Annotated in this window: 44 protein-coding genes and 1 pseudogene; 23 read left to right on the forward strand and 22 right to left on the reverse strand. The window is 40.7% G+C overall.

Annotation, left to right across the window (positions count from 1 at the left end):
• Positions 1 to 418: 418 nt before the first annotated feature.
• The 4 genes from DSL64_RS26565 to DSL64_RS26580 all read left to right on the forward strand — a co-directional run bounded on the left by DSL64_RS26565 (position 419) and on the right by DSL64_RS26580 (position 4,090).
• Positions 419 to 1,171: a glucose 1-dehydrogenase gene (locus DSL64_RS26565; RefSeq protein ID WP_115833999.1), complete on the forward strand. Its 753-nt coding sequence runs from the start codon at positions 419 to 421 to the stop codon at positions 1,169 to 1,171.
• An 81-nt stretch (positions 1,172 to 1,252) separates the two neighbouring features.
• Positions 1,253 to 1,837 carry a TetR/AcrR family transcriptional regulator gene (locus tag DSL64_RS26570; RefSeq protein WP_115834000.1) on the forward strand — a complete coding sequence of 195 codons (585 nt, stop codon included), beginning with the start codon at positions 1,253 to 1,255 and terminating at the stop codon, positions 1,835 to 1,837.
• 297 nt (positions 1,838 to 2,134) lie between these two features.
• Complete coding sequence (locus DSL64_RS26575) at positions 2,135 to 3,139, forward strand: aldo/keto reductase (RefSeq protein ID WP_115834001.1); 1,005 nt, start codon at positions 2,135 to 2,137, stop codon at positions 3,137 to 3,139.
• A gap of 54 nt (positions 3,140 to 3,193) precedes the next feature.
• The gene (locus tag DSL64_RS26580) at positions 3,194 to 4,090 is read left to right on the forward strand and encodes a helix-turn-helix domain-containing protein (RefSeq protein WP_115834002.1); all 897 of its coding nucleotides are present in this window, start codon (positions 3,194 to 3,196) and stop codon (positions 4,088 to 4,090) included.
• On the opposite strand, the gene DSL64_RS26585 is transcribed toward DSL64_RS26580, so the two are convergent.
• Positions 4,083 to 4,505, reverse strand: a complete 423-nt coding sequence (locus DSL64_RS26585; protein WP_115834003.1) for a hypothetical protein — start codon at positions 4,503 to 4,505, stop codon at positions 4,083 to 4,085. The two genes, DSL64_RS26580 and DSL64_RS26585, sit on opposite strands and share 8 nt — an antisense overlap.
• Positions 4,506 to 4,809: 304 nt before the next feature.
• On the opposite strand from DSL64_RS26585, the gene DSL64_RS26590 reads away from it, so the two are divergent.
• Complete coding sequence (locus DSL64_RS26590) at positions 4,810 to 6,198, forward strand: thioredoxin family protein (RefSeq protein ID WP_115834004.1); 1,389 nt, start codon at positions 4,810 to 4,812, stop codon at positions 6,196 to 6,198.
• 68 nt (positions 6,199 to 6,266) lie between these two features.
• Here DSL64_RS26590 and DSL64_RS26595 read toward each other — a convergent pair whose 3' ends face one another.
• Entirely contained in the window at positions 6,267 to 7,259 is a 993-nt protein-coding gene (locus tag DSL64_RS26595) for a Fic family protein (RefSeq protein ID WP_262512422.1), read from the reverse strand.
• Positions 7,260 to 7,308: 49 nt separating this feature from the next.
• Here DSL64_RS26595 and DSL64_RS29195 point away from each other — a divergent pair, with 49 nt between their 5' ends.
• Both DSL64_RS29195 and DSL64_RS26600 read left to right on the forward strand, forming a co-directional pair.
• Positions 7,309 to 7,476, forward strand: coding sequence for a hypothetical protein (locus tag DSL64_RS29195; protein ID WP_199539513.1), 168 nt, complete (start codon positions 7,309 to 7,311; stop codon positions 7,474 to 7,476).
• Entirely contained in the window at positions 7,473 to 8,099 is a 627-nt protein-coding gene (locus DSL64_RS26600) for a transposase (RefSeq protein WP_199539515.1), read from the forward strand. Before DSL64_RS29195 ends, DSL64_RS26600 begins: the two co-directional genes overlap by 4 nt.
• 226 nt (positions 8,100 to 8,325) lie before the next feature.
• Here DSL64_RS26600 and DSL64_RS26605 read toward each other — a convergent pair whose 3' ends face one another.
• From DSL64_RS26605 to DSL64_RS29610, 6 genes are all read right to left on the reverse strand, one after another.
• Positions 8,326 to 8,652, reverse strand: coding sequence for a DMT family transporter (locus DSL64_RS26605; RefSeq protein ID WP_115834005.1), 327 nt, complete (start codon positions 8,650 to 8,652; stop codon positions 8,326 to 8,328).
• A 6-nt stretch (positions 8,653 to 8,658) separates the two neighbouring features.
• Positions 8,659 to 9,522: an SDR family oxidoreductase gene (locus DSL64_RS26610; protein WP_115834006.1), complete on the reverse strand. Its 864-nt coding sequence runs from the start codon at positions 9,520 to 9,522 to the stop codon at positions 8,659 to 8,661.
• 77 nt (positions 9,523 to 9,599) lie between these two features.
• Positions 9,600 to 10,160, reverse strand: a complete 561-nt coding sequence (locus DSL64_RS26615) for a Crp/Fnr family transcriptional regulator (RefSeq protein ID WP_115834007.1) — start codon at positions 10,158 to 10,160, stop codon at positions 9,600 to 9,602.
• A 568-nt stretch (positions 10,161 to 10,728) separates the two neighbouring features.
• Positions 10,729 to 11,337, reverse strand: a complete 609-nt coding sequence (locus DSL64_RS26620; protein WP_199539517.1) for a TlpA family protein disulfide reductase — start codon at positions 11,335 to 11,337, stop codon at positions 10,729 to 10,731.
• Between the two features lie 604 nt (positions 11,338 to 11,941).
• Positions 11,942 to 12,115, reverse strand: coding sequence for a hypothetical protein (locus tag DSL64_RS29050; protein WP_158547983.1), 174 nt, complete (start codon positions 12,113 to 12,115; stop codon positions 11,942 to 11,944).
• 237 nt (positions 12,116 to 12,352) lie between these two features.
• Positions 12,353 to 12,757, reverse strand: coding sequence for an Rpn family recombination-promoting nuclease/putative transposase (locus DSL64_RS29610; RefSeq protein ID WP_115834009.1), 405 nt, complete (start codon positions 12,755 to 12,757; stop codon positions 12,353 to 12,355).
• 748 nt (positions 12,758 to 13,505) lie between these two features.
• Between DSL64_RS29610 and DSL64_RS26640 the strand changes: the two genes are divergently transcribed.
• The 8 genes from DSL64_RS26640 to DSL64_RS26675 all read left to right on the forward strand — a co-directional run bounded on the left by DSL64_RS26640 (position 13,506) and on the right by DSL64_RS26675 (position 21,907).
• Complete coding sequence (locus tag DSL64_RS26640) at positions 13,506 to 14,078, forward strand: hypothetical protein (protein ID WP_199539519.1); 573 nt, start codon at positions 13,506 to 13,508, stop codon at positions 14,076 to 14,078.
• Between the two features lie 104 nt (positions 14,079 to 14,182).
• Positions 14,183 to 14,971 (forward strand): hypothetical protein, encoded by a 789-nt coding sequence (locus tag DSL64_RS26645; protein ID WP_115834011.1) that lies wholly within the window; start codon positions 14,183 to 14,185, stop codon positions 14,969 to 14,971.
• 39 nt (positions 14,972 to 15,010) lie between these two features.
• A complete protein-coding gene (locus tag DSL64_RS26650) occupies positions 15,011 to 17,695 on the forward strand; it encodes a COG1470 family protein (protein WP_229217241.1) in 2,685 nt (894 codons plus the stop codon).
• Positions 17,692 to 18,237: a hypothetical protein gene (locus DSL64_RS26655; RefSeq protein WP_115834013.1), complete on the forward strand. Its 546-nt coding sequence runs from the start codon at positions 17,692 to 17,694 to the stop codon at positions 18,235 to 18,237. The genes DSL64_RS26650 and DSL64_RS26655 overlap by 4 nt, the downstream gene beginning before the upstream one ends.
• On the forward strand, positions 18,237 to 18,716 hold the full coding sequence (locus tag DSL64_RS26660; RefSeq protein WP_115834014.1) for a hypothetical protein: 480 nt from the start codon (positions 18,237 to 18,239) through the stop codon (positions 18,714 to 18,716). Before DSL64_RS26655 ends, DSL64_RS26660 begins: the two co-directional genes overlap by 1 nt.
• Positions 18,717 to 19,418: 702 nt before the next feature.
• Complete coding sequence (locus tag DSL64_RS29615) at positions 19,419 to 19,643, forward strand: helix-turn-helix domain-containing protein (RefSeq protein ID WP_374755847.1); 225 nt, start codon at positions 19,419 to 19,421, stop codon at positions 19,641 to 19,643.
• Positions 19,618 to 20,229 carry a transposase gene (locus DSL64_RS26670; RefSeq protein ID WP_158547985.1) on the forward strand — a complete coding sequence of 204 codons (612 nt, stop codon included), beginning with the start codon at positions 19,618 to 19,620 and terminating at the stop codon, positions 20,227 to 20,229. Before DSL64_RS29615 ends, DSL64_RS26670 begins: the two co-directional genes overlap by 26 nt.
• A gap of 955 nt (positions 20,230 to 21,184) precedes the next feature.
• The gene (locus DSL64_RS26675) at positions 21,185 to 21,907 is read left to right on the forward strand and encodes a hypothetical protein (RefSeq protein ID WP_115834017.1); all 723 of its coding nucleotides are present in this window, start codon (positions 21,185 to 21,187) and stop codon (positions 21,905 to 21,907) included.
• 264 nt (positions 21,908 to 22,171) lie between these two features.
• On the opposite strand, the pseudogene DSL64_RS29365 reads toward DSL64_RS26675, so the two are convergent.
• The 3 genes and pseudogenes from DSL64_RS29365 to DSL64_RS26695 all read right to left on the reverse strand — a co-directional run.
• Positions 22,172 to 22,378: pseudogene (locus DSL64_RS29365) on the reverse strand (IS3 family transposase); the annotation flags it as partial.
• Between the two features lie 1,290 nt (positions 22,379 to 23,668).
• The gene (locus tag DSL64_RS26690) at positions 23,669 to 23,869 is read right to left on the reverse strand and encodes a hypothetical protein (RefSeq protein ID WP_115834019.1); all 201 of its coding nucleotides are present in this window, start codon (positions 23,867 to 23,869) and stop codon (positions 23,669 to 23,671) included.
• A 358-nt stretch (positions 23,870 to 24,227) separates the two neighbouring features.
• Positions 24,228 to 24,941 carry a transposase gene (locus DSL64_RS26695; protein ID WP_115834020.1) on the reverse strand — a complete coding sequence of 238 codons (714 nt, stop codon included), beginning with the start codon at positions 24,939 to 24,941 and terminating at the stop codon, positions 24,228 to 24,230.
• A gap of 1,516 nt (positions 24,942 to 26,457) precedes the next feature.
• Here DSL64_RS26695 and DSL64_RS26700 point away from each other — a divergent pair.
• The 6 genes from DSL64_RS26700 (at position 26,458) to DSL64_RS26730 (ending at position 31,756) form a co-directional block, all read left to right on the forward strand.
• The gene (locus DSL64_RS26700; RefSeq protein WP_115834021.1) at positions 26,458 to 27,447 is read left to right on the forward strand and encodes a helix-turn-helix transcriptional regulator; all 990 of its coding nucleotides are present in this window, start codon (positions 26,458 to 26,460) and stop codon (positions 27,445 to 27,447) included.
• A 9-nt stretch (positions 27,448 to 27,456) separates the two neighbouring features.
• Positions 27,457 to 27,843, forward strand: a complete 387-nt coding sequence (locus DSL64_RS26705) for a response regulator transcription factor (protein WP_115834022.1) — start codon at positions 27,457 to 27,459, stop codon at positions 27,841 to 27,843.
• A gap of 517 nt (positions 27,844 to 28,360) precedes the next feature.
• Complete coding sequence (locus DSL64_RS26710; protein WP_115834023.1) at positions 28,361 to 28,738, forward strand: hypothetical protein; 378 nt, start codon at positions 28,361 to 28,363, stop codon at positions 28,736 to 28,738.
• A gap of 698 nt (positions 28,739 to 29,436) precedes the next feature.
• Positions 29,437 to 30,060 (forward strand): hypothetical protein, encoded by a 624-nt coding sequence (locus tag DSL64_RS26720; protein WP_147300424.1) that lies wholly within the window; start codon positions 29,437 to 29,439, stop codon positions 30,058 to 30,060.
• Between the two features lie 72 nt (positions 30,061 to 30,132).
• On the forward strand, positions 30,133 to 30,807 hold the full coding sequence (locus DSL64_RS26725; RefSeq protein WP_115834026.1) for a hypothetical protein: 675 nt from the start codon (positions 30,133 to 30,135) through the stop codon (positions 30,805 to 30,807).
• A gap of 154 nt (positions 30,808 to 30,961) precedes the next feature.
• Positions 30,962 to 31,756: a hypothetical protein gene (locus DSL64_RS26730; RefSeq protein ID WP_115834027.1), complete on the forward strand. Its 795-nt coding sequence runs from the start codon at positions 30,962 to 30,964 to the stop codon at positions 31,754 to 31,756.
• 608 nt (positions 31,757 to 32,364) lie between these two features.
• Here the strand turns inward: DSL64_RS26730 and DSL64_RS26735 are convergent.
• The 8 genes from DSL64_RS26735 to DSL64_RS26770 all read right to left on the reverse strand — a co-directional run bounded on the left by DSL64_RS26735 (position 32,365) and on the right by DSL64_RS26770 (position 40,135).
• Entirely contained in the window at positions 32,365 to 32,799 is a 435-nt protein-coding gene (locus DSL64_RS26735) for a hypothetical protein (RefSeq protein WP_115834028.1), read from the reverse strand.
• Positions 32,800 to 33,482: 683 nt separating this feature from the next.
• On the reverse strand, positions 33,483 to 34,280 hold the full coding sequence (locus tag DSL64_RS26740) for a C1q-like domain-containing protein (protein ID WP_115834029.1): 798 nt from the start codon (positions 34,278 to 34,280) through the stop codon (positions 33,483 to 33,485).
• 340 nt (positions 34,281 to 34,620) lie between these two features.
• Positions 34,621 to 35,268 (reverse strand): helix-turn-helix transcriptional regulator, encoded by a 648-nt coding sequence (locus tag DSL64_RS26745; protein ID WP_115834030.1) that lies wholly within the window; start codon positions 35,266 to 35,268, stop codon positions 34,621 to 34,623.
• A gap of 145 nt (positions 35,269 to 35,413) precedes the next feature.
• A complete protein-coding gene (locus tag DSL64_RS26750; protein ID WP_115834031.1) occupies positions 35,414 to 36,451 on the reverse strand; it encodes a T9SS type A sorting domain-containing protein in 1,038 nt (345 codons plus the stop codon).
• 20 nt (positions 36,452 to 36,471) lie between these two features.
• Complete coding sequence (locus DSL64_RS29370) at positions 36,472 to 37,725, reverse strand: hypothetical protein (protein WP_229217242.1); 1,254 nt, start codon at positions 37,723 to 37,725, stop codon at positions 36,472 to 36,474.
• Between the two features lie 360 nt (positions 37,726 to 38,085).
• Positions 38,086 to 38,589: a hypothetical protein gene (locus tag DSL64_RS26765; protein ID WP_147300425.1), complete on the reverse strand. Its 504-nt coding sequence runs from the start codon at positions 38,587 to 38,589 to the stop codon at positions 38,086 to 38,088.
• Positions 38,573 to 38,806 carry a hypothetical protein gene (locus tag DSL64_RS28870; RefSeq protein WP_147300426.1) on the reverse strand — a complete coding sequence of 78 codons (234 nt, stop codon included), beginning with the start codon at positions 38,804 to 38,806 and terminating at the stop codon, positions 38,573 to 38,575. Before DSL64_RS28870 ends, DSL64_RS26765 begins: the two co-directional genes overlap by 17 nt.
• Positions 38,807 to 38,830: 24 nt before the next feature.
• Complete coding sequence (locus DSL64_RS26770; RefSeq protein WP_115834034.1) at positions 38,831 to 40,135, reverse strand: phage tail-like protein; 1,305 nt, start codon at positions 40,133 to 40,135, stop codon at positions 38,831 to 38,833.
• A 671-nt stretch (positions 40,136 to 40,806) separates the two neighbouring features.
• Here DSL64_RS26770 and DSL64_RS26775 point away from each other — a divergent pair.
• Together DSL64_RS26775 and DSL64_RS26780 are read left to right on the forward strand one after the other, a co-directional pair.
• Entirely contained in the window at positions 40,807 to 41,472 is a 666-nt protein-coding gene (locus DSL64_RS26775; RefSeq protein ID WP_115834035.1) for a response regulator, read from the forward strand.
• 613 nt (positions 41,473 to 42,085) lie between these two features.
• On the forward strand, positions 42,086 to 45,292 hold the full coding sequence (locus tag DSL64_RS26780) for a sensor histidine kinase (RefSeq protein WP_115834036.1): 3,207 nt from the start codon (positions 42,086 to 42,088) through the stop codon (positions 45,290 to 45,292).
• A gap of 141 nt (positions 45,293 to 45,433) precedes the next feature.
• Here the strand turns inward: DSL64_RS26780 and DSL64_RS26785 are convergent, their stop codons facing one another.
• From DSL64_RS26785 to DSL64_RS26795, 3 genes are all read right to left on the reverse strand, one after another.
• A complete protein-coding gene (locus DSL64_RS26785) occupies positions 45,434 to 45,985 on the reverse strand; it encodes a hypothetical protein (protein WP_115834037.1) in 552 nt (183 codons plus the stop codon).
• Positions 45,986 to 46,503: 518 nt separating this feature from the next.
• Entirely contained in the window at positions 46,504 to 47,394 is an 891-nt protein-coding gene (locus DSL64_RS26790; protein WP_115834038.1) for an IS1595 family transposase, read from the reverse strand.
• Positions 47,395 to 47,886: 492 nt separating this feature from the next.
• Positions 47,887 to 48,282, reverse strand: coding sequence for a hypothetical protein (locus DSL64_RS26795; protein WP_115834039.1), 396 nt, complete (start codon positions 48,280 to 48,282; stop codon positions 47,887 to 47,889).
• Positions 48,283 to 48,411 lie beyond the last annotated feature (129 nt).

Genomic DNA, 48,411 nt, shown 5'->3' on the forward strand with positions numbered 1-48,411 from the left:
GCAAGTTCCATAATCAAAATAGTTAACCTTCCCACCGAAAAGATCAGCTACACAATATGGGTTCGTCGGACGCATACGATTGAAGTTGGAGGGATACGACATCATGAGCGCTCGTCCGTAATCCTGATCCAGTTGACCCTGGAAATTCATTCGGAAAGCGTACCTGTTATCATAGCAGCCTCTGCAGCCAGCAAAACTAACAAAAACATCTTTATAGAGAGGAATTGCTGCTTTGCATTAAAGCCGGAAAACAAGGTCAGCTTTTGTTGTTTCAAACGATCACAAAGATTTTATCTAACAGACATAAGTTCCTGCATATCCCCTGACGAAAGTAATTATGAAATTATATTTGGAATGATCATTCCGATTTATTTATCTTTACGGAACAATCATTCCACAATTAACAACAAATTTAAAAATGAGTAAGTTAAAGGGTAAAGTAGCAGTAGTAACAGGCGGAAGCGCCGGCATTGGCCTGTCCACTGCGAAAGAATTCATTGAGCAAGGCGCGAAGGTTATTATCACAGGGCGCAATCAACAAACCATTGATCAGGCGCTTCTACAATTAGGCAATAACGCCATGGGTATTCGGGCTGATGCTGCGAGCCTGCAAGACACAGACAAACTGGTTGAGCAGGTTCAATCCCAATTCGGGAAGGTCGACGTTCTGTTTGTAAATGCAGGTGTGGCACTTCAGGAGCCGGTCGGTCAGGTAACGGAATCTATATTTGATACCATGGTAGACATCAATTTTAAGGGCGCGGTTTTCACCACAGAAAAATTTATTCCTATTCTTAACGACGGAGCTTCGATCATCCACATGACCTCAGTGAGCGCGTTTACCTTTGCTTCGGGAACAGCCATTTACTCAGCAAGCAAGGCCGCACTGACTGCTTATAGTAAAAGTGCAGCAGTGGAGCTTTCAGACAGAAAAATCAGAATTAACATCGTTGCACCCGCTATGACAGAGACGGAAGCCATCTATAAAGGACAATTTGCGAGTGAAGAGATCCACACATTCATCAGAAGTAAAATGCCATTCAAACGCTACGGAGAGCCTGCTGAGGTGGCGCGAACTGTCGCATTTCTTGCATCTGATGAAACTTCATTTATCTCGGGTGCAGAAATCACCATTGACGGAGGAGCGTCTGTAAATGCACTACGTTTCTAATTTTTTTGTCTAAATACGGAACGAATGTTCCGTATTTACTATTTTTGTCGTAGTATATGTGTTTCTTCACAAAGCTTACTTATGGCAAGAACAAAAGTGTTTGATCAACAAGTGGTATTGGACAAAGCAATGAACTTGTTTTGGCAAAACGGCTACAATGCCACCTCTGCGCAGGACCTCGTCGACGGTCTTGGTATAAGTCGTTCCAGTTTATATGATACCTATGGTGACAAACATTCCCTTTTTATCCTTGCCTTGAAGCAATACAGGAAAGAAAGGATTGATCCCGTATTTGAACAGGCAGAAGTTGTTGAGGATGTAGAGGCCTATATCAGGAATGTTTTTGAAATCGTTAAAGCAGATGCTATTAGTCCCGAGCACAATAAGGGTTGTTTGATGGTGAACTCCGCAGTGGAATTGGCCCCCTTTGATTCCGAGGTAGCAATTATTGCGAATTCCATTATGGAAGATTCGGAAAATGCAGTTTGTAAAGCTATTGAACGGGGACAAAATTCCGGCGTCTTCACAACAAAACATTCGCCCCGCGCATTGGCAAGATTTATCTTCAATTCCCTTAACGGATTGCGGGTAACTATGAAATTTGATGCCAGCAAAGCGGTCTTTGACGACATCGTTACCGTTTGTTTATCCGCATTGAAGGCTTGAAAGACCCACTTAGCAGAAGCTCCTAAATTATAAATCGAACCATCCTCCATCCTATTTTGATCGATTGCCCTAAGACAATCTGCAAGGGAATCTAACAAATAATCACCTTGTCACATAATACTATACACTACCTGTTTCAGAAGTCAAAATCAGAGCTGTGCAGGATATAAGATGTGAGAATCTTGGCAATACAATTAACCTTTCGTTTGAATCCGTGATATGCATACAAGCTTCAGGGTTTTGCATACAGCCGCCTGACTGAGGCTTCTGATATTTGCATAACAAAAAACAAACAGCATGGAAATCAAAAAAACGAATTTAGGTAATCAAGGTTTAGTAGTGCCGGTGATCGGGCTGGGCTGCATGGGCATGACAGGCTTTGAAGAAGGACATATGTATGGACCAGCAGACGAAAAGGAAGCCATCGCGACCATTCACCGGTCACTGGAACTGGGTGGTAATTTTCTGGACACTGCCGATCTTTACGGACCTTTAAAAAACGAACAGCTCATCGCGAAAGCAATTCAGGGGAAACGCGAAAAATACATTATCGCCTCTAAATTCGGATGGGAAATTGATGACAATAACAAAGTTACCTGGGCGATTAACGGTCAAAAAAAGTATGTAAAAAAAGCATTGGAGCGCTCTCTGAAAAATCTGGGTACCGATTACATTGATCTGTATTACCTTCACAGACTTGATAAAAACACACCTGTCGAGGAAACGGTGGAAGCGATGAGTGAACTTGTGAAGGAAGGGAAAGTGGGGTATCTTGGCTTATCGGAAGTCTCTTCCGAAACTGCCCGCAGAGCACATGCCGTACACCCGATAACGGCCGTGCAAAGCGAATACTCACTTTTTGAGCGTACTGTGGAAGAGCGCGGTGTACTCCAAACGCTTGATGAACTTGGCATCGGTTTTGTAGCTTACTCTCCGTTAGGACGTGGTTTTCTATCAGGGCAAATTCGCAGTATCGACGACCTTCCTGAGAATGACTTCCGGCGGGCCATCCCCCGCTTTCAACAGGAGTACTTTTACAAAAATATCGAACTGGTACAAGCAATCGAACAGATGGCTTCGGCGAAAAATGTTACCTCGTCTCAACTGGCGCTTGCGTGGATTATCAGCAAAGGAATTTTACCAATTCCGGGTACAAAAAGAACAAAATATGTTGAACAGAATATTGCGGCAACCGCTATTGAATTGAGCCCCGACGACCTGTCCAAACTTGAAAGCATTGTACCATTGGGTACCGACACCGGTAAACCATACGATGAGTTCAGCATGGGACTTATTGATTAATCCACCGAAACGGTTGCATTGAATTTTTTGCAACCGTTTTATTTACTTTACGCCATGAATTCTATCAAATCCATATCGGAGTTTCACAGGTTACTGTCTCTTCCTGAGCCTCGTCATCCGCTGGTGAGCGTGGTCAATCTTTCAGAAAGCATTTTTCTGCAGGATGATGTGTGGAAGGGTTTTGTAAACCGCTTCTATTGCGTAGCGCTGAAAAGAGAAGCAAAAGGCAAAATCAAGTATGGCCAGCAGCATTACGATTATGACAAAGGCGTGCTTAGCTTCACCGCTCCAAACCAGGTGCAATATCTCGATCTTCAGACCGTAGAATGCGGGTCAGGATACCTGCTCATTTTCCATCCGGATTTTCTGCTGACCCATGCATTGGCTACGACCATTCACAACTATGGATTCTTTTCCTACGCTGTCAATGAGGCATTACACCTTTCTGCGGAAGAGGAAGAAGACCTGATCAGTATTCTTCATAAAATTGATAAAGAATGTACACATATAGACAAGCACACACAAGAAATTATTCTGTCTCAGATTGAGCTGCTGCTCAGTTATTCTCAACGTTTTTATGAAAGGCAATTTATTACCCGGAAAAACCTCAATCATCAGCTCCTCGTCCGTTTTGAACAATTATTAGACAATTATTTCGATTCTAATGAACCGACAGAAAAGGGGCTTCTTACCGTGCAACAAATTGCTGAACAGATGAACCTTTCGCCAAATTACCTGAGTGACCTTCTACGCATCCATACAGGGCAGAATACCCAGCAGCACATCCATGAAAAGCTGATTGCTAAAGCGAAGGAAAGGCTCTCTACGACCAGCCTGTCGATCAGTGAAATTGCCTATGCATTGGGTTTTGAACACGCACAGTCATTCAGCACGTTATTTAAGAAGAAGACCAGCATTTCACCCATAGAGTTCAGGCAAACCTTCAATTAATGCCGGATTTATCAGTAATTACTTTCAAAATCATGTCAATAAACTCCTGTTCGGAATAAGTCTTTACGGGATCAGGATTCTTGTCATAAGCATCTTCTCCCTGTAAAAGATTTAGTTCTTTGTTCAGACGAAATATAAAGCAATGTCCTCCCACGTTGGTAAATACATGTTCCTTGTTATTGAATTGAATATAAAGATTGTATTCCTCGTCCTTTTTCGGAAAGTATTCAGGCAGAATATCCACTTGAATAAACTCATTCTTCCAATAGCATAATTGGAGTGCTTTCGCCGGATCATTATTAATAACCATCCTGACTTCACCATTAACATCTGTATCCTGTTTATTGTCTATAATATCAAAATCAGGACAATAGCTTTGAATTTCGGATAATAGCTTTTTAAAAAGAAACTGCATTGCGCTTTATTGAAGTGTGGGCTGAATATACGCAATATCATCGAAAATATTCTAGAAATAGCTTAATGTCGTGTACAATTATATCAATGTTCAGTAATACTTGTAGATTTCTAATTACATCTTAATACGTATATTGTCTAATCTAAATTCTTAATAAAAAGACAGATGGCGTTACGAAAACGGTTTCATTTTCCACGATTTATTTTACCGTTAAGTTAATTTAGAGCAAACTTCGGATGCAGGTTGGGATAAATGAAATGTAGCTTGTACTTTGTGGTTACATCAACCTTCATAGTCCTGCTTTATGAGAAAACTGTTACTATACTCAGCTGTGTTAATTGCCTTTCAGTCTCATGCTCAGATTTCCTTTATCGACAGCACAACTACCTGGGAACAGCTTTCTAAAGCTGCTAAAAAGGACAAAAAGCTTCTTTTTATCCATTTATGGGGCACCGGATGTGAACAATGCAATGAAGTGGCCAATCAGGGATTCAAAAGCCCCGGGCTCCAAAAGATATTTCAGGACAATTTCATTGCTATCAGCGCTGATATAACCTCTGAAAATGGCAAAAAACTGGCTGAAAAGTTTCAGATCCGTGCACCTTTCGTCTCACTTTTTGCAGATCCGGAAGGTAATCTTCTCAACAGATACAACGGAACCACAAACAACGCTGGCACCTATCTGGAAAATGCCAAACTGGCTATCCAACGGAAATCGGGCAAGCAACTCAGTGATTACGAAAAAGAATATCAAAAAGGACAACGGTCAATCGTTTTTCTGAAAGAGTTTATTCGCAAAAGGCGTGAAGTTAATTTACCATCAGGCGATTTATTAGATGAATATGTCGGCAAACTACCGGTAGATTCTTTAGCTGATCTACAAGTGATCAGATTCATATTTCAACAGGGACCAACGCTCGACAGCAGAGCTTACAAATTAATTCAGGCGATAAGCGGCTCGGGCAAAGGAAATAAAAGGTTGGTAGATAGTTTGTATAAATCTATTCCTTACCAGGAAGCAGTAGCGATTAACAGAGCAATTATAGCTAATAGCATGCAAAAAGCTGTTCAGACAAAAGATATAAATCTTGCTTCCCAAACCGCATATTTTACGCAGCAGACCTATTCTCCTGATTTTAATTCAGGCAGACTTTATTATCACCGGGGTCTGATCAACTTCTATTATACAATTAAAGATACAACAAGCTATTTCAGAGAATCGAGCCTCTTCATAACGAATACTCATCTTCGGATGACCGTTGATTCCCTGAAAAGAATAGATGAGGCAGCTTTTGAAAAATCCAGGGAGCGACAAATGCCAATGGGTCCGGGCGGATCAAGGCAGGCAGTACAATTTGCTCCGCCTTCCCAACATTTTCATATGGAACTCAATGAGCATGCCTGGCACTTTTACCAGCTTAACAACAAAACCAGGGACCTGGAACAAGCGCTGATGTGGTCGAAAAAATCGATGGAATGGTATGAAGACCTGCGCCGGGATAAGAATTATATGCCACTGGGAAACCCAGCCTATATCGATACCTATGCACATTTACTCTATAAACTCAACCGCAAAAGCGAAGCGATTGAATGGCAAACTAAAGCGGTGGAAGCTCAAAAAGTAACCGGCCAGTCTTGGGTATCTATGGAAAAAGATTTGGAGAAAATGAAAGCCGGGACTCTGCAGTGGTAGTGCTCATTAAATCGTCTTCACTTCAATAATATATTTTCTAAATATTGCGGCGCTTTGCTGTGAACACACTAAACAGAAAGTACCAGATTGTAACGAACCGACCGCCCTGCACCTTGTTGTTCAAAAATACCGGTTTGATACAGATGCTGCAGATCCCTGGTAGCGGTTGCCTTCGACGTTTTGGTGATGGACATGTATTTGGCCGCACTCATCCCTCCTTCAAAACCAGACGGTCCGCTTTGAAGCATTCTGTTAATCACTTTTGATTGTCGGTCGTTTAAAATTAGATTATATTGATCAAAGAACCTTGTCTTCTTCACTGTGAATTCAATAGTATCTCTCGCGTCACGTTGTGCCTCCAATATGACGTTGGTGAAATAAAGAATCCAGTCAGAAATTTCCAGTTGCGACTGGGCGGCTTTTAAGGCGTCGTAATATTGCTTCTTGTTTTTCTCTATGACCTTTGACATAGACAGAAGCACTGGACCTTTCAGTGAGCTAGAGAGCGTAAATTCTGCCAGAGCCCTTCCGATACGACCATTACCATCTTCAAAAGGATGGATGGATTCAAAATACAAATGAGCAATAGCTGCCTTGATCAGGGCGGCTGTGATATCGTCGGCATGTTGACTCTTAGGTGTATTAAACCATTCCAAAAATTGCTGCATTTCATTCTCCACGCAAGTGGATGGTGGAGCCTGATAATGAACGATTTCTCGTCCCAATGCGCCTGAAATAACCAACATGGGCTCGGCGCTCGTTCGCCAGCAACCAGCATTAATTCCAGGATAAGACTCCATCAGAATCTTGTGCCAGCTTAAAATCATTTCCTTTGATAATTTTTGCTGCGACTGCTCTTTGATTATTGTCATCAAAGTTGCCACACCGAAAACTCTTTTATCTGCAATTTTATGACCATCGCTGATACCTAAATTCTTCCGGATGGAGAACATCACACCGATCCGGCTCATGTACTCTCCTTCGATCTCCGAAGTTTTCATAACCTCAGAAATCAGAATTTCCAGTTGCGTCTGCCGGGTCAAATCCTGATTCAAACCCACTAGTTTAATGATTTCAGAGATAATAAACTAAAATTATTATCTCTGTGGTATGGCCAGGATAGCACAACCCATCATAGCGAGTGAAGAAGACCGTCTGGAACTTCTTGTAATGAGCCGCTCTTTTAAAATAGAGAAACGATACAGCCAAAGGGCAGAAGTAATCCTTTTGAGTCTGGAAGGAAAAGGATTGATGAGATCATTATCAGCACGGGTTTGACCCGCCCTATTGTGAATAAATGGCGGCAACGGTTTCGCAGATTGCGCCTTGCCGGTTTGAAAGACGCTGCCAGGAGCGGTAAACCTGCCACGGTAACAGCCAGCCAAAAAGCGATGGTAATTCAAAAAGCCTGTGAGAAGCCTGATGGCGGCTACACCCACTGGTCGCAGAGACGAATCGGACAGCAGGTAGGTATCAGCCAAACCAAGGTGCAACAGATTCTGAAGAAAGCAGACCTGAAACCGTACAAAATAGAATACTGGTGTGGCAAAAGTCCTGATCCTGAATTTGAACAGAGGATGTTTAATATCGTGGGGCTATACATGAATCCACCGGAAAATGTGATTGTGGATAACCTGGCAATCCATAAATATAAAAAAGTAAAAGAATGGTTAGCTGGCAAAAGAAAGATAAAACTACACTTCACGCCAACCTACTGCTCGTGGCTTAACCAGGTCGAGATATTTTTCAACATGCTATCAAAAGACGTACTAAAAGGAGGTGTCTGGAAATCAGTTGAACAGCCATCAGCACAACTCATCGAATATATTAAAACTTACAATCAGACAAAGGCCAAGCCATTCGCATGGACATACACCGGAAATCTACTATCAGTTAGTTAATTTACTTAAAAATCATTACACTAGTTGCTGGTTGACCCAATTAACTATTATGTTCAAACTCACTTTGAACAAGTATCAGCTTATAACAGATCTCCTATACCTCCATACACAAATGAAGATATAGGAGAATGAAAATCTTATTGAGTTGTCGCTTTTTGCCAATTAATACCCTGAGTTATTATTGACAATTTCATATTGCCTTCCTTTTACAAAGATTTTCTGCAGTCTAATGCGCTGTTTTCGAAAAGAAATTCATGATAACAACCCCAGCAACTATAAATGCAATGCCAATTATTGCTGCCATGTCTATTTTTTGCTTAAATATTACAACGGAAACACCTACAGTAAGAACAATCCCCAATCCCGCCCAAATGGCATAAGCAATGCCCAATGGAATTGTTTTAAGTGCCAGTGAAAGGAAATAGAAACAACTTAGGTAAGCTATGACAAAAATTGTTGACGGCAACAATTTGGTGAATCCGTCGGAGGCTTTCATAAAGCTTGAACCAATAACCTCTAATACAATGGCTAAGGATAGAAACACGTATTTCATATTGATTTAAGATAAAAATGTCTCCTTTAAATACTGTCTTAAATCAGTAGGTTTTCGACCCAACAATTGTTCTAAATCTGAGGCAGATATTTCATATTCGTCATTTTTAATAATTGCAGTAAGCAGTAATAAGTACCAGATACTACCTTCATCCAAACCTGATTTCCTTAGTTGCATTTCATATTCAGATGGATCGGGGCTGGTGTAGGAGACCGGCTTTTGAGATATTTCTGACAGTATTCGGGCAATATCGGCAAATGAATAAGAGGGAAGAGCCGTTGTTACATAAATTTTATTTTCATGTCCTTCGCCAGCCAGGACATTTGCAATGGCTTCTGCCATGTCTGCTCTGGTAGCAAAACTCGCTTTGCCATTGCCTGTTGGCAAATAAATACCTGTTTCCGGAACATGCTCCCCAACAAAAAACGGAATTGTTTCAGAATACAAACCATTCTGGAAAATGGTAAAGGTCATGCCGCTTTCGATTATGTAATTTTCGGTAGTAATATATGAGTCTACCAAGGGACCGAGCTGCGATTGACCAACTGACTTGTTCAAAGCACCGCTAGTGTAGTAAATATGCCTCACTCCCACTTCCTTAGCAGCATCAATCATGTTTTTATGTTCTACTAAAGTATCATTTCCATGGCTACTAATCAGCAATAATTTCTCGACGCCTTGCAGCGCTTCTGCTAGTGATGCTTTGTGGGCATAATCTCCAATAAGGATACCAATCCCCTTGTCTGCGAATGCCTGTGCCTTGGATACATTTCTGTACAAACCTGCAATTTTATTTGCCGACATTTTCGTTAGTAGGTTTGCAATTACCGCAGTTCCTAAATTTCCTGATGCACCTGTTACTAATATCATAAACTACTTTTTTTAAAATTTATGATACAAAGGAAGCTCAAATAAGGGCCACTAATTTTGACAAAAGTCAAAATCGTTTATTTCCTTCTGATACGACTTAACGTTTCTTGTTTAATGCCCAGGTATGATGCTATATGCCCCAATGAAATTCTCTGCGTGGCGCTTGGTTGATATATTTGCAAGGAATTATAGCGTTGCTCGGCATTTTCGGTTTGCAATGACATTGCCCGTTCTGCCACAACTACACAACATTCTTCTGCTATTTTTCTTCCAATATTACTCATTTCATGAAACTTTCTATAAAGCTCATTAAGATCCTTACTTGATATATAATGGTAAGTAGTGGTCTCCAAGAACTGAATATTTTCAAAAGATGGTTGGTCATAGAAAAGCGGCATGGCTGAACCTAAGATAGCATTTTCAAAACCGAACCAAGCATTTATCTCGTGGTTGTCTCTAATGAAATATGACCGTACGAGCCCTGTTTCTATAACAAACAAGCTGGATACAACCTGCCCTTGTTTTATAAAGAAATCACCTTTCTGTTTGGTCCTACTTTTAACGTACTTAGCCAATTCCTGCTCTATTTCGTACGGTAAGTTTCCGTATTCTTTGAATTTATTTATTAAGGCATTCATGCTCTTTCTTTTGGTTGACACCTTTGCCGTTTAAATTTTTAATCTTTGCTCGCCTCTTCCTGAGCAGTCTAACTGCCAATCATGGGTAGAGACCCTGGCATATCCAATGAGCATATTTGGTAAAATAACTTGATAAGACCTCAATATCCTGATGTGCCGATTAGATTTTTAAGTTGACCGAAAATGTTACTGAACCAGACAATACGATGCTAATACCGGAAAAGTTTATTCTGAAAGCATTACTCAACAGATTATCAGAACCGGTTATCTCATCAAGTAGTCATGGAGATTTCTCTCACGTACTCCCGTTCGTCTTTTTTAAAATATCTTTTCTTGAACAGAGCAAAAGTGGATCCATTTTACATTTAAATTAGTCTGGCTGCACAGGCCTCTTCCCTACCCCTGATCGAAGGCAATTTCGAGATTTTGGATTTAAAAAGAAATCAGAACTACAAGTTGAGCAAAATTATGGATGACCTGCATTATAATATTCTTATGGGCTGTCAAAACTGATCCAATTTGAGAGAAGTATTACAATAATACACTTCTGCCATTCACAAACCTTGTTTCAACGGCTAAGTTTCACGATCATATCTACTAGCTCCGCACTATTATAATCTGCTGCTCCTTCATGCCGGTAAACCATTTTGCCTTCCTTACTGAGGATCACTGTCGTAGGGATGCTCCCCTGCATAAAAACGGTTGGAATTTCACTTGCGGGGCTCACCACTTCCAAAGCGTAATGGTGCTTTTTCATAAAACTGACTGATTTCTCGTGATTGCCGTCAACATCAACCATTAAAAAAACGACATTCTCATTATCCTTAAACTTACCATATAACGCATCAATAGAGGGCATTTCTGCAATACAAGGCGGGCACCAGGTTGCCCAAAAATTGACAAATACAACTTTTCCTTTAAGTGATGCGATGTTAACCGTTATACCGTCACCATCCCGGAATAAAACATTTGGCAATGGATCTGTTGAGGCGTCATCGGGCTGTTTGTCTATTTTGGGCTGGAACAGTCCCACTTTCATCAGTGTCTGGATGGTCCACGCCTTCACCTCAGGGTTTAAAACCATGGCAGCTAAAAACACCACCATCACCCCAGTACTTATGTTTGACGCTGACAACCATTTCTTTTTCATGCTATTCATCTCAATCCTGAGTTCCATTGATTATAAGTTTCTTTACCGATCTATACAGTTTTAGAATTTTTGTAGCCGGACTGGTCACCTGGCAGACAACAAGAGGTATACAAATGATAGGGAGAAGAAATCCAGAAAATAAACAAGCTATCAGCAAGGCAGCTAACCTGTAATGCGTTGACTGTCGCTACATAAGAGGTCATTAAAAAGAAAATCTGTCTACCACATGAATAAATGGTGAGGCTAAGTTTGTAGAATTTCACTAAACAATTTGCCATCAAGCCAACCAAATCTATGCAGATTGTCAAAAACTAGCGTCAACGGGCCAATCATTTCGGAAGTCACCGGGCCAAATTTTCTAGCCCGAATTAGTCTTGGCATCTGAAAATGGAGGTTATTGGGCCAAAATCAACCTCAATCCAATCATGACGTATTACTACAGGCAACTTAACTTTTTAACACGGAAGTCATTGGGACACTTTCCATGATTTGTCATAGCCTTATTCCTGAATTAAATCTCAGCGACATCGCCGGATAAAGGATCAATATCACAGAAATACGCAGCTTAATTGCATTAAAATTAAGGGGGGGGAGTAACAGCTATCCGACCATTACCTGCTGTAGTGCATAATCAACCACTACTTCGGAAGGGACAATTGCCGGCGAATCTCAGCCACATAATCAGTCGTGATTTCAAGAGCTGAAGCAATAAGGATAGTTTGATCAGGTTTTCAGCTGCGGTTCTTGACTTCCCTAGTTCACCTTCTTTGCGGCCTTTTTCAACAAAAATATCTAAAGTGCTCATAACTGTCTCTTTTATTTGGTTGGGTAGCGAAGTGACCAACTCTATAAGCTGATATTCGCCTAACTCACTGTTTACGAATCTATAAACAATCAAACTTGTTTGCAATTTCTTCTCGGTATCCACTGCCAGCTGGAATATTGTTGGGTCCATTCACTCAATCGTTCCTTGAACACACTATATTTCATTGCCAGTAGCGATGCTGCAAGAAATTTATTTTGTAAAGTCTGAATCTTCTCATCAGAAATTTCGCCCAGATTGTGAAAAATGTACTGGTAGTCCGGGATCTAGACCATAAAACAGAGAGGACAAGGTTCTGTATTCCCACCGGTTTTTACCGTGGTAAAGTAGAATCCGAATTATCAATGAAGGATTCTCACCATCAGAAATTTGTTTTAACAGCCCTGAAAAAATATAGCTGCCGATTTGAATCGGGGTATATTTATCTACATAACTTTTGTGTTCAATCAACAGGAAGATTCTCACTTCCCCTGCTTTATCCGCTCTTTGGCAAACATAGACGATATCTGAGATGGATGCCTGCAGCTCTTTTGAAACATATGTGTCAGGAAGCTGCCTTAAAGTCGACAGATTTAGTTTTTCAAATCGGTCCTGGCAAACGTGAGCGGAAATGATCCAGCGCAATCTGCGGGGTTGCCCATAATGGCCCGAAGAAACGTATCATGCTTTGATCTATACTCACTCATTCGGCAAAGATTTACGTTTTGCCTGTTACCGTAATGTGATGAATGGCTATTTGTTCAAGGCTCTTTGAAGATTTTTACCCGGCTACAGAAAAGGCCATGCAGGATGTTTTTCAAAATCACAGCTACTATCAAATTGCCGCGGGCAATAGCATATCGAGTGAGTCAACTTGGGCATTTGTTGCTATGATCGATCTTATGCCTGCAAGTCCCCTCGGAGTCCTACTGATTTTTGAAAAATTGATCTTTCCAAAGATTCAGTTTTTAGACAAGCATGAATCTATACTATTGAACGAGTACTCATTAGTGACAAAGATTATTCGCACAACCAAAGGTTGTAAAATACGTATACACTTCAAAACTTTCTCCTGAATGGGATTTTGATTAAAATCGGATCTATTCAAGATACTTAGCCTTTCCCGGACACGTCGCGGTCGTCAACACCCAGGCGACCGATATTAGTATTGTACAATTGTCATTTTTATCTTACCGAATAATAAGTATACTTTTTCGAAGAATGTGCCTATTTAGCCAAATTTGGCACATTATACCATAACTACACTATTTTACAGTATGTTAATCAATTAAATTCTAAAAAATGATTTTTGATTTGTAAAAATATTTCTACTTTTGTACTGCAATTGCAAATTGCAGTAACATATCTATCTATCAAAAATTATTACAATTCTATGAAATCTAAACTTACAGCTCTAGCCTTTGTGCTGGCGTTCGTTTTAGCCATCGGCTCGTCTTTTTCAGCGCTCGCACAAGACACAAGAACTGACAACCACCAAATCACTGTAGATGTGCCGATCGTTGCGCTGCTTGATTTGGAAACTACAGGAAGCAATAAGAATTTTACAGCCACTTTTACACAGAGAACACCCCTGGAGGCTGGTGAAAAGATTGATGCGCCTGCTAACAATTCAACGTTATGGCTTAACTACTCATCGATTCAAACCGGTAGCATTCCCAAACGCGTTGACGTAAGTGCAAGTGCACTTGTTCCAGGCGTTACAATCCACCTGATAGCAGCAGAGTCCGCAACTGGGGCTGGCAGCTTAGGCGGCCCAACTGCAGGGTTTAATCTGACTGCTGCTGCTCAGCCACTTATAACCGGCATAGGAAGTGCTTATACAGCGAACGGACCTAACAATGGCCACCAGCTAACTTATTCTTTCTTGGCTGAGGACGAAAATTATGGTGAGCTTCGTTCAGGAGGCACAACTATCAGCGTTACCTATACGCTGGCTGACAACTAAAAATCCAGCGTCAGTTTTTGGGAAATTCTTATTGTTCTTGCAAGCCGGGCTTCATCTATTGATGAAGTCCGGCCTGCGAAGTCAACCCTAAAATCTCCGTGTCGATGAAACTTCACTTTACACAACTAACGCTAAGCCTGCTTCTCTCGACAACTCTGCATGCTTCCGTAGTTATCGTTAATGGCCTAACACACGCACACACCATACGTAGTGTTGATTCAAAAACCCAGGGTGTAATCCGCGTAAAAAATCAGGGAGCTAAGGAGTCTCGTATACTCGTTTACCGGCAGGATCTCACTTCAGAATGCGGTAAATCTGCCACATATCCAGAGACGGGCAGCCATAGCCGCTCGTTGGGCAACGACTTGAAAACCAACGTAGATGAAAAACTGTTGGCAGCCAACGAAGAATATGAACTTCACTACTCCATCGAGCTTGACAAAGCCAAAGCCGCTGCCGGTTCTTACTGGGAAGTCGTGATGGTTGAAGTAGCCGAGCCCGTGCAAGAGCAAGCTGCACAGGGGATACAGGTAAACTCCAAAGTACGCTACGCGATCCAAGTCATTGTCGATGTCGGCACGTATGAGGGCCCTGCACTCACTTATGAAAGTGTAGTATTTGACAAGGTTTCTGACAAACTTTCACTGCTTAAAGTAACCCTTAAAAACAATGGCACCTTTAGCGCCAGAACAGGGGTCATACTTGAAATTTATGACGCGGCCGGCAACAAACTCAAAGCTACCGAGCCTACCAACAGAATGCTTTATCCACGCAACTGCAGCACATTTGAGATTCCGGTGACAGATCTGCCGAAAGGGAAATACGACAGCGTCATTATCGCCGATACTAAAAAAGACTTGTTTGGTTCAAACATCGCTTTACTGGTTGAATAATTCTATTCGAATAGATTGATCCGCTTCATCTTCATACTTTTGCTGACCATCACTCTGAAAGGATTTTCTCAATCACAGAGACTGGTCGTCACATCCAATTCTCCCGGAAAAGTGGCTGCAGGCGGACACTTCACTTTGTTTTTCGAAGTGAAATCAGAAAATCCCCTACCCGAGTCTCTGCACGAAAAAATCAGCCTGCCCCAGAGATGGAATCTGCTCTCTGAGCGTAAGCCTGAAATTGTTTCAGGACAGAAAGTCCGTAAGTACATGTATGTAATCAACACGCCAGCAGGTGCAGCTGCAGGAGGCTACCTGATCAACTTCACAGTTAATGCCATGCAGCATCCGGTTACTACTCCGGTTCTGGTCATGATCGATCAGGTTAGAAAAGTTGATATCCTTGTGATTTCTCAGCCTGAGTTCACCAAGGAAGGCGACACGCTGCGGGTCGAATATATGGTGCAAAATTCGGGCAATAAAAAGGAAGCACTCATTTTAAAAAGCACCCGCGGCTACCTGGAGAATACCAAAGACACCCTTATGCTCGATCCTGGCGCAAAGATGACCGTAGTTGTCGCCCAGATTGTTCCTTTTACCGATGCCAACGCCTGGCAAAGTGCCTCTGATCTGTCGGCCGACATGACAGATGGCATACAGCCCGCATACCAGGCCGTTTCAGTACCCGTGTTTTCAGCCAAAGTCAAAAAGATTGATCCATATTACCGCTTTCCCGTTGAAATTGGTGGTGGTTATCTTTCTTATGTATACGGAAACCGAAGCGATGTTGCCTTCCAGTATAGCGCTCTGGGCAGGGGCTTTGTTGATCAGAAACAAAAGCATTATCTGGACTTTACACTGCGCGGACCGAATCAGTTTGTGTTTCCGGCAGTGGGTAGTTACGATCAGTATTCACTTGACTATGCCTACAAAAACCAGACTTTCGTATCAGTAGGCGATTATGTGATGCAGCTTAATAATCTGATGGAATTCGGAAGATTTGGCCGGGGCCTGCGTTTGGAGCAGCAGTTCAAACGGATTAGTTATACTGCCTTTTATCAGAAAGCGCGCTTTTTCCCTAACCAAAGAGATGCTGCCGGCGGCAAGATCCTTTTTAAACTGGGGCAGGCCTCAAATGTAGGCCTGCATTATGCATCTAAAAACGTGGCCTACTTCCGCCAGCAGTTCTGGTCGAACATGTTGGGAGTATCGGCTAATATACACACCAAAGACATACAGCTCGAAGCCGAAGCTGCGTCCGGACAGGCCCGTGGTATTACAGACTACGGCGGGTTCCTCCGGTTTCAGCTTAGTAAAAAATGGATCAGCCTTTCTTCCAACGTGATTTACGCGGGGAAAGACTTTTACGGTTTTTACAACAACAGCCGTTTACTCAATTTAAATCTCGGACTGAACATTACCCAAAAGCTGACAGTCGGACTGGGCAGTAACTTCTCAGATGTAAACCCTGGTCTTGATGCTACCTCTTACAGTATATCACCCAAAGACAGAAGCTATCTTGCCTATATTTCGTATTTACCAAACCAAAAGAACCGTTTTTTTGTCTTCTATTCCACTCAGCAAAGAGAAGACAGGTTAAAGCCTATAGATTTTCACTATTGGGAAGAATTCGGTAACCTGTCCTATAACTATACTTCCGAGAAGTTCTCGGTGTTCTACCAAGGACGCTATGGTCATTCAAAAAACCTCTTGATCGCCGACAATACCGGCAAAAGGCAGTTTTTCTCAAATCTTATTCAGCCTACAATCCGCACTACAAAATGGCTGTGGCTAGGTGGTTATCTTGAACATCAGCACACCAGTAAGTTTTCGTCCGCAGACATTATTCAGGATTTGTTTTTCTACGGCGGTAATGCCCGGATCTCACTTAAAAAAAACTTGCAAGCCAGCTTTATGTACCGTAACAATTACGCGCCCGACGAACTCTATGAAAGAAGAAGCTATCTGGACTTATCCATTTTACTGGATCTGAAAAGACACCGGTTCTCTCTTACGGGCGGCCGCACCTATGTACCCAACCTTGATACCAGAGATAAAAACACGTTATTTCTGACTATGAAATATGCGCTCAAACTCAACATTCCTGTATCCAGAAAGCGGAATTTGGGAAGTCTGAAAGGCAAGCTGACAGGCTTTGGTTTCCCTAAGCAAGGCAATCTCATACAGCTAGGCAGTCATAGGTTCATGACTGATAGCACAGGCATGTTCTCTTTTGAAGGCGTAGCTCCGGATAACTACTATTTGAGCATTACCCAGAATGAGGCCAGAGGCGAAGGTGTCATACCAGTGGTAAAGATGCCGATGCTCGTAGAAGTGAAGGCCGATAGTATCAAGGTGGTTGAGATACCACTGTCCAGAACTGGAAACATTTTAGGAAAAGTTGAGTTTGTGAAACCAAGCCAGAATGGAGTCTTGGCAGTATTGAAAGAAAAACCCATGGTTCTTGTGAAAATGTCTGATGAAATGACCAGTTTGATTACGGAAGTAAACGAAAAAGGTGAGTTTTCTTTTAAAGAGATCAGACCGGGCAGCTGGAATATTTCAGCTTACATCCCTGGTAATCAGGACCGCTTTATCATTGACGATAGCGACAAACGTGTAGATTTAGATATCGATAAAACCATCAACATCGTTTTCAAACTGAGGCCAAACGAGAGGCGAATCCACTTTTCTAATAAAAATTTTGAGGTTTCTGTAAAAAAATGAGACACCTGTTTTTCATATTGCTCTTTTCAGAATGCTTCATGGCGATGGGGCAGAAAACGGCTAGTGTCGCTGTAAATCTCACTTTGCCTGCTGTTGCACTGATTGATATTGTCCCCAGCGCCAGCTCGACAGTCGCCCTGAAAATGACCGCTCCTACTGAGGCAGGCCAGCCAATTGGCGTGGGCACAGCCAATTCTGCCAACTGGCTAATCATGACCTCGGCAGTCACTGCTGCCGGATCCAGAAATGTATCAGGCAGTGTTGTAGGCACAATGCCGCCCGGTATAAGGCTCAGACTCGATGTTTCTCCATACACAGGCACTGGCTTAGGATTTTCGCCCAGTATGGGCTATGTGACCACCAATATTTATATGACTAACACCGCTACCAAATTCATTGATAATATCAAAGGATCTTTTACAGGGACCGGCACTGGCAGCAACGGTTTTAGATTAAGATATTCGATAGAGATCTCCGACTATGCAGCTATACGCAGCGGCACAACAAGTCTAACAGTACGTTATACAATGGCAGACAACTGATGAAAAAACTGATGATGCTTCTTATTGGATTGCTTTTTTGTTATGCAGGATCTGCGCAGACACTGACAATTAACACGCCGGGCGCGAATTGGACGCTACTCGCTCCTTCAACGCTCCTGACAGCTGCTGGTACTAACTACACACATGTGGAAACCACAGCACTTAACCATACGCTTATGAAGGTGAACGCTACTTTGGTGTGGTCTGTCAGCGTGCAGCAGAGTAGCACTTCGAATTGGGACACGGGGTTGAAACTGTTTATAAGAAGAAGCGGGGACGGCACAGGCGGTGCTCTTCTGACGGGTAATACCAATTACATCCAGCTTACAAGCACCGCCCAGCCCTTGGTTGGAGGACTTCTTGGACTGGGTTTCAGCAGAGACGATATCCCCATACAGTATAAGATTGAAGGAATTTCTGTGCTACTGCCCGTTAAAACCTATTCGACTACGATCCTGTTTACCGTTTCCGGATTGTAATTATACGCAACCAAATTGTGCTATAAGGCGTATCATTAACGGAATATTACAGAAGTTTACAGATAGTCTGTATGAATCGTGATAGCTAAATTAGAGAAGATACATTCGCTTTTAATGCTCCGATAAAGATTATTCTGAAACTACAACAGCTCTCTGTAATCGTAGTTACCAACCAAGTCCGTCAGTAGTAAAATCTTCATCTACGAAATAGTAACGATGGAAGAGCCAATATATAAGATAATCCAATAAAATCTTTCTTATGGTTGCCGTAGTTTAACTGCCCATCATGCCATAGCAGCCTTATCGCTCCGTTATTTCGCATGTCGAAGTATTAATTTAATCGTTGTCATTGAATAATTCGACCAAACAAATCTTTGTAGTTGCTCAGGTATTAGCTGCACATTACTCCCCAAAGTAATACTAAATTGGAATTAAAAAGTCGTTTTGTACTTAAAATATGCTGACATTATAAAGGAGTCTGAATCTGATTTACTCCAATTAGAAAAGCGAGAGAAGAATGCTATGCGACGTGATCGCATTCGATTTATAAGAATGCTAAAAATAGGTCAGTTTCGTACTCAGTAAGCTGCAGGTGCAGCAATCATTTTAGGTGAGCGGCAATCGCAGCGCTTATGGAGCAGCTATATAAAAGAAGGAATAACAGGTTTGGTATCAACCTATTCTGAGCGCTGGTGGGGTAAATTGAGTAGCGTTCAAATAAGCCAGCTACGTGCGTATCTGCTATCGGATCAGGCACCGACTCTCGCTGATATCCAGGCTTATTTAGCTGGGAGTCTAGGAGTAAACTACACTATTGGCGGAGTGAGTGATTTGTGTAAAAGACTAAAAATCAAGCTAAAAACAGGTAGACCTGTTAACGTTCGCCAGAAACCAGGAAGCGTTGAGGAATTCAAAAAAAATTTGTAATCTACGGTCAGATTTTCCAGATAGTGCAATATTTTTTCACGACGAGCTCAGGGCGGGTACGCGCACAGAATTAAGCAGAAAATGGGCTCCCACAGGACATCGGCCAATAGCACCGGTAAAAATAGGTTATGAAAATACATATTTGTATCTAACAATCTGTCCGTTCAATGGTAAAGGTTTTGCTACATTTTTACCCAAACTTGACAGTGCATCTTTCGGATGGTTTATACAAAAAGTAGAAGATACTATAGCGCAAAAATCACTTTTTATCGCTGACGGAGCAAAGGCACATAAGGAAGAACTTTTTAATGAAAATAAATTAGTTTTCAAAAAGTTACCACCGGCATGTCCCGAACTAAATCCAATTGAGCGATTCTTCAAGGAAGTCCGTAAACATCTAAAAAATAGAGTATTCGAAAGCCTGAAAATAGCACAGACCAAGATTGAAGAGATCGTCGAAAAGATTTCTGAGTCAGCATATTTGGAATCATACCTTAGGAGTTTTAAATATTTCAACCGTCAGAAGCTTTCAAATAGAACTTCCGAAATGCGCCCTCCCCATACTTACCTTACTGACGTTATTTAACTCAGCAGCGTATAAAAGATTAAAGCCAACGACAGTAACCTATTCCATATATTTTTGGAAAATAACGGGTTAGTCCTAAGTATATCACCGAAACCCAATGAAAGGATAATTCTACCGAAACCTAGATTTATTGCTATAGAAATGATATTAACCCTCCTTACATTTGTTGCGCATTTACTTTTACCCAACCACACACACTAATGAAACTTTTATCCATTAAGGAGATATCCTTATTGCTAGGTCATGCCGTTATTTTACCTGGATCTTCTATTGTCTGGGCCAAAATAAATATTGGCACCTCACGTACTATTATCAAAACACGCTCAAATACCTCCGCTGAGTCGACAGACTGTACAAAAAATATAATAAGGAAAAGCACTTGCTTGCGACACATTTATGATCCTAGCAAAACAATAATCCATGTGTTTCTTTTACCTCCCCTTTTATTGCTGTAAAAGGATACAGACATTACAAGCAGAACCTGAGTGCTGGGATACTTGAACGCGAAGTCCTCAATTCAGGATTCAGGCGGTTTTTATCTGTAGAGCTTTATTCTGGATATTACCGCAGATATGGATCGTCAGAGCTTACAAAAACACTGCTTTCAAAAAGAGCTTAACATTCGAGATAAAATACCAAATGCTACCTACCTTCTTAATTCAGCAGAGAAATAGTCCAGAAAAAGCTACTCCTGTACCGTCACGAATTATGTTGACATTAGCAATTGCCATGTAAAAATAGGCTTTATGATAAAATATCCGATATTAGAAATATCGCCCCATTCTAATATCGGATATCCCAAAGAAAATTTACTGAATCTGAAGGCTATTTCATGGCAAGAAATCACAGCTACCCAGACATGAAAATATTAGTAAATCATTATTAATAATCTTGACCTACTCAACACCATCTTAATGTAATTAATTAAAAATCACCATTTAACAAACAAATCACTATGCAAATTACAAATTTATGTAAAATCACCCTTGTTGCATTTTTATTTTGTGTTACTACTCCCCTGCTCGCTCAGGTGAAAATCGGAACCAATCCTACCACAATCGAAGCAGGTAGCAACCTAGAGGTTGAAGCTGCCTTAGAAGGCCGGAAATTTAAAGTAAACAAAAACAGCGGCAGAGTAACCATAGTTGACGGTACCCAAGGTGTCAACAAAGTTTTAACTTCCAATGCAACCGGAGATGCAAATTGGCAACTCGTTGATGCGAATATCATAGCCACCCTTCCGAAGGGAAAAATGGGCGGGGCCTCCACGAGTAATCTTGCCCATGGAACTCCTGTAAGTGTGGCATTTTCTGATGTCAATTTTGAGCAAGGAGGTGTTATCAAAGCCGGCAATAATTTGAGGCTTCCCATCAATGGTACATATCAGTTGTCCGTAAAGCTAGACCTTGAAAATAGTTCCGCGTGTAATGGTTCCACGCAAATAAGTACAATCGTGTGGCTTCAAAGAAATGCGGTAAACATGGCGCTATTTGACGATAGGATAAGTACAAGGTCAAACGATCGATTTTCTATACAATTGACCGGGTACTATAACTTAGCAGCAGGAGACTACATGGCTGCTGACGTCAGTATTGTTTTAGTAGGTTTGCAAACTACCCCTGCTGGATGCACCACTAGAGTGGTTAATGGTGAGATGACAGCAGTCTATGTACCGTAAATGTCAACTAAATTAGAGAATATAAAACTTGCGTTAGTCCTTAACCAGCTTCCAGCTCAGGTCTTATCTGAGTTGGAATTTCTCTATATTAGATTCTAGGAGTCTGTTGGACTTGGATACTTACCTACGGTTTATTAACTTAGGGTTGGAATTGCAACCTTTTGTTGGAAGAATTTGCCAGGCAATATCTTTTTCCATCGTCCCGGGGAATCTTCCATTCCCCAGACCCCTAGGACCCTATATTTACTTCCTCGATTTAGTCCATTAGGCAGCTTTTTTCTTGTTTAATATCGTTTCTTCAAAGGCCGGAGGGCTCAAATATCCTAGTGAAGAGTGCCTTCTTTTTCTATTATACCGCAGCGGCGGCCGCCAGACCTCAATAAATTCAAAAATTGCCAGTTTCGCCTCTTGTTTACTTTTAAATTATTGATGATAAACCATTTCTGCTTTCAGCGTTTTAAAAAAGCTTTCAGCAGGTGGTAGAGTAGATAACCATATCCAGAACCCAGTTATCCCGCCAGCATCGCTGTCTTGCTGTTGAAACAGCATCCAGTCCAGACTTTCAGGACGATAGCCGTACGAGTCATGATGGAAACTTGGATCTATGATAGGCTCCAAAATATCCTTCACAACCATTTGGGCTATCCTATCAGAAATAGTCGGTATACCAAGTGGTCAGGTTTTACCATTTCCTTTCGGTAGATCAACTCTGCCGACAGCTGGGGTAAAGTAACTTCCTGATGTTAACCGATTCCAGATTTTGTATAAATTCTCGCGCAGATCTTTTTCAAAATCATCCATTGTTTGCCTATCACTACCGGCTGAACTTTTGTTAGCCTTAATCCAAAGATAGGAATCCCAAACCATTTGCCTACTGATATTAAATGACCTTGCCATTATTCTTAGTTCCTCCCTTTATTGGTTGACTAATAGTTTTGACCGAATAACGTAACCCCTTCACTCCATCTGCTTTCACAGATATCCTCACTACTACGGGTTACTCCGTCCCTCTGGTTCACATTGGTACTTGCAGTTCCATAAAATTCGGAACCTCTTCCCTTTACTTTAAACCAGCAGGTTCCCACGTTCCAACATAAAAGCCTGAATTAAGATCATGCAGCCTCTACACCGAACGCCACCCAGCCCATAAACAGGCATTGTCTGGATTTGTCCCGGAATAACAACTCCTCCCGGTTTTGACGTTAGTTGAATTCCTTTTCGATATGTCATCGACTGTTCACTTTCGTTCATCTTCTTAATTCTTACCTGACATTTTTTTTATGCCTTTTCCAACGACGCTCACTCCCAAGACTTTTGATCTTAGCAGCTCGTGGTGGTTTGAAGCCGGGGCCTTCCCTCGTCATTTATGCAGCATGACTTTCTAGTCGTCTTTTGAACATCCTAAAAAGCCTTCGTGGCACACAATTGTCCCAACAGCTCCCTTTTCTGCTCATACTCTGAATGATAGGTGAGCCTGCTAACTGTTTACGAAATTCACTGCACGCCTATTGAACGCCTCTGTCCGACCGGGTCGGTGCGATGAAATAACAAAGGTTTTTTTAATCGGATAGCACTCTAAAGCCATTTTGAAAGCCGCTACGCTGGCATCTTCGGCTTTCATTGTCTCACTCAGCGCCCCAACCAACCACCTTACGATTTGCGAGTTCAAGTATTGCTGTAAGATAAATCCAGCCCTCTTCCGTCTTTATATACGTCAGATCAGATACCCATTTTTCGCTAAGACCATTTGCTCTAAAATCTCTATTTAATACCAGAATGTTGAATACTTAACTGATTCTTGCTCGCAGAATACACGAACACCTTTACCGCTACTTTTCCATCGGAGATAGAGCTGGCAATATCGTTGATGGGATTTGTGCTGTTCTTTTTCATATCCCAAAGCTCATTATTACTGATCAGCCTTAAAAGATGGATACAGGCGATTGCATACATTTCCAGCATCTTCTGGTAAGCTGCTGGAAATCCACCGATTTATATGAAACACTCAAATGGTGTTTTTCCGCAAGTGCTCAGCATCCTGGAAATTTCAGCAAACATAACGGTACAATCTCTTTTTGTGATGGATCGTCAGTATGAGTTTTGCCCCGGGCGCATTTCAGATTTACGCAGCGTGGCTTAATGCTTGTGTAACACAACTCCATCGATTACTTTCTCTGAGAACCCTCAGATTTAGCATAGACTGAGCTCCTTTGGGGGTCCACCGCTGTCCACTACGCTTCATTCTAGTTTGTATGACAGTCTTATGCGCGGCTTCCATCGGGCCATTTCCTATCATAAGTCCTTGACTACGAAATGACTTTTAATCCATTCTATCAACGTTATTTTTATAGTATTCCAGAAGCTTTGTTCGTTGTGTCCTCACGTTTTTTGACAGCTTTCTAAGCTTCACTATATTGTCCAGAACATTCTGAGCAGAACCTTCCAGCAACTCGCCTTTTTGAGCTTTAACCCATTTTTCGCGTCTGGCTATGTCCGTAAAATGTGAGTTTGCAAAATCTGTTAAGTGTTCCACCGCATGATAGTAATCCAGGATGTGGGTTGCATTGGGAAATCTATTAGTCAGATAGTTATGTATCCATTGTGCTCCATCTGTAATAAATACCAATCGGTCTTCACAATCTTTATAAGTCCCTAAGCTGGCTTCGAACTTGGGAATAAAATGGTTATAGGAACCTAAATGGCCGCTGTAAAAAGACTCGTCAAGTTTATAACGTATATTACCTTGCTCTTTTGTACCATTTTCTAATTTACAATCCTCTCTGAAAATACGGCCGAGCTTGACTTCCTGCCACCCTTGATCCATTTGAATCATGCTCCCATCCATTGAAGCATATACCCTTTCAGTGCTGTTCAACTTCTGATGTTTGATCTCAGCCATTACATCTTCAGCAACTGCATTACCCAAGTAATCAGTTACTCTATATACCTGACTTTCAGATATATTAATACCCAAGAAAGCATTTAATAATTCATTTGATTTTGAGTACACATCGCTGACCCCGGCGAGTGCCATCAAATTTTGAAGATAGGGACTTATGAAAAAGCCGTTCGTTTTGGCCTTGTAGCGATGTGTTTTGGACAGCTCTAATCTACCGAATCGGGTTTGACAGAAGTTTTTTTTCGCTTATCCGTTGATGTGCCCTTTTTTAAGCTTGCCTGCATTACCTGTCCACCCAACTCAGTCCATACTTTTACGGGGACGCCTAGTCGAAACCCTCCTCATAGGCGTAAAAGGTCTTTTCTGATTGTAAACCAGTTAGTTTATCATATCGAGCATCTACCAATGCATGTAATTCTTCGCGGGTCATATCTGTAAAATTACTCGTTTTATTGAAAAGACCGCCTACTTGAGATCATACTTTAGGAGTTTCAAATATTTCAGCGTTAAGAAACTTTCGAAGCGAACTTTTGAAATGCGCCCTTTGCCCCAGGGCAAAATCGCCGAACGCATACGATAAAATACAAAGACTGGTTTTCCTTAATTCATACTCATTGAGCATAATAGCATCTCCCACATGCATATTCCCCAAAAAATTAATTACGTATTCGGGAACACGCCGACATCTACAGAGGAGGTTGAGTAAAAAATACTATATCAATCAAATCTATAAGCCACTAAAATTGATATACGCCCCATGTCTTAATATGTATACCTGGTCATACACAAAATTAAAATGGTATATACATATCGCTAAAAATAAAAAAACAGGAATAAATATACAAAAATTAGCATAGAGTATATTTGATACAAATATGGCAATTATTAGATAGTTATTATTCGATATAGAAAAAAATATTATTATGAGTAAGTCATAAAAAAAATATAATCTAACAAATAATAGGTAAACAATTTTACAAATTAGATAACTCATAGAAACATTACTACAACCTTATTACATAAACAATTTGTCGTTAATATCGATATATAATAAATAAATATATACTATTAAAAATGAAAAAATAAATTACTTAAACAACCTTATAACTATAAAAATATGCAATAATTTCAGAAGTGATAATCCCGAACATCGCCATCTAATATAATATCTAAATCATGAAATATAAATATTGTCGACTACATGAAATTTTAACTTGATTCATAAAATCAACTCAGAATCAACGTAGCAGGAACCGACGACAGGGAATTATATAAAACACCTTCCGCATATAATCAAAAATAATATCCGTTTATCCGACAACTAATAGAATAAAGGCTCAAATCATACGATTTTATATCCTGGTAACACCTGAACACATCCATCTAATTAGATTCTACAACAAATCCCTCTCCTGTATATAATTAATGGGAATATTATTATGTATTATTTTATTGACTCGATGCAAAAAATCAAAATTTATCCATTTTTTTCAATAAAAAATCACAAAAAGACGTATTAGGGATATCTTTAGTCTGTAAAAGACGTCGAAATAGTTGAACTTGCGCCTTATACAAGTAAGATATAAAATTACAACAAGGTAGTAGTAGCTCGATTCTTTTCATTACAATAATTAGAATATATTAAGCTTAGATGACGCAAAAATTCCAAGAGATCGTTCTAAAAAGATTAGAGCCGGCACAATACATCAAATACCTAAACTTAACAGGAAAGACTAATAAAATTAATCCAAATTACTCGTTTTCAGACAGCCAGTTCTTTCGCTCTGAAATATTTTATGAAAAAATAAACAACAACTTCTGGATCACTATCGAGGAGACTGAGGAACAATTCGATACATGTTATACTATTCCTGCACAAAAAACCAAAAGTGAATATTTTTCAATTAACTACTATCAATCTCAAAATTACTTTGGCTATCAGTCAGATGACCAGGTTGTATATGTAAAAGACATAGTAATTTTTTCTGGCCCTAAATCAACTCACAAAATATATGTAAGCCAAAAATCTCCTCTAAGATGTTATCGACTGATCCTGTCAAAACCATATCTGCAAAGGTTCCTTAACCTGAATCTGTCCAACAGCCGACTTAACAAGGCGCATTTTCTGGTAGCAACCGGAGAAGGAGTAATGGTACGCCCAATACACGATATAGAGAAAATTGTCACAGACAGGCTATATGCTCTACTTAAGTATCGTGACTCTACGGCAAATCATGCACTCTCCCTCACCGCAAACGCCTTCAATATCACTGACCAGTTCTTCAGACTATCAAACACTACAGCCCCCTCCATCAGACTGCCTGATGATGATGATGATCTTATCAATAGGATTGTCCATCACCTGGAAGAAAATATCAAAAACAAATTCCCTGGTATCGAAGCAATTGCGTCAGACTTCTATATCTCACCCACCAAACTAAAGAAAATTTTTCGTACATTCTTCAACACGACACCGCTGCTCTACTTCAGAAAGCTTCAAATTAATTATGCACAAAAAAAAATGGAGATAACAAAAGTCACCGTAAAGGAGCTCGCCTCTGAACTCGGATTTAAAAAGTCTAACACCTTCTCCATTTGGTTCAAAAGATATGTTGGAAAAAACCCTAACGAACTACAATAATAGACTCATATGTTAAAACGTGCAGCTACTGTCGCAATCATTGACGACAGCGCAATAATCAGATATTCAGTAAATTACGTATTAAAATCTAAAGGATTTCCTGTACTGTTCGAAGCAGACAATGGCGCTGTCTGCCTTGAAATCATGACGAGCCTCGCCGTTTTCCCAGATATTCTCATTCTTGATATCGAAATGCCGGTAATGGATGGATATACAACAGCAAGCATCGTAAAAAAGAATTGGCCAACCATTCAAATTATTGCATTCTCCGGAAGAGAAGATCAGGCAAGTATCAGCCGAAGTATAAAAGCGGGTGCAGATTACTTCTTTTCAAAAAATGATGACCTCAATAACCTTTTGGATTTACTTCATAAAATCTCTGGTAACCACCTATAATTACGTTTTATACTTTTTATGATTTACAGTTCATTTGACAATACCTGCTGAATACAACGTTATAGATAATGAATGATCTTTCCTATATGATCAAAAAAAAAGACAATTATTATTATCTCAAAGTCTTCAATAAGAGATACTAATCATACAAGTTTAGATCACAAATGTATATGTTATCCTTTCGAATACTAGACTACAACTTACATTTATAGCGTGTAATCGATAAACTGCACATCAATCTTTCAAATATCCAGCACTTATTCTATTAAAATATAGAATAATTACCCTTCTCACCTAGCAACTTTGCTATTTATACACACTTCACATATTACTACATTTGATACATTAAAATTAACTGACGAGCAAATAAGATATAATTGTATTTCTCAGTTCAGCAACAGCCTGTATCTTATTTTAACGCCCATCTCATTAAATATGATCAACAGACTTTTTAATGATGTTAGTATGACAGGATTTCCATAGTAAGATTACCCCTTCTTTATTAAAATACTACAGTATGAAAAAGTTATTCTTTTTTGACCAGATTAAGGAGAACAAAGACATAGGATTCCTTCCACATCACTGGCGCCTGGAACGCGTGGGAACAATAAGCGAAGTATTGAATCATCCCTTTTTCTGTATGTCTGGTGAAAAGCCTGACGTCTTCATGGCCAGACCTGGCTCTCCGGTTAGTGAAATGGCTGTATTTCTACGGTATTTAAAACGCCACCGCCCGAATGTACCCTTTGTGCTTGTCATTCACGATGATCGGCATGAGGAAGTATGGCGTACTCTGCTTAAAGGAGTTGACATTCTACTTTTAAAGCGAGCATCAGTAAGTGGCTATCTGGATCATTTTACCAATGCAATGTCAAAACACATTCAAACATCCTGACAATCCCTCAAATATACACGTTAATTTCCGGATCTATCGTGTAGTGAACGTATGCCATTTCCCTGCAAATCACCTTATCATCAGATAAAGGTGAATAGTTGTTGTAAAATCAACAGACTTATAAAAAGTACGTACTATTCAAAATTAGATCAATAAGACAATCACAAAATATACTTGGTTCTATAGCAATCATCCTATCCTCAAAATAGAATCATTGCTATTTTTTAATAAAGTTACTAATATACCTTTGTTTTACAATGAATTAATCAAACAATACACTTCATAATAATAGAAAAGTATTAACCAAAATCAACACACTATTGCATGAGAAATAATATACTTAAAAATACTCCTTCAAGTTGCATATCGCAACAATCAAATAGTTTTCAGCTCCTTTCAGATATTTAAATACTAACAGAATTTCAAAACTGGTGAGTGACTAATTTGAGCATTCACTATGGGAAAATTTTATTCTATCTGAATTTTATTTACTACCAGCGGAAGATTTCCAAAAGTGTTTATCAGATAAGTCACGGGCAAAGCTATTTCAAATTTGCTATCTGTAAACAGATTCGTTCGGCAGCTGCAGATTTAGAGACCAACGCAAAACCCGACAACCACAGACACACTTTCAAATCATTAAGATATTGAAATACAATTGTACATATTTTCATGTAACCTTTAACCGAATCGCATTGTTGCGCCAGTTTCTACCGGGATTTGTCCTGCTACTAACTGCTTTGACATTGTCATATGCAGAGGAACCGGCTCGGGAATATGGTGTTTCTGTATTTGGGAAGGTTTTGGGGATTCATGAACATAGTGCCTTGGCGATAAGTGGCGATCTGTATCTCGAAGGTGCTGAGATAACCGGCTCAGGCACGCTCCTGTTGACAGACAAAAAAGTACAGCGTATCCGTGCTTCGCATAGTACCGTAAGCAAGCTGGAAATTAACAATCCCACACGTGTCCTACTACACGGTGAGCTGCATATATACCATAAGTTAATTGTAAAACATGGTGTAATGGATTCCAGTAATGCATTACTTACGCTGGCAGACAGTAGTACGGTAGCTCTTTTGCAAGGTGGTTCACTGCTTGATTCTATACACTACCGGACAGCAGAAGTACCCCTTTCTTCTACCAAAGTCCGGAACTGGCCAGTGCCCCTTACAGAGCAACTTGCGGATTTACTAAAACCTCACATAAGCATTTTTGATTGTATCACATTTTGTCCTTTTGACACCAGTTTGTCTGAGCCGACATATAGCGAAGTTTTTTCTCCTCCAGAGCAGTGTCCTGTCCGGTACCACAGACTCTAAAGCATCAATCCTGGTAGCTTACCGCCATCACGATGCAAAAAACTAACATAAAATCATTCATTGTATACGATCATGAAAATTAAACATATATTTCTTACCTCACTTGTAGCATTACTAAGCACTACGTTCTCGTTTGCACAGGTGAAGATAGGTACCAATCCGACAGCGATTGAAGCTACTTCCAATCTCGAAGTGGAAGCGTCCACTGCTAACAGACAATTTAAAGTCAACCGTACAAGTGGACAAGTGACTATTAAAGACGGGACTGAAGGATTAGGAAAAGTGTTAACATCGGATGCCAACGGAAACGCAAGCTGGACAAATTTGACATCTGCGTTTAGAATGACAAGCATCTTCTCTTCTACACCACCGTATTATGAAAACGCAGGCGATCCTACTATCTATCGTCTCATTCCCGCGCAGACGGTAGTAATAGATCAAGATGGTGGATGTACGTCAGGGGCCAACCCAAAGTATACCGTCGTACAGCCTGGTACTTACACAATCATGGGAGGTGTGACAATGTTCCCACAATATGAAAACACGGCAGCTTCTTTGCGCATATACAAAAATGGTAATGTTTTAAAAACAGTCGGTTCAACCCAGTGGATGGGACAGGTTGGTGCGATGGAAATTACAGTGGTTGATGTCGCCGCTGTTGGAGATGTGTATGAGCTTAGACTGAATAATAATAAAAATTGGATGCGTCTTTATGAGGCTGATTTCTCAGGAACCCGGATAAAATAGAAATTAAAATCGGTAATCTTATTCCGATGGCTGGCAAGATTAATTAGTCTTTGCCAGCCATCAATCTCAAACTATCATTTCAACAGCAAGGAGTGCAATCCATTGAGCACATTTAGCTTATATTATCAAACACACATACATCCATAATAAGATCATGAAAGTAAAACAAATCCTTATCGCAGCGTCTTTTATTCTTGCCACCGCGGCTCAGGCACAAGTAAAAGTGGGTAGCAACCCTACCACCATTTCATCCAATGCAGTCCTTGATGTAGAAGGTACAAGCGGCAGCCACACGGTGGTGTTGCAGAACGGAAATACAGGAGTGGGAACGGTCACGCCCGGAAATAAAGTAGAGATCAACCAGGGAATAGCTGGTAATTCCGGATTGCGGTTTTCGCAAATCAACAGCACAACGGTTCCGACCACAACCAAGGCAGCCACTTTGGGTGTAGATAACAATGGAGATGTAGTAGTAGTGGATGGAGCGGTTACAAGACAATACCTATCTGTAGCCAGAGTAAATAGCTACCAGGGAGTCAGTGGTGGGCAGGATATCGTTTTTAATTCAATTACAAGCGAGAATGGCACAATACCCTATAATACCAGCACAGGTGTAGCAACTCTGACGATCGGAAAAACCTATGTAATCACCGCAGCATTACACTTGGCTCAATACTCTGCCGGAAGTTTTGCATGGATACGTTATGGATTTGTAAACGCAGAAACCAACAATTTATTGATCCCCACGGGAACGGCCGAAACACAAGCTGCCGGTGCCACAACAGGTTCAGGAAGCTCCGGAGGAATTTCCGTTATTTACAAAGCCGTTGCCGGAGCCAATACGATCAAACTACGAGCTTTGGATATATTCAACTATGAATTGAATACAGCAGGTCAGGCTAATATAAGACATGATAGGTATTCCGGATTTGTAGTGTATGAATTATAGTTCATATGCAAATCAATTGAAACTTTATCAATTCAAGACAAACTGATTTCAAGAAAAACCAACCAGTCCCTTTCCAAATCTCTGTCTTGTATCTTCAAAATTGCGACATAGAACCCGGCAGGAATCTTCTATGTTGCAATTTTTGTTTGGAATATATACGAGGTATGCAGAATTACCACTTATTCAAGTCCTGTACTTAATGGATCCAGACCGGTTGTTCGCAAATATCCAGGAGGCACTGATACTTTATCTTTACCAAAATGGCAAAATTCGGCTACAACTGACAACATTACAGCAACCATGAAAGGCCCCAAGTATGCTCTGTTAAACATATTACGCAATTCAACATACAAACGACAACAGAGCATCATTTATACCTATGTTTTTCTAATACTCCAGGATTATTAGAAAGTCAAAACCAGAGGATGCTATTCAATTCGCCTCCATTCTGGCGTCTCTATGTCGGGCTTTCTCCCCATTGAGGACTAACCATACGCACAATACGAGGTCAAAGCACAGTCTGACCTCTTGGCGATTAAATACCATTCACGAAAATACAATGCACATCCTCAGGTATAAACGTGTATACAGGATACCATGCAAAGCAATTATATATTCTTGTACCTGAGATAAATAACCCTGCGTTCTGAGTGACTGGATAAACTCTGAATCAAAGGTACGTAAAATGCATAACCTGTTTCTTGCTTAATTAAATCAGAAAAATACAATACAGGTATTTGCTTAGTCCCCTCATCATCCAACTTAAATATTTTATCCCCAAAATCATAATCATATCCACTTACCACTGGCATCAAAATTCTCAGCACCAGAGAACTGTCTCGATCACCATCAGGTAATGATAAACGAAACACTACCCTGCTCTTGTACTTTGTAACGGATCGTTTGATTTGAATATTGTGAGTAAAATCTGTTGCACTTGAAGTCCTTTCCAAATTCAATTCTACCACATTTTTATATTTTTGTGCATATAAATCAGAACATAAAAACACAAACAAAAAAATAATTAATTGGTAATTTTTCATAATAAATAGTGGGTAATTGAACTTAACATAACGTCTTTTATACTCACAAATATCGATCAGATTATTTTAACATAGAATAAAAAATAAATACAAATCATTCTACTATAAATTAGCTATTATTCTACAAGATACTAATCCGTTAAAATTCAGAATAATATTAACTTAGCAGCATCATAATACATCGCCAGAAAAAGGCATAAACACCCTTCCAAAAATAACTATATTCAAAATTTCATGATAAAATAATTACACACGTACAGCCATCTCAATTATTCAATTTGTGTGTATCTATTAGCTTTCATTGTGTCATAAAGTATCAAAGAGTAAAGTAATGTGAAATGGTTTCCCGAAATTCGGGAAACCACTTTTTTATCTATCCAAAATTTCCTGTTGATCATCAGATCTGCCTCACCCATCCCTTATAAGCAAGAAAGCCCGGATTCGAATTGAATCCAGGCCTTGCCAGCTGAACCTTAATCTTAAAAAAAGCCTTACTGCATTGATAAGTGTGTGTAGTGTGAACCAGAGTCATTAACAGTCGCCACGTAATCAAAAAACGTAAAGCTTAACCTGTATCCGCAGCATGGCATCCATGAAGAAATCATGGAGGCATTAGTTATAGTATTTTCGTTCTTGAAACGAAGGGCTCATTTCTGATTGATAGTAAGAAGTGGCTATATCTTCTATTGATGAACTAGCGTCATCCCTAATGAAAAATAATACAAGTTATCAAAACTGCCAGCGTTAGCACCGTAACCAATATAAACCTTGTCGCCTGCTTGAAGAGGTAAATATTGAAAGCCATTAAGAGTAGTTGGCGTGCTCGCAACTAACGTATAATCACTCGCAACCAATGTGGTTGTTGCACCGCGGATACGAAAGTAGTCAACCCGAAAATTCGATAGTGTATTACACTGAACAATTAGTTTGGCAGAAACCTGATAAAGACCCGAAACCGGAACGGTTGCTTGACCAGTTGTTGGATTGTACATTGACGACGGGTCATACACCAGCTGATTTGGAATTAGATTGCCGGTTCCACCAGTCGTAGTTTGTATTAATACACTGTATGAATTATAGTTCGTAACTCCTCTGTCATAAAGAAAAGAATGTGAAGCTGAAGAATTTACAGTCACGACATCTCCATTATTATCCACTCCGATCGGACTTACATTAGCTTGTGTTTTGGGGCTAACTGATGTCAAATTCGTAAGCCGCAAACCAGAACTGTTGGTGCTTCCCGAATTTATCTCCAGTTTATTTGCTGGTGTCACCGTACCTACACCTGTGTTTCCATTCTGCAATACTACGGTGTGGCTGCCGGTGTTTCCTTCCACATCTAGCACTGCGTTGGTTGAAATGGTTGTTGGGTTAGTTCCTATTTTGACCTGAGCGACAGCGACATGGGCTGCCAAATTAAAAATTGCCGGGATTACGAATAACCTTATTAAGGTACATGGTTTGATAAATTGTTGGATCATGTGATTAATTATTTAAAATTGAATATCCATTTTTTAAATTTAGCGCTACACTTCTAACTGATCTTAAGTTGCAGATTGTTAGTTACTTATAGAATTGAAGACTTGTGGCCGCGGAAGTCAGGAAAAGCCTTATTGGATTGATAAGTGTGTGTAGTGTGAACCAGAGTCATTAACAGTCACCACGTAATCAGAAAACGTAAAGCTTAACCTGTATCCGCAGCATGGCATCCATGAAGAAATCATGGAGGCATTAGTTATAGTATTTTCGTTCTTGAACATTTTATAAAAGGAGGATTTACAAGTTTCATATTCAGCTGTAATAGCCTATGTCATCCTGCAACTATTTTAGCAATGCAACTCTGCGATCGTACACCCCGAAATCGATATCCTGACTCTCCAGAGTACTCTTCAACTGAAATACATTGCTAACACTGAGCTTGCGAAAGATATTAGATTTGATAGTACTGATTGTTGAGGCTTTTCTGGACAACTCCGCTGCGATCCAGGTCGTCTTCTTACCTTCCAGAATATATCTGGCAATTCTGTATTCATTGACCGTAAGAGGGGTTGGCTTCTTGATTTTCGCTACCTTCTGTGTATCATGCAAATCCAATAATAACCAGAATATATCCTGACTCACATATCTCCTCCCCTCTAAAACATCATGGAAGCATTTGGTAAATTCTTTCAATTCTGAGTCAATGGACAAAAATCCGCTTACCCCCGCATTCAGATAACCGGCAACCACATCAAGCTCTGCCATTACTCCTATGACAATGAGGTTGGCTGTCGGATATCTCAACCTTGCTCCTGGAATATCATTTGTATTTTCCTGATCTGCACGGATCACGACCACATCAGGATTTACTTGACTCTCGGACCTGATCGTCTCTGATTCGGCTAATGTATATTCAGGAAAGGTGTCCTTCAGGAAGCCAATGGTTCCATATCGGTAAAAGGGGATTCTGTCGACGACTAGAATTGTCATAACTTTAATATTTTAATGGTAAAAAAATGGAGGGCGGCTACACATAGCTTTACCAGTTTGAACTCGGATTCAATTAACATTGTCAGTGAAGGGCATCTTTCCGGAATCTCCGGAAAGATGCCTGCATTACCGACATGCGCATTTTCTATTTATTGACAACAATCTTCTGCGAAGACTTCACGCCATTCTTACGGGTTACATCTACAATGTAAATTCCGGAATGCAATTTGGTTACATCAATCCCCGATTCGTCCTGCGCTCCGGCCTGATAGATCACTTTTCCGTCCAGGCTCAAAATTTGCACTTTTGCAACCTCTGAAACTTCACGAATGTATAACCTACTAGCTACCGGATTAGGATATACGGAGAGATCCTTTTCGATTCCGTCGAACCGTATGGATTTTACAGAACTGTAGGCGAAAGTCTGGTCTTTATCAACCATTCTTAGGCGGTACAAATTTTCGCCATTAATTGGCTGGGTGTGCTTAGATGTGTAGTCGACTAAAATGTCACTTTCTCCCTTAGACACTACTTTATCGATTACTGCCCACTGTTTACCATTAGCACTATGCTGGACCTCAAAGTAGTCACTGTTTGTCTCCGCAGTTGTAGCCCAAGTCATCTGTGCTATTTTCCCCTCTTTCGAAACATTGAATGAAACAAGGGTAACTGGAAGCGGTGCGCTCGTATATATCGCCACAGCATCATCATTCGTTTCACTTGCATATAGATCTCCAGGAGGAGTCAAGTTTGCTAGAAAACCTGTATTATTAGTTGTCGTTGCTTGCATGATTGGCAGACTAACTAAATTAATCTCATATATAACGTCAGCGGCCATTGTAAGATCCTTAGAAGTCCCAATATAGGTGTTCTGGCTCGCAATGTACTGCCAGTTGAAAAATTCAGCTCCATCTCCAGTCGGCATGACAGAAGGACTGCCTTGTAAATTATTTAATGTAATTGTAACTCGTGCATGGCTTATACCGAGATCATCGCTACTCAAAGGTTGATCCAGAATTTCAGCTACTATTTTGAAACCAATGGTAGCTGTTCCGGGGTAAGATGCCGGAGACGGAATAACAGTAGGGCTAATCAAAGCCATGTCAACCGACTGAGCCTTAGCCGCAAAAGCGACTGAAACCATCAATAATATTGCCAGAAAGTTGTTTAAAATCTTTTTCATAATATTTGTAATGTCTGGTTTTAGTTTGCAAAAAATTGGATGACTTCTGAGTCTTGGTTATTCAGGACATTCACCTCACCTCCACCTTGACCAGCTGGAATTGTGGTAGGCAAAGCGAACGTTCCATCCGTTCCATTAGGATTTAGTGTGACATAGAACGCAAGTCTCCGCTGGCTGCTCCTTGGAATTGATGTGGTGGTTGTAAAAATATAGTAGTTAGGATCCGAGGCAGACGCTGTCCAGATAGAGTTTTGAACAGTGACATTACCATTCGCCGGTGCAATTGCCTGTGCAGGATCCCACTCAAAGTTAGAGAGCAGAGCATTTTTCGCTAATCTTACTGTGATTTGCCCGGTAGTAGCCGCTACAGTACCCACCTCAAGAACAGCAAGAACTATTTCTAATCTTTGAACACCATTGACAATACCCGGAACAACCGAAATACGGGGCGTAACATCCGGCCCAACTCCCGCCAAGGTGTATGCTGTATATGTATTAGGAACAACAGGCAAAACCGTTGTAATTGAACCTTCTGTCACAGTACTCGTGCCACCTAGTATAGAAGTCGCATTAACCGTAGAAGGTATCCTAACCCACTTAGAACCATCCCAACCGACAATTGTTAGTGCAGCCAAAACACTACCTGTCAAAGTAGTGACATTACTTGAAGCATCCCAGGTCAGGGTGATAGGCGTAGCTACCGTCCCATCAATATCCCAGTATTCGACAGTACTGACAGACTTGACACCAGCACCTCTGTTCAGTAAGCCTGTAGGAAACGGCCCTCCGTTAGGCAGTGCAGGATAATTTGTGCCCGTAAATAGATTACTTGTTACCGCGGTAGCTGGATTTGCCCGGAAATATGCCCCCATCGTTCCATCTGCAGATGCAGCAAACTGTCCTAGAAATCCATTGTCCCCAACAGGAAAGATGAATTGCCCTGCACCATATTTGCGTACGTAGCCATCTACATACCCTGCATCAGATGCACCCGTAGAAGTCAAATTATCACCTACGAAATTAAGAACTCCAAAATTGTCTGTGGCCCTCTCCGTCAGAATAACGCCCGGTTGCGCACCACCGCCACCCGTCACAAAATTGTGATTCCCAAAAAAGGTCATTTGTGCTCCTCCGAAAATACTTGTGTTACCCTGGCTGCCTTCCTGCGCCTTTGCTGAGTGTACTAATAAAAATAGCACAGCCAGCATCAATAAGCTAGTCCATCTTTCGCTCCCCGAAGACAACTTATTACTGTGTAGTAGTTGATTGGTCATTTTACATTGGTTGTTTGTGTGTACTTATAGGTTTTCTGTTTTCCATAACGTTGCGCCCTCCATTTTTCCGGCCACCATGGACCTTCAAAGAATTGTATTACTTCTAAATCGATTATCTTTCGACCAGACCTTCAAGTGATACTACAGCCTCATGCGCTTAAAGCTTCCACAGATGCCTCACCGATTTTTTCAGTTAATGTTAATTCAATAATCGATTCAGCAACTCCGGATTTACAATAGTCGGGTGAAGGTATCAGAGTACCCTTGGCAACCTGCTCTGCAGTACGAAATAAGCTATCCCACTTTTTACCAATTTCGTATTTTATCGAATTCAGGTAATGCTCTTGCTTAACAAGGATGCTAGTCACTTAACTTATATAATGCAATACTAAAGCTGTAATTACCAGCACCAGCCCAGCCAGAGGCAGTTGACAATGAAACCCTAACGATATCATTCACCGCAAACCTGCAAATCCCGGTATTTGTGCTTCCCGTGCCTTCCCCCCGGTTTGTCCTCGCACAATTAATATCTATACCAGTAGCGTTTACGGTTATTGCATGACAATAGTCAAAGACACCCCCGGGAGCTCCCGGCTGTCCCGGGCATAACACTGTTACTGCATAAAAATAAATTCCCTCTTCCATAATTCTGATTTGCCTATTACTACCTGTATAGGCAATGTCATTTACCAACTGAGGGCTAAGATTTGCCACAGTAACATTCGCGCCATTAGTTGCAGCTATAACATTCCCTTTTAACCTTACATATGGGCGTTTTGCAACAGCTTCTGTAAGAGAGCTTCTGGGTACAGCTCTGACATTCCCACTCTCGTCTACGGTTAAAACACTATCGGCTACTGCCAAGTGGAGTATTTTCAATAACCATCGTGCCATTGTCCTTGTGAACAATAACCTTTTTGTTATTTAATGCCTCAACTTCCAGGTTGGAGTTCGCCCCTATTGTTGTAGGATTAGTCCCAATTTTTACCTGAGCAAAACTAGCTGTGCCCAGGGCTGACACTCCCAACAAGAGTAACAACTTTGCGCATAGCCTGCCTATTTCTGTGTGTGTTACTTTCATATGTTATAAATTGATTTGGTTTTATCATTTGCTGACCACCACTTCTGAACTCTTGGATGTTGTAATTAACTGAGACATTTGAGTCTGCATTTCTTCAATTCTGGCGCTCATTGAAGCCACTTTATCAACCTGCTCTGTCAGTACCTTATTCTGCTGTTTTAACTTTTCAATTTCAGCCTGCTGATCCTGAATCGCCTTCACCAATAATGGTGTCACCTTTCCGTAGTCCACACTCCATGGATTCTCTGTGGCATCCTTCCCTCCGACCGTAACTGCATTCGGGAATACCGTGTACAATTGCTGAGCAAGAAAACCTGTCACGATCGTTTTTTTATCTGCGATGTAATTGTAATCTCTAACTTCAATCTTCATCAGGTCAGCAATGCCGTAGCGTGTGGATTTGATATTCTCTTTCAACCTTTGGTCCGAGCTAGTATTGTATGCTACAGTATACCCTCCTCCACGGGAAATTGAGCCTGCCTCACCCGTGTTACCATTAGAGGTGAGATTAAATCTTATGTACACATCCCCGGCAGATGCAAGTCGTTTAGACAGGTAGATATTAGGGGCATTGGTAGAGTTTTGCACGGCTATGTATGCAGTGCGACTATTCCGGTTATAGTAGTTTACAACTCCATTATAAAGATTTGTTCCGTTGTGTAACCCAGCATGTGTGTTGTTGTTCCTGCTTGCCAAAATGTTCCCTTCTGCATGAACCGGAGCTCTGGGAACAGTTGCATATCCGAAACCAACATTACCTGTACGGTAAATCTGGCTGGCTTTATCACCTTTCGCATCCACTCTGGAATTTCTAAGGTAGAACGGAGTTGTTGCCGCATTCGATGGTTTAGGTTGGTAATCTACCCAGCTTCCACCCACACAAGACCATGTATTGCCTTCGGTAGCACTTTCCTCCAGGGTATCAACGTACATCGTCCCGGTCGTACATCCTCCGGTGGGCGCACCTGATCCAAACACAAATACTTTTTCTGTTTCAGCCCCGGCCCTTACCCACTTAGTGCCATCGTTGTAGTAGATCCCCGGATCGACATCTGTGCCGCTGGCAGTATTATACACCTGCATACCTGCAATGTGCCCTGTAAGTGGTGATGCATTGTCTGTACTTGTCAGGGATACTCTTGGAAACAATACCCCCTTATTGGCACTTTCTATATCCAATACAGCGTTGGAATTGACTGTGGTTGGATTGCTTCCTATTTTAACCTGAGCGAATACGACCGACGAGCTCAGAAGTGCTACCGCACCTAACAGAGAGGCTCCGAGCCTGGTCAACTGACGGGTCTTAAAGAGTAGTTTTTCCTTAGCCATTCGTTATGGGTTTAATTGAAAAATGAAATGCGAAACTGATACCTGAAAAAAATATGATCAGACAGAAGGTGGATCATAACACCCTGCATGAGCGACTGTGGAGCCGATGCATTGAAGCAAAGAGAGGAGTACATTGGGGAACATGCAAAACTGCGGGCACTGCTACCGTATGAATTCTCACACCTCACAACAAGGCAAAAACATCACAGGCACCCGGAAATCATTTGAAGTAAAAGTCTATTACCATCTAGTTGTGTTGTTTTAAGGTTAAATTCTATTTGTTTAGCATATCCATCTTACTCGCTTATCTGATTGTTATTGAGACACTCAACACTTTCATACATATAGTTCTACACTAATTTTAAACAAGAAGCTCCCATACTGAACCCGTATCCACTTCTGTAAACTACAATATCCTTGTACTCATCAATTTGTCGCTTAAAAACCATAAAGGAGACATCACATTTGTAATACATTGTTAACAAACAGGGTAGGTAGACCACTATGCTCTCAACAAAGGTAACGTGAGGGGAATCGGATTGATACGGCAATGTAGCCGGCCGCAAAAAGGAATGATTTCTATTAAAAAATAGAACAATTGCTATCGCAGAGTTTAAGATCTAAGCCTTAATATTGTGATCTATTCTCCAAAACAAAACACTTTTACCCCTATGAATCAGCCAATACGAATTGCTTTGATAGACGATCACGAACTTATTCTATGGGCACTAAGTACTATGATTAAGCAGGAAATTCCCGATGTGGAACTCTACGAAGCAAGATCTTTCGACAAGGCATTGGCACTACTGGAAAGATCCCCGATGGACCTGATTGTGCTGGATGTAGACATCCCCGGTGGCAACAACACAAAGATGATAACCGAGCTGCGTCATATATCTCCGCAAGTACGCATCCTTGTACATACTGCTATGAATGAAGAAGATTATTCCATACAATATTTGAGTGCAGGTGCTAACGGATTTCTTTCAAAGTCAGAGCCCAACTCCGTTATTGCAAAAGCAGTTCGGACGGTATTAAAAGGAGAGCGTTATATGAGTGAAAAAACGCAGAGTCTTATTGCTAACAACTATCTTAAAACGGTTACCAGTCCTGAAAAGCAGAAGGTTCGTACCGCAATCACCCCCCGAGAGGCTCAAATCATTACGTTATTGCTTTCCGGAAAATGGACTAAAGAAATCGCCGCCCAACTGGACATAAAATGGAGTACCGTCAGCACGCATAAACTCAGCATTTTTGAAAAATTCGGCGTAACCAGCATCATACAACTTTACAAGAAAATCGAAAAAGAACGCCCTGAACTCATTTCTAAAATCTAAAAATACATTACGCTCAGTAATCCAGAGAAACTTTGCTGATAAACCAGCTCAATACTGTTTCCCATAATTTCTCCAAATGAAATACTTATCTACCTTGCTAATTTATACATTAAGTATCACCCCTACCCCAAAAGATACTTCATTTCTCCTTCTCTCATCATTACCTGATTCGCGAAAAGTCTTCTCTGATTGGTTTTGTCACTGACGCCGTATAAACAAATTGCCTGTTAGGAGGGGCGGCTTAGGAATCTTCTTACATCCGGGAAATATTTCATTGACAAATTAGATACCCTTGATTCTGTGGCTCATCAACTATAATCTCTTTAATTGCACCGCTTCGGTTCATTATTTATGGCCCAAAATTTGATGTAGATGCGGGCCCCATGAATGAACCGGAAATCACAACATCGGGAAATACCTCAGGGTATAGTTACAATACCTGGGGTAATGCCAGTTATGTAGCCATATAGAACAGGTTTTATTTGAACGAATTGTATCTTGATTATGTCCATCTCTTCTTACAGGGTGCTTCTGAAAGATCTCAACTAACAAGGTCCCGAGGTACCAGTTAAAACCTCATACATCTGCCACTCCACATAAATCTACCTCAACTATGTCAATCGCCACAAATCACCAGTTACGGAATGCTCTTTGCAGCTTTCTTACCATTTTCATCGTGTCTTGTCAGACAGCTATAGCAAAAACGCTGCCAAAATATTCTCTCAAACACTATACTGCAGAAAATGGATTGCCTCAAAACACCATCAAGAGTATAGCAGCTGATTCAGACGGATTTTTGTGGCTCACTACAGAAGATGGACTCGTCCGATTCGATGGTCGCAGGTTTCACACTTTCGACAAACAAAGTACTGGTGTGAAGAGTAAAAGAGCTACTTACATTCGCCCTGCACGTAAGAACTTGTCAAACAGTAGTCGACTCGACATTGCGTATGCTTATTTTGCTAACAACGAGATATGCAGGATACAAAACGGGGCTGTATTTCCGGTCACGGATTTACCAAGTGAAACAGGTAGTCAAATAAGCAAAATACTGGCTGAAGAAGGAGAACTTTTTATTATTACCGGTTTACCCTTACCATGGGACAGGGCTCCGGCACCGGAGATGCCGGTTTTTATTACCAACAATAGCATGGGCGGAAACTTCTACCTCTGCACCAGTTCAACTGTATCGCATTATCAAAAGTGGAAAAAAAGATATGAAGTTAAAAATGCAACCACACAACGATTAAATTATTTTGTTTTGGCGGATCAACTCTATCATTTCGATGGAAAAAAATCCTTTGTGCGAATCTTTGAAGGCAAAAGAACTACGTTTGACTTAGCCGGGGATATCCTTAAGAGCCAATCGTACCCAAATCCACAAAAAACGATCAAACTCTATTGGAACAACAATTCCGACCAGGCTTACCTGTATCTGGATGGACAACTTTTCTCATTTGTACAACACGCCGACGGAACACTGACAACCAGGCTGGAACTAGACAATTTTGATTTTATCGCTCAGAGTATAGATGTGGTCTATTTTGACACGGTAAGTCGAAAGTTCTTTCTGGGAAGTGGTATAAACGGTCTTTTTGTTCTCTCCATGCATCAGTTTGAAACCATAAGTATTGGTGGTAGTGGCAGACCGAACGTATTCTATGCTCAACTTGCTTATGACCACAATTCCATTTTGACTCCAACTGGCACTATTGTGGGAAAAATCCCTGAAAATGACAAGCTTATTGATAGCCATCTTTCTGCAATAAAGCGCCTTAATGGCACCGACAAGCGCGTCATTTTCAGAGATAAACAGGAAACTGTCTGGATCAAAGATGGCCCCACCCTCACAAGATTCAATAAACAGCAACAGATTACGTATCAGTGGAAATTCAGATCGGAAGTGAAGGCTATTCGACAAATTAATGAATCTGAATTCCTGATTGGTGTGATTAACAAGGGATTGTATAAGCTCAACACAAATGCTCCGTTATCGGAGCCCCAACTTGTTGAAGGACGGCTTTCTCAGAGTGTTACATGGCTTTCCCCCCGCAACGCTACCCAGGCATGGGTTGGAACCGAAACGGGGCTTTACATTTTCAATTATTCCAGTAAAAAAATGACCTTAGTGGAGGAGACTGCTGGTCTTTATATCAAGAGCATAGAGCCTTATCAGCAAAGTCTTTTTTGGATTACTGCCAATGACAAGGGACTTATGATGATTGACAAAGACAATAGACTTGTGTCATTTCCCTTAGACAAAAATGGTTATCTGGCCAGTGCCCACTGTACCGTCAACGACAGCCTGGGATACCTTTGGATTACGACTAACCGGGGACTGTTCCAGATGAAGATTTCGGATCTTCTCTGGTATGCCTTCAAACATAAAAACCAGGGTTGGCATGATACCCCTGAGTATTCCTCTCCAATACCCTACTATGGTTATTACAGCATGGAAGACGGTTTTGCAACCAACGAATTTAATGGCAGCTGCAGCCCTTGTGCTGTGAAATTGGCCAACGGCTATGTTTCTCTTCCTTCCCTCAACGGGCTTGTCTGGTTTAAACCTGAACACATCAATATTAACCAGCCTTCCGATAAAATTGTACTGGACTGGGTGCAGGTTGAAAACAAAAACGTGCAGAAAAGCGGTGATACCATCCGGCTTCCATTGAGGCCCGAGAACATTAAGTTACGTTTTGCCTCCGCTTACAATGGTAATCCAAATAACCTCAGCATCTCCTATAAATTGGTCAGATCCGATCAAGACGAATCAGCAGTGAGCTGGCAGCCCGTAGAAGAAGATGATAACGGAATCCTGCTTCGCTACAACAGCCTGTCTTCCGACAGCTATACCCTCCTTGTACGTAAGCAAACCGGTTTTGGTTTGAACAGCTACACCACTAAATCGATTTATCTCATTGTTCCCAACTCGTGGTACGAAAACGGATGGATTATCCTGGTTTTTATCATCATCTTCCTGATCGGTATCATTTTTATAACCTCATTCATTAATAAGCGCAGACTAAAAATCATCGTTCGTAAAAATCAGGAACTTGAAAAGATCGTAATTTCACGTACAAAGGACCTCCATGTGACCATGGACGGATTAGAAAAGTCAAGAAAAGAAATGGGACTGCAACTTGCTATGATGTCGAGAATAGTGGCCTCCATCAGCCATGACGTACAGACTCCCCTCAGATATATCTCCTTCGCCTCGAAAACGGTTCCGGATCTGCTGGAAAGTAAGGATTTACAAAACATCGCCAGAGTCGGAACGATGATAGCCAGCACCTCCGATCAAATGAGTACCATGCTGGAACAATTGTTGAATTTCATCAAAGTGCAGGCCTATAACCCAAATACGAATTATGAAAAAATCAATCTTAAAAAACTGGTGGCCGACAAACATGAGTTGTTTAAGGGTGTAATTGAAATGAATGGCAGCAGATTCATTTGTGAGCTACCAACATACCTTACTGTCCAATCAGACTTGCAGCTGTTATCTATTATTGTACACAATTTGCTGGATAATGCTTCAAAATATACAGTGGGAGGAGTCATAAACATTTCGCAACGCACAACAGAGAATACTACTGAATTAATTATCAGCAATACCGGCAAAGGTATCCCTCCCCATACTGCTGCCATCATTAATGCCGAATATACCGGCCAAACCGGTGAAGACTATTTTAAACCTGGTACATCAAAAGGACTGGGACTGCTTATTGTGAAGGAAATTGCTTCTCTTTTGAATATTACTATAAGTGTAGATTCAAATGAGCAAACCAGCTTTCATTTATTGTTTACAAGCAATTAACATAAGTCAATACTAATGTGGAAAAACATTGCCATCAAATGCAACGCCTTTCCACGTTAGTGACACTTTTGCTTTACATTACTAAGCTCAAATGTAATGTCAAAAATTGATCAATTCACAATAAACCGTTTACAAACAGCCTCAATTGGATATTTTGGTTACAGTAAAGGTACTAAAACCTGTCCTGAAGTTTCCACTTGTCTGTTGTGTGAACATTACAACACTAACGACATCTCCGGCAGTGAGTCTTTTAAGTACCCTTCCAGATTGAAGCATACTTGTATCGAACACGTTACGCCCCGCTGCAAACTGATCCGTAAACGCACCATTTACATAGAGCCTTATAGTCCAAGCTCCGGGTGGCAATGCACTACTTTGGGTTGCCACCCAGCTCGTGATCACATTCAGATCATAAAGTCCCGCAGATGGTATCACTACTGTATTTCCTACTTTGTTTCCTCCTACATCAAAAACTGTCGTTGGATAGACTATTGTATTATGTGCTGAGTTGCCATAGATTTCCTGCTGGCCCGCAGAAGTTATCTGTACTTGAACGGGTGAGAATTGAGAGCCGGATTGACCGATAGCAACCCATCCCGTCCCGTCCCAATAATACTCTCCAACTTTTGCAGGCAGAGTGGGATAACCTGCCTTAGTGGAAGTAATATTTACATTCGTATTGTATACATGCATACCGGCGGCCGAAGTTCCCTGAAGCCCCCAGGTAGTGTATTGCCCAAGGAAACGCGCGGCATCAGTAATCCTTTATTTGTTGTTTCTAGCTCCAGTACGGATCCTGGGTTGATAACTGTGGGGTTATCACCGATTTTTACCTGAGCATATGCCTGTGAGCTCAATGCGATTGATAGTGCGAAAATGATTGGTTTAAGTTGCATAATACTAATTGATAAATAGTTGTGTATATAATAAATTGTTTAATTATTCTGGTAAATGATTATCTACTGTGTCTGATCACTAATTCTAAAATATTTAAAGAGGTCTCTGCATTATATGCCCGGAGAGTGAAAATCTCCGGGCATACAGAAAATTACCATCGGCCAAAATAGGACAAACTTCAAGAGCAACCACTCAGGGTTAGATACATTAAAAACGAACTACATAATTGTCTCAAATGAAAGTCAGATAGGGTGTATTTCAAAACTTCGTTTTGAGTTTTGATGAGTGCTAAATAATTTAATTGAATTAGGCACTTACGAAATAATCAATTTGTAAGGATACGGTGGTTTTGATACCATTCGTTTCATTAAATTCTCAAATATTCCTTCCTTCATTTTGTGACGGTTGAACCTGTAGGTATACTCGTTAACATAAGCTTGCAAGTAATGCACTGAATGGTGAACACCTCTAAGCCAAGCTTTAAACATCATAATACTCCGATGTAATTGCGGAAAATTTTTACCCTTTTTCTCTGATTTCTCGCGGGTTAGCTTAGGGAATTCTGACTCCAAACCTTTGTATCCAGTCCAGCCGTCAGTACGAACCTGAGCTTGCTTTCCAATATGCTCACCCATGAATTTTTTCAGATTTTTCTTGCTTGCTGTTTCAATAACACGTCCATACATCCGAGAAACGCCCTTTCCCTTTCTTTCAATAGCTACAACCATGATCTTTTTCTTGCCCTCATTTCGACCTATTGCCTGGTCGTCCTGACCACCGACGTAGGTTTCGTCCACGTCTACTTTACCTTCCATTGGAAAGTTTTGGCTGCTTTCCATCGCTTTCATCACTTTTTGTTTAAAAAGCCAACACGTTTTCTGTCTTAATGCTAATTTCCTGCTCAGTTCGGTGCTACTTATTCCATTCTTACTTGTCGACAGATAGTAAATAATATAGAATGCCTTCAAAATTGGCACCTTACTTTTATGAAACAAAGTACCCGCAGTTGGCGATTCTATATAACGGCAACTTGTGCACTGTCGATCATAGGTTCCATTACCGCCGCAGTACCTTCCGTGCCCGCATTTAGAGCATTTGAATTCATTTTGCCATTTCAAATTGGCTAGATATTCTCTACATTTATCTTCATCAGGAAACTGAGTCTGAAACTCAAATAACGATAGGCTGTTGAATCTTTTCTCCATATAACTCACTTGTTTACAAGTAAGTTAAGTATTTTTGCACTCTTTATCAAGTGCCTAATTCAATAATTTAAACATCTTAAGTAATTAATATAAGATCGAGGTCTTTTCGATAAAACGAGTAATTTTACAGACATGACTGCGAAGAATTTTTAGCATTGGTTAACGCTCAGTATGATAAATTAACGGCCTCCGCCGCTGACTTATAGTCAGGCAATACCTTTTATGCCTACGAAGAAGGTTTTGTAAAAGTGTAGACAGACGACTGGAAATTCCGGCGTAATCAATTCGGAATTTCCAGATGTCATCCTTTTGTAATTGCAAGCCACTTTATAAGTATTTACGCTGGCGTGGCTTACAATTAGTACTTATCAAAGCAAAACAGAGAAGTTGTAAGCGCCTAGAATTGATTGTAGCTACACTCAGGGATGAATAAAACCATTTGAGCTATCTGAGGGAAAAATTGTACCTTTGAATGATTTAGTCCCATCTTGATTATTTGACCAAGATCACGTCATAAGCTGCACTTTGACCAATCCCTTTATATTCTAGCAAATACACTGTAAAACCGGTTGCTGTTTTATTAAGTACAAGTGGCGACGATATAAAAGCATTTCCGTTAATTAAAAGTCCATTTAAATTAGGACCGCCTGTTTGTGTTAACGAAACTGTATAATTTGAAGTTCCAATACTTGGAAATGTCACCGCAACTGTAATAAACATATTACCACCAACACCGTCGATTCCGCCAGTGACAGTAGCTCCTGTAATAAAACCGCTGACAGCTCTTGCTCCTGACGCCGCAGAACTTATATCCCCAGCGACAAAACTTCCTGTAAGTAGTGTACTGGCAGTAGAAGGCACGGTAACCACATCCCCATTTATATCCACTCCCAGCGTTTGATAGTTATACTAATTTCAAAATAAAAAGTCGTATATTTACGTATGAAATATGCTGACATTATTAAGGAAAGCATTGCTGATCTCGTTCTACTGGAAAAGCGAGAAAAGAATGCAATG

The organism is Dyadobacter luteus (assembly GCF_003383615.1).
Taxonomy (GTDB): Bacteria; Bacteroidota; Bacteroidia; order Cytophagales; family Spirosomataceae; genus Dyadobacter; species Dyadobacter luteus.

Coding starts and splice junctions, on each gene's coding strand:
- DSL64_RS26565 (WP_115833999.1), top strand. CDS start 419: ATGAGTAAGTTAAAGGGTAAAGTAGCAGTAGTAACAGGCGGAAGCGCC.
- DSL64_RS26570 (WP_115834000.1), top strand. CDS start 1,253: ATGGCAAGAACAAAAGTGTTTGATCAACAAGTGGTATTGGACAAAGCA.
- DSL64_RS26575 (WP_115834001.1), top strand. CDS start 2,135: ATGGAAATCAAAAAAACGAATTTAGGTAATCAAGGTTTAGTAGTGCCG.
- DSL64_RS26580 (WP_115834002.1), top strand. CDS start 3,194: ATGAATTCTATCAAATCCATATCGGAGTTTCACAGGTTACTGTCTCTT.
- DSL64_RS26585 (WP_115834003.1), bottom strand. CDS start 4,505: ATGCAGTTTCTTTTTAAAAAGCTATTATCCGAAATTCAAAGCTATTGT.
- DSL64_RS26590 (WP_115834004.1), top strand. CDS start 4,810: ATGAGAAAACTGTTACTATACTCAGCTGTGTTAATTGCCTTTCAGTCT.
- DSL64_RS29195 (WP_199539513.1), top strand. CDS start 7,309: ATGGCCAGGATAGCACAACCCATCATAGCGAGTGAAGAAGACCGTCTG.
- DSL64_RS26605 (WP_115834005.1), bottom strand. CDS start 8,652: ATGAAATACGTGTTTCTATCCTTAGCCATTGTATTAGAGGTTATTGGT.
- DSL64_RS26610 (WP_115834006.1), bottom strand. CDS start 9,522: ATGATATTAGTAACAGGTGCATCAGGAAATTTAGGAACTGCGGTAATT.
- DSL64_RS26615 (WP_115834007.1), bottom strand. CDS start 10,160: ATGAATGCCTTAATAAATAAATTCAAAGAATACGGAAACTTACCGTAC.
- DSL64_RS26620 (WP_199539517.1), bottom strand. CDS start 11,337: ATGGAACTCAGGATTGAGATGAATAGCATGAAAAAGAAATGGTTGTCA.
- DSL64_RS29050 (WP_158547983.1), bottom strand. CDS start 12,115: ATGAGCACTTTAGATATTTTTGTTGAAAAAGGCCGCAAAGAAGGTGAA.
- DSL64_RS26640 (WP_199539519.1), top strand. CDS start 13,506: ATGAAATCTAAACTTACAGCTCTAGCCTTTGTGCTGGCGTTCGTTTTA.
- DSL64_RS26645 (WP_115834011.1), top strand. CDS start 14,183: ATGAAACTTCACTTTACACAACTAACGCTAAGCCTGCTTCTCTCGACA.
- DSL64_RS26655 (WP_115834013.1), top strand. CDS start 17,692: ATGAGACACCTGTTTTTCATATTGCTCTTTTCAGAATGCTTCATGGCG.
- DSL64_RS26660 (WP_115834014.1), top strand. CDS start 18,237: ATGAAAAAACTGATGATGCTTCTTATTGGATTGCTTTTTTGTTATGCA.
- DSL64_RS26675 (WP_115834017.1), top strand. CDS start 21,185: ATGCAAATTACAAATTTATGTAAAATCACCCTTGTTGCATTTTTATTT.
- DSL64_RS26690 (WP_115834019.1), bottom strand. CDS start 23,869: ATGCTGGAAATGTATGCAATCGCCTGTATCCATCTTTTAAGGCTGATC.
- DSL64_RS26695 (WP_115834020.1), bottom strand. CDS start 24,941: ATGGCACTCGCCGGGGTCAGCGATGTGTACTCAAAATCAAATGAATTA.
- DSL64_RS26700 (WP_115834021.1), top strand. CDS start 26,458: ATGACGCAAAAATTCCAAGAGATCGTTCTAAAAAGATTAGAGCCGGCA.
- DSL64_RS26705 (WP_115834022.1), top strand. CDS start 27,457: ATGTTAAAACGTGCAGCTACTGTCGCAATCATTGACGACAGCGCAATA.
- DSL64_RS26710 (WP_115834023.1), top strand. CDS start 28,361: ATGAAAAAGTTATTCTTTTTTGACCAGATTAAGGAGAACAAAGACATA.
- DSL64_RS26725 (WP_115834026.1), top strand. CDS start 30,133: ATGAAAATTAAACATATATTTCTTACCTCACTTGTAGCATTACTAAGC.
- DSL64_RS26730 (WP_115834027.1), top strand. CDS start 30,962: ATGAAAGTAAAACAAATCCTTATCGCAGCGTCTTTTATTCTTGCCACC.
- DSL64_RS26735 (WP_115834028.1), bottom strand. CDS start 32,799: ATGAAAAATTACCAATTAATTATTTTTTTGTTTGTGTTTTTATGTTCT.
- DSL64_RS26740 (WP_115834029.1), bottom strand. CDS start 34,280: ATGATCCAACAATTTATCAAACCATGTACCTTAATAAGGTTATTCGTA.
- DSL64_RS26745 (WP_115834030.1), bottom strand. CDS start 35,268: ATGACAATTCTAGTCGTCGACAGAATCCCCTTTTACCGATATGGAACC.
- DSL64_RS26750 (WP_115834031.1), bottom strand. CDS start 36,451: ATGAAAAAGATTTTAAACAACTTTCTGGCAATATTATTGATGGTTTCA.
- DSL64_RS29370 (WP_229217242.1), bottom strand. CDS start 37,725: ATGACCAATCAACTACTACACAGTAATAAGTTGTCTTCGGGGAGCGAA.
- DSL64_RS28870 (WP_147300426.1), bottom strand. CDS start 38,806: ATGAAAGTAACACACACAGAAATAGGCAGGCTATGCGCAAAGTTGTTA.
- DSL64_RS26770 (WP_115834034.1), bottom strand. CDS start 40,135: ATGGCTAAGGAAAAACTACTCTTTAAGACCCGTCAGTTGACCAGGCTC.
- DSL64_RS26775 (WP_115834035.1), top strand. CDS start 40,807: ATGAATCAGCCAATACGAATTGCTTTGATAGACGATCACGAACTTATT.
- DSL64_RS26780 (WP_115834036.1), top strand. CDS start 42,086: ATGTCAATCGCCACAAATCACCAGTTACGGAATGCTCTTTGCAGCTTT.
- DSL64_RS26785 (WP_115834037.1), bottom strand. CDS start 45,985: ATGCATGTATACAATACGAATGTAAATATTACTTCCACTAAGGCAGGT.
- DSL64_RS26790 (WP_115834038.1), bottom strand. CDS start 47,394: ATGGAGAAAAGATTCAACAGCCTATCGTTATTTGAGTTTCAGACTCAG.